Origin of the sequence: Pseudarthrobacter humi, from assembly GCF_024294965.1 — a bacterium.
In the GTDB taxonomy this organism is placed as follows: Bacteria; Actinomycetota; Actinomycetes; order Actinomycetales; family Micrococcaceae; genus Arthrobacter; species Arthrobacter humi.
Genome location: NZ_JANCLV010000006.1, coordinates 227,325 through 268,666, shown reverse-complemented (window position 1 = coordinate 268,666; position 41,342 = coordinate 227,325). Strand labels below are relative to the sequence as shown.

Below are 41,342 nucleotides of genomic sequence, written 5' to 3'. Positions count from 1 at the left end.
TGCTCGAGCAAAAGCCCCGCACCGACTTCCCGTGTGCCGGCGGCACGGCGCCGCCATACCGCGGACAATACCCGGCACTCGACGACCCACTGACACTCGACATCGACGAAAGCACAAACGGCAAAGAACAACCGGTGGTCTATGAGTGGGGTTTGCCCTCAAGCGATATCAGCGTCACTGGAAACGATGGACCCGCCTACGGCAGTCTGAGAAGAGGATGCCAGGAGGGGCAGGACTTTGTCTTCTCGGAGGCCCGTTTCGGCTTTCGAAGCCCCCGGAATGTAGTCCTCTTTGCTGCCGGTATAAGAATTTGTTTCGGTGACATTGCCGGCGGGCAGCAATACTTCGAGCACGCACGGGATGCCTACGGCCTTGACGGACTTGCCCCCGAAGGCGTCGCTGAATGCGACCTGTACAAATCCGTGAGGAGCGTGCTCGAGCAAAAGCCCCGCACCGACTTCCCGTGTGCCGGCGGCACGGCGCCGCCATACCGCGGACAATACCCGGCACTCGACGACCCACTGACACTCGACATCGACGAAAGCACAAACGGCACTGGCCCAGCGCCGGGCGGTGAAACGACGCCTCTGAGCCTTCCTGTGCCTTCGGGCAGTCCTGTTGCCGTGGCTGCTTCCCCCTCGACGCCCTGATCATGAGCAGGCCGTCCAGGCAACGCCGTCCCTCAACTTATCAACAGAGTGGCGCAACCAGTCTCCACTTGCCCGCCCGCACGAACTCGTCGGATTCCCCGCCGGGAGGGGAGAAAACAGCTCGTGAGGAGCGCGGTGATATTCTACGCCGCATAGCGGCCGGGCTCGGCAACGTCGGCGTACTGAGCGCGCTGTTGGTGTATTTCGGTTGGGTCCGCAGTGAAGTGCAAGCCAAGAGTCTGGGGATCGATGAGAGCATACTCGGCATGACAACTGTGGAGTACATGCTCCGCAGCGTTCGGCCGGTTTTGATATTGCTCATCGTAGTTGCCCTCGCAGGGATATTGTGGGCGATGGCCGACCACTGGCTTGAGATGCGAGTGATAAGCAAAGGACCGCACGATTCCGTATTCAATTGGACTGCCCGACTCCTGCCGGCAACCATTGTGCTGTTTCCGTTGGGCATCTGGTCGATAAGGTCGATTTGGCCAGCTTTCGCCTTCGTCTCGTTTCCTCTAGCTTTGGCGGTAGGCCTGCTCCTTCTCCTGTACTCATTTCATCTCAGGAGCGCCCTGCCGGGACATGTTCCAATGTCCGAATCACGTACTCACCTATTGCGCCTATGCGCGGGAACACTCGTATGCGTCGCCCTGTTTTCGACTGCTGCTAATTATGCAACCGTAGAAGGAACTGAATTGGCACGGACTTTTGAGAGCCAATTACCCACACTCCCGAGGGTAGTGGTTTATAGCACTCGTTCCTTGAATATCGTGGCGCCCGGAGTCGAATCACGACAACTCACGGAGACATCCGACTTTGGATTTGAATACAGCGGGCTTCGTTTACTGGAACGGACCGGTGGCCGATACTTCCTCGTGTCGGATAAATGGACCCCTAAGTACGGAGTTGTTGTCGTCCTGAAGGACGATGAACAGGGAGTTCGTTTCGATTTCATTCGAGATGTCCGATAGCCAACGTTCCCGCGACGAAGTACTCGTAAACTGAGTGCATTCAACGTCTGGAATAAGCAATCGTCAAAGAGGGCATCTCTGTGTTCACGCCGACATCCGCGCCGTGTGCAGGGGCAACCCTGCCGGTCGTTTGCCCGGAGCTTGTGATCGGTGTCGGTCCGCTTCGCGGCAGCAGCACGCGATACACGGGGCGGTTTTTTGTGCATCAGGCCGAAAATGAAGTCAAGACCCTTGATGTGGTCGGATCGGGCGCTGTCTCGGAAGGAGCCAGCCCAGCTCTCCACCGAAGTGGCAACCTCTGTACCAAGCCCTAGCCTCTGTGGCGCTGTCACGGCAACCCGAAGCCCGACGGCGGAACCCGGTAGCTGAGAAACCTCAAATTAGGTTTAGGTCACCAGGTCGACAGGGAAAAGTAGCTATGCGCCGCGATATGGCCCGGGCGTCGCCGGGTCAGGGGCAATTGCATCGACGCCGTCGGCTGAGACGAGTAGATCGTCCGATGTTGCCAGATCTGTGGGATGAGGGTCCACACCAGAGGGGGATGGCGGCCGCAGGATGTCTTCACACATAATGTCCACACGCTGCCAAAATCTCGAATCCATCCAGTAGCCGGTGTGGCTGAGGATGCTCGGTGTCCTTTGGCCGAAGACATACTTGTCTGTCGGTGGATCGACGAGGTCCACCTCGATGTCCTTTGGTAGGTTGGGTGCCCAGCCCCTGGCCCGTATCGGCCCGCCGATATAGTCTGTCGAGTAGTGCACGTTGCGCCACATTATGTCACCCATCCCGACGCCACCCCGGGCAAGGCTTTGCATGAGTCCATCGCTGAACAGCGCCGGAAACGCCCACCGGTACAGTTTCCCGAGCGGGCAGCCGAAAGTGACGAGCCCGATGCTCTTATCCCTTTCCTCCCGCCGGGCCGCCTGCCGGACCAGCACCGCTGCGGCCACCACGCTCCCCTGAGAGTGCGCTGTCAGTACCACCCTGCCATCGTTGTCATGCAACCACCAGATCCGCCGCGTCAGTTCCGGCACGGCCCGCTCAGCATACGAGGGTGGAGCGAACGGGTGGAAGGAGCGCGGAAAGAAGGTGCCGACGTCGAAAGGAGACATCAGGATCTTTCTCGCCCTCTCATCGCGGAACGCCACCCTGGCCGCCAAAACATAGATGGCCGGCAGCCACGCCCCTATGGTTGCCCCGGATTCGACCCAGGACATCTGCATTTCCTGCAGCATCCAACCTTGTGTGAGAACGAAAGCCACTACTGCGGCCACTCCTCCAGCGGCAATCACGATAGCGAACCAGGCAACGACCTGATGGGCGTGCTGGCCGATCTGGCGCATCAGAGCAACTCTGCGTACCCACCGGCTCGGCCGGACCGCGCGGGAGGCAAACGCCAACGGCCCGCGCCCCGGGCTGGCGGGTGAATCTTCAAACGCTGAATAAATCCAGGCATCGCGCTTGTCAGACCCGGGCGCGGCCAGGGACGACACCCTCCCCAAATCCCGGCTCACTGCGTATGCAGCTGCCAGATCCTGCCTGACCAGCAGGGCGTTCTTCTTCGAGGAAACGCGTAACCAGACACTGAGGGCAACAGCGAACGCAAAAAGCAACGCGATGAATGACCACGCCAGAGTCCCGGCGACCAGCATCACCACCTTGGGCACCCAGAGTACGGAAACTTCCCCGAAACCCTCCGGCGCCACGGCACGCTGGCCGGGCGTTCCGATACTGAGGGTCTCATACTCGACGCGTCCTAGTGCCTTTGCTGCCAGCACCATCACAGACAGAAGCACAGCATTACCAAGGATCAGGGCAACGATGTGCAACACCACCGGCGCCGCCCAAGGAAACACGGGAATGCTCCCCCTTACGCTGTGCCGCAGGCGCCTGATCCGGCCCGGGCCAGGTGGTTCCTGTTGCATGGCGCGTTTCCACCTGGACCCCCATGCCCAAACCTGTTGGCAAATCAAAGGCAACAAAAGGAGGAGCGTGAGGACCCAGCCGAGTTCTGCCGCCAGCACAACGCCGGGCAGCGTGCCGAGCGGTTGGGACACGCCCCGAACGCCGGGAGGTCCCTGGCCGAGGGAGCCCGGCCACATGACTGCCGCTAAGCAGGCAACAACCAATACGCCCACGGAAGTCATGAATATCCCGCGAACCAGGCGCTCTTGCGCCTCATCCCAGGCAAGAAGGAATATCACCAGGATAATGAGGAGCAAGGCGGCGGCGCTTGCCCCCCGGGCCCCCATCACAAAACCATCAACTGGGTATCCGATGGCGCCCGCCAGCGACGACATGCACCAGCCCAGAATCCCTGCCGCCACTGAAACGCCGATAGTGACATGAAGCAGCGAGAGATGTTCATGCCACCTCTTACCGGACCAGAAGTCAGCGTTACGCAGCCCACCCTTCTGGGCGGCAGCACATAGTCGGGACGGGACAGGAATACTGTCAGTTCCAGGCTCGGCCTGGATCGGGGGCTCAATTCCTTCATAGCTCGCCCGCGAACGGGACGCCAGGAAGTAAAAGCCAGCTGCAACAGCCAGTGGTGGGATGACACCCACGGCAAGCCGGAGCCCAGGCCGATCGTAAGGAGCGACGAAGTCCAACCAGGACGTTCCCCATAGCCGCTCGCGGCAAGCGTGCTGGCCAAAACACTGGTAGACCAATGTGTCCAGGCTCAGCATCGTGACCATGAGTGCCGTGCTAAGCGTCAGCGCGAGCGCCGCGACCCTGGCAAACCACCGGAAGGTACTTGTCGTCGGGGCCTCGTCCTCCTCGAGCTTTCCGTTCATGATTCGGCGCCGGGCCGTCCAGCCAGCCATATTGGCCAGCATTGACGGCGTTAGTAATAGCCAAAATACTCGGAGCGGTGAGTGCGAAGTCAGGCCGCCCCAGGAATACGCCTCCCGATGCCGCCCTGCGGCGTCAGCCGTTCGGTAAAAACCGGCGATCCGGTCTCCGGATACCCTCACAGGACGTGGGTCGCCGAGCATATCCTCTGGTCCCGTGCCACCAACACCGTGAACCCGAATCTCGGTGAGGCCGTCGACGTCGACAGGATCGGGAACCAGACCGCCTGACCTTCGTTGCCTGATCACTATGCCTCCTAAGTGCCCCAAGGTTGCCCTCAAAGCCGTTACTGCAGCGTTACGGGACAAGCGCAGACCCCGTAACGCAGCAATAACGTGCCAATCATGCTCTCGTAACACGGGGATAACGCGGCCCGGACTACCGTGGCCGCACTCAACACCCACGCCGGCCGCCCTGCTCGGGGCGCGGCGTCACTGATAAGGACAACGGAAGGCCAGGACAATGGCGGTGCAAGCAATGGGGCCCAGCTACGCTGGTGGAACCCAACCTGTAGTCAAGGGCGGGTATGCGGTGCTGTACCTCCCCGACGTCAATAACCGGGAACTTATCGCCCAAGGCGAAGCTCCCGTCTTTTACTACATCCCCAATATTGTCCGGATGGCCCGAAAGAATGGACCCGATTCAGGGGACTATCTGTTTAATCTGATCCGGTTTGCCGGCACAGGTGGTGAAGGAGTAATTGGAGGCGGCGGCGACGTTGCTGGCGGTGTTGTCACTTTTTCCGTCACGGGCGCGATTCCGGAAGCGGTCAGGGCGCAGTCCGAAAGTGAAATCACGGGCCGGTTCAAGGACAGCGACGACGTATTCTGGGGTATCAAGAACAGCCGCAAGCCGCCAATGTTCCGCCCCGCCATCATCACATCGAGCACGACGTCCGTATCGAACGTGGCGCCCACGACCCGCGGGTTCCCGGTCCTGGCCAGTGCAACCCGTGGCGGCAAGACGATCAATGAATACCAGTACTTCGGCATGCCTGGGAGCCGCAGCGGGGCCCGTCCCATGCCGGGCGAAGCCCGCGACGGCGAAACGCCTGCGCCCGGGCCGGTCACCCAGCCCGAGGGAGCCCCACCGGTTCTCACCAATGGTTCAGGCAACAACCTGGACCCGTTCTACTGGCAGATGTACGGCGAGGGCAACGGCTCCATCGATCCCACCGGCACCCACGCCTTTTCCGGGCTCGTCGGCAAGTACCCCGCTGCCATTTTGTGGGAGGCGTTCCACGGCACCGCCTCGCCCATGGTTGTGGTCCAGAACTACAAGCTCAAGGTGTGGTCCCCGGTCTGCACCCTCTCCATCAGGGGCAACTGGGACAAGGTCTTCAGCCATTTCTCCGCGGCCGCATCCGGCCGGTATCTCTGGGCCTCGGTGGACCTCAAAGCCGAGTTCAACAACATGCGGACCAACGGCACCATTGAAGTGGACCTCAAGGTGGACACCACCCTGCCCGGCGCCGAGGCCATCGCCAAGCGCCTGGATGAGAAAAGCAACCTGGTTTACGAGAAATTCATGGAGGCGGCCAAGAAAGTAATCTTTGACCCGCCGCAACCCCAGGTAGAGGCTGCCCAGGCCTCCTCCTCAGGCGGCAGCTTCTTTAGCCCTTGGGGGGCCGGCGTCGCGCTGAAATACCGCCGCGACACCACAAACCTCAATCTCAGCTACACCGAAACCCAACAGTTCGCCTATCTGCAGGACCACACAATTTCCAGCTCACTGGCTGGCATGTATGACGAAATGAAGGCCGATCCGGAGGCAGAGCGCAAATACTTCCTAACGGTGTACATGGATGACTGGCCCCGCAGGCTGGCACGGATCTGCCACCCGGTCGCTTCCTGGGGTGACGGCACTGTGGCCAGGCTCGGCATCCAGGTGGGGTACCCGAACACGAAGGGCGAGATCAACTGGGAGGGGACGGCTTTCAGCGGCTCCGGCGGTGCCGACAGCAGCTGGAAGTTCCAGACGGCGCAGAAGATTGCTTCAGATGTCCAAAATGCCCCGGAGGGCTGGAAACCGGACCTTACTTTCGTCAAGCGCCAGGTCTTCCTGAATGAGCCCGACAGCGAAATCGCGAACCAGTACAAACGCGTGCAAATCGAAAAAAACATCATTGCCATCGATCCGGAACCCAACGGCACTCTTATCAACGACACCACACTGGAGGTCAGGGCTGACAGCGCCGGCCGGCTCGCCGTCGGCCCCGTCGAACTGGGCGTGGTCCTCACCGACGACACCCAGATCGTGGAAGCGGAATTTGAGCCAGTGGACCCCGACAGCGGAGAGCCGGTGGGATTTGACCCGGTCCGCTTCCGCTGGAACCGGGCCGACTACAATCAGGACCGAACCTGGACAATCTACACCGGCGACCCGGGGTTCCGGCCCTTCTACCGGTACCGCGTCTCAGTCACGGTCAAAGGCACCTTGTTCGAACCCGGCCGGGCCTGGACAGGACCGTGGACACGTTCCAGTGGCAACGGCCCGCTGCTGATCGACGTCCCCCGCCCCGATTCTCCCGGTGTAGTAACCCGCTCTGTCCCGGACGAAAGGGTCCGGTTGCTGCGCGAGCTTAATACCCGGGAACTCGAGCATAAGGAAGGCAGCGGAGACGGAGCGAAGTCGGGCAACGGGCTAGGCTCCGGCGACGGCGCCAAGTCTGGCCCGCCAGCTGACGGCACTACACCGGCGGAGTCCCCCACTTACCTCGAATACAAGCTCTGAGGAAGCCTAGGGACTCCAGGGGCAGACGATGGACATCCAACTCCGGCTGCGGAGAGACCCGGCCGGCGAACCTTTGGTTTCGGCAACATTCGTGCTGACCCATGCGCCTGCGCCGGATGAAAGGCTGGGACCGCTCGTCGACCGAGCCACGCTTGCCGTGGATCTGGAGATCACAACGGACGACGGCGGCCTCCCCGGCTCACTGGCGTCCGTCACCTTCAGTTTGCTGGACCAAGGAGATGCAACCGGGCAAAGTGCGCCGCTGGAAGTGGCCCGCCAGCGTGTTACTGGACCGTTTGGGCATGGTGCCCTGGAGGCGGCTTTGGAGGGACCGCCGTCGGCAGCGTTGCTTGAAGCGTTGGTTACCGGAAAGTCCCGCTTTCTGGTGAAAGCGGTGGCCGACACAGAAGCCAGCGGTTCGGAAGTCTTCACTATTACTGCCCAGCTTGGCGGTTTGTGGACCTATCTCGCAAACGTCGCCGATGAATCGCGACTCTTCACACGCGTTGACCTGCTGAACTACCTGGCACCGATGATGACCGAACGGATCGTGGCTGTAGGTGGCTCCCCCGGCCGAGGTTCCACCAAGGATCCGTCCGTGCTGGACGCCGTGCTGAAGGCCGCCCGGTACGTCCTGGAGCCGGTTGCATCACCTCCGAGTCAACCGGCGGACGGCGAGTCCTCCTACCGCCTGGCCGGCCAGTACCCGGGCGAGCAGAACGTCCAGATAAGGATGCAGCGCCCGTCCGCGCCGGGCGAGCCGCTGGAGATCTCCGCCAGTTTGGCCTCGCTCATTAACCCTGTCATTGCTCACGACCGCAGCAAATTCATCCACCTCGTCAGCGGCGGAGGCGGTCGTCTCGACGGCGTATTGCCCGCACGTGCCACCCGTGGGACCCGCGGGCCAGGTGGCATACTAATGCCGTTCATCGCGGGGGGCGGCCGCGTCGTTTCCGTCGCCTCGGCTCTCGGGTCGGCACGCCCGGGCGCGGCAACGGCCCTCATGCTCCAACATTCGGCTGTGACGGCACATCCCATCACTCATCACCTTGCCGACTTGGAACTCATGGCTCCCGCACCCGTCCAGCGCCCCGGGCCCGTGGCCAACAACGGTGCCGCGGGGATCTGGAAAGACCGATGGGACGCGAGCTACTGGTACGCGCCCGAGTACGCCCTGGAACTTCCGCCACCATCAGATTCGCCCGGCCAGAGCCCCTTCACCTTCGATGTGGAGCCGGCCGGGGGGCACACAGCAGACGGCTCCCCCGGCATTACAGCGACAGTTTCCGTAACACTGCATGCCCGGAAATCAGCCCCCACTCTGGCCGAATGGGAGACAGTCGGAAAGCCCATGCTCAAACCGGTTCCAAGCACCGGTCACACGGTGCAACTCGGAATTCCTTTCCGTGACGAGCGCGGGACCACCCAGACCGAGCAGATCACCGCCGACTCATTGTCTGTCCAGCCCGGCGAAGAAGGCACCCTCACAGCCACTTTCCGGCTCATGGACAACTGGGCCCGGCTGGCATATGGGGCACTCTCTGTACCTGATTTCCAGGCTCAGCCTGCCACCATCACGGTTTCGGCCAGTTTTGAAGGCTGGCGCCGGTCCAACGGACCGGCGCCGGTTATCGCTGGGCTCAATAAGATTCTGTCGCTGCAAACAATTGGTGCGGCTACCCGTGGTGCGCCGCTCCAGCTTCACGGCACTGTGCTGGCCCATGCAACCGTACTTCCGCAATGGCAACTCAACGCGGGTATCCTCGCTGAATGGCGTCGCGGCACCTACTCATGGAGCGAATTCGCCGCGGTCCGGACCCTCACAGTCTCCGTTCCATGCTCCACGTACGGGACGCTTTACAGGGAGGCGACGGACGCCGGAAAAACTGCCATTGGTTGCCGGCCTGCTCTTCAGCTCGGTCAGACGGAATACAAGACCTACCAGGAAATCACTATCACCGCGGCAGCCGGCAAGGCCAGAATCTATCGGTCGCTACGCAGCCCGGGAAGGTTTCTGGTCGTGCCGGCACGCTATTGTGTTGGCCGCTACGGACCCGATCAGGATGACCGTGCCTACCGGCCGCGGCTGCTGTTGCACAGCACCATCGACGTGGAGAATCCCACGAATATACGATGCGTACTGGCAGCATCGCTCGAACCGGACCTTCCACCTTTCGTTCGGGCCGCAATCACCGCCGAATTGAAGAACGCCGCCGCGGATCCAGTCTTGGAGTACCTCCCGGACACTGGTGTCGATCCGGACCTACGGTGGGCCGTACCGTCGGACGCGAGCGTCAGTGCGGTCCCCACGGGCGACGGATTCGACGTCGTGATTTCCACAGATATCGCCGGTTTCCTGGTCCTGAAGTCGCTGCTGGAACGTGACGGGCTGAGGGGATCCGTGGGCGCCGTACTGCCCGGAAACGTGCGGCTCAGCAGTTCCCTGGAGATTGGGCTGGCTACCGTGACCGGGCCGTTCGACGCTGGCCCAATAGAAGTTGGCCCCCTGCGCGACGGAAGGTTCGATCTGACCAACAGGACAGGCCAGCGCCTGTCCGTAAAAGGTTTGGCGTCGGGCGGGGTGCAGATCTCAACGCTGGCAAGCGTGCTCGCGCCCCAACAGTCGCTAACCGTGGATGGGCCGCAAACCGGGGACTTCGACGTTATTTTCGATCCCGACCAAACCGCCGAGAAACTGGATGAGATCCGGGCCTACATTGAGGATCTGGACCTTGGCATCACGTTTGTGGCAGTGGATGATCCAGGGGATGCCGGGCTGACCGGCTGGGAAATAGAGACCTCCCTGCTGGGGAGGGCTGATGCCGCCCCTCTGGTCCTAAGTTCGAGCGCCCGGGAAGCCGAGCGCCGTTACGTCCTGCCACTCACAGCCTTCGCCGGTGATCCACAGCTTCAGTACACGGTTACGTCCGTGGGAGTGGACGGCACACGCACCGCCGCCCCTCCAACCAACTGGCCGGTGCGTACACAGGGCGTTCTAATTCCCATTCAGCAGCCCCAATGAGCTGCCGGACGACCGCAGCGACCGCTGCATACAAGGAACCGCCGCACAGCAAGGAAGGACAAAGACAATGACAGGATACTCGCTGCACATCGGGCTGAACGGAGTAGATCCAAATGCCTACAATGGCTGGAACGGCGCCCTCAGCGGCTGTGTCAATGATGCCAATTCCATGATGCAACTCGCTTCCGCACAGGGCTTTACCCCCACACAGCTGCTCAACTCCCAGGCCACTTCGCAGGCTATCATCGGTGAAATCAGCCTGTTGGCACAGCAGGCTGTTGCCGGAGACATCTGTCTGATCACGTACTCCGGCCACGGTGGCCAAGTGGACGACAACAACGGTGACGAGATGGACACCCAGGACGAAACATGGGTAGCCTACGACCGGCAGATTGTGGACGATGAGCTTTACCAGATGTGGTCGCAATTCGCCGCAGGAGTACGCATTCTGGTCTGCGCAGACAGCTGCCACAGCGGCACGTCCGTGCGACAGATCGTTAACCAGGGCTGCCGCAAAGGATTGCTCGAACAGGCGAGGTCACTGCCCAAGGATGCAGGGCAGCAGATCAAAGTCACCGAAGGCGCACCCAAGGCCATGCCGCTGACCGTGCAAGGCCACGACAACGACAACCGCCGCGGGACCTACCAGTTTGTTCAAGCCCTCAGCGGAGCCAAGTCGGACGCCACCATACCGGCCAGCGTCATACTGATTGCCGGCTGCCAAGACTCACAGCTCTCCTACGACGGCGCAGTTAATGGCCAGTTCACCGGGGCCCTGCTTCAGGCATGGGGCAACGGCTCCTTCCAAGGCGACTACACCACATTTCACAAGGCGATCCTCAACGGCATGCCGCCGGACCAAGTCCCGAACCTGTACACCACGGGCAGTTCCAACCCGGCCTTTATGGCCCAACGCCCGTTCACTCTCCCAGCCCCCACCGGCGGCTCGGCCAACGGCAGCACGCCCACAAGCCCGTCAGGCGGAAGCTCCGGCGGTCCGGCAGCGCCAATGACGCGACCCCAGATCCGGCGCGGTTCAACAGGCGAGCACGTGACGTACCTCCAGCAGCAGCTGGCCGCCCTCGGCTACCGCCTTAGTATCGATGGCATTTTTGGCCCCGGAACGGAATCGGCTGTCCGCTCCTTCCAGCGCACCAATGGACTGACCGCAGACGGGATCGTCGGTCCCCAAACGTGGGCCGCAGTTGGCTAGCGCGATTTAGGGCACACCGTGCCAGTCAATGGGGCGGGGGCCCTAATTCGAATCACTTCGGCGATCTCGAGGGCTCGCGACACCTACGTCGGAATGGCACCAACGTTCCTCGACTGAGAACGTTGATTCTGCGCGACACACCGTCTATTTAGTGAAAATTCGGAGCCAGACCGGCTTCGCGCCTAACCCCGCCCGAAAACAGCATCTCAGCAAAGCATGGGCAATCTTGACCAATCCTTTCCTAAAAGCAATGCGACTCCTGATTCTTCTGCGCCAAGATCAACCAACCGTCACTTTTGGGTCGCACTGATTCGCGAAACCAAGGATGCACTCTTGTCGGCTGGCCGCCTCGGCTGACTCGCCATCAATGCAGCCCAGTGGGTGGCTTTGAAGGCTGAACGAGGAAGGGCGTGGACGTATTGATAAGTGACCCCTATTTGGCAGGTGCTTCGGATGAGGCTGGCGGTGGGGCGGAGATGGAGTTTTTGGGAACCCTCGTTATCCGCACTTGGGCCGAGCAGGAAACGCAGCGCGGCTTTCGTGCACGTATATCAATTAGCCAGGATCCCCGCGACGAGCCCAACATTATTGCAACTGCAGATCCGGACGAGGTGCTGGACATTGTCCGCCGCTGGCTTTCTGCCCAAACCCGGCGGGACTAGGAACGGAAGACATCGGTAACAAAAGCACGGCCTGTCTTAGTGGTCGACAAGCAATAGCAGAAGCTTGACGTTAAGTCTACGGTGGCAAATTTTATTTGCCATAAGCAACTGATAATTCTCCATAAGGGTTAGGGAGAAATTAGGGGGATCAGCTCATTGACAATGCCCAACAACATGAGGATCCTCATGTCTACACGTTCCAATAATCGCACCGAGCTGAGATCAGGTTTCGATGGGCAACGACGCCAGCGGACGAATGAAGTTGGACCTGCTCAGGTCCTGGCAAATACGTGGAGACCGTGGACCTGTGCATGTCGCAGCACGTCAACAACGCCTGATTGCCGCTTTGGCTCTGCGCGGACCTCGGCTCCGCAGTTACCTCGTTGGGATGTTGTGGCCGGAATATCCCGACGCGCGGGCGCTGGAAAGCCTGCGGGTCACTGTACACATGGTGTCCCGGCAGCTCCCGGGCCTTCTCGTCAACGACGGTCCAATGCTCTCCCTCAGCGACGACGTGGACGTTGATCTGTACCGGGTCAGGGCTGAGCTTCGAGAACTGGCTGCCGGGGCGCGACACAACGTCAGCGCACCACTGCTCAACTTACGCGACGCCGAATTGCTGCCTGGCTGGTACGAGGACTGGGTGATATTTGAACAAAACCGGCTGCTGCAGGATCGGCTGCGGGCGTTCACTGTCCTTGCGGAAACGTCCCTCGCCTGCGGCGACTACTCGACTGCGGCTGAAGCGGCGGAGGCTGCTGTAGAAATTGAGCCGCTTTACGAGAGCGCCGTGAGGCTTCTCATTCGGGCCGACCTCAATCTGGGCAACCTCGCCGCCGCCCTTCGCACTTTTGAGAGATATCAAGCAAAGCTTCAGCACGACCTAGGTTTACGCCCGTCTGAGCACATCCAGAAGCTCATAGCCAACGCTCGCGTGCATCAAATATCGGTGACACTGGAACATCTCCTTCCCGCCCCCTGACGGCGAGTCCAATTCATCCTTCGGTTACGGCGTGGGCCACTATTCAGGGCCTGGCCGTGGGGCGGCAGCATGGGTCGCACGTGACGAAAATCACTTCGTCTACGGTCACCTACCGGACACTTCAGCCGAAGGCGGCGGTGTCCAGCCTGTCCCGATGCTCACCGCCAACACCCGGTCCCGCACTGGAGTTTCAGCGGATGCACATGTGCTCTTACGACTGACCGCCGAACACCCTCCCGGTGCCGGGCATTTGTGGTCGTGGAATGGGACGTTGACGGCGACGGGCGCCTATGATGCCACCGGAACCACGGAGCACCAACCGTTCACTCAAAGCACGACCATTGACAGCAAAACCAAGAAAGTCCTCCCATACTGTGGCTGACCGCGCGGATATGCCGCCTCCGCCACTGTGCAGCGGCAGCCTAACCCCTGCCGACCCGCCGATCCGGGCCTCAATTAGACGTCATGATCCGCAACAGTCACCACGGAGTAACCTACTAAGTCGGGGGCGTCGCCGAAATCATTTTCGACCGACGACCAGCAGTTGTCCGCACAATTTCTCAATCGGCATCAACGGACCTCGTTTTCACTTCTGGCAAACGATCGGGGTTTGGTACCTGCAGGCTATGAAACACATCCCTAAGGCGCGACGACCTCAGTTTCCGTTGGAGGTCTGAGCGTGCAGCCTCGATGAAAACGTCGTTCGCCATTCTTGCGCTCCGACGCGCAATTGCTAAGTCATCAACTCGGTCAACCAAAGTCGGCCCTACGTCCGTTTCATAGCTTTTTCGGGCAAGATTCAAATAATCCAAGGTGCTTCTGCGTAATTGATCTGCGGATGAAGCCACCTGCCGTGTTGCCAGCAGCTCAATTTCATAGTTGGCTGTAGAAAGCTGTGTGCGATCCGCGTCCAGTTCATCAATATCGCGATTCCGGCCTTGCCGAGACAAATATCGGAGTTTACGCGCGGAAGTTAGTAAAGCGAGATAAGCCAGCTTCTTTTCGTTTCGCGCAGCTTCAGCGGCCTCTCGGTCGCTCAGTAAAAGGTTTCCTCCTATGGTGAGGGCACCGCCTAGAAGCACTCCCAACAATCCCCAAAGAGCATCCATAGCCCGCGACCTCCCGAATTGGCAAATACTTGCGAGAAATAAATGTCATAGTCGCAGCGGGGCGTTACGCCTGCGTTACCGAGCTGGGGCCAATGATCAGGAAATTCCACGCATCGGCCAATTTGAATCCCACCGCTGGATACGACTACTTCGTCGTGACGCGCATGCTGAGCTGTAACGGGCCAGCCACCAACGAAGGTCCGCCTCTGGGTGACAGATGTTTAGGAGCAGCCTGGTCGTGGGTTCCGCCGCTCAAGGCCCCACATTCGTCCGGAAACGACTGCTTTCAAGAACAGGCGGTCGTTGCCGTGACCAGGCCTGATCCGGCCATGGCCGGTTTGCTCAGAGTCGTTCGACCGCGGGCAACGAAAGTGATGGGTGGCCAGCACCTCCTTCATTGCCTCGACGAAATGCCCTTCCATAATGCAGTAGCAATGCTTGCCAACCGGGCGTGTTTCCACGCGGGCTCTCAGGTCCGCTTCGTGGCAAGTCAGGCACGCAAATGTGAGCATGCTGGCCGACATTTCACCACTTTCATCCGGAGGCCCCGGTGCAAGGCCCTTTCAAGCCGGCAGTCTTGTTTCCCCAGACATCACTTCAGGTCCGGCTGATTGATGGGCCGATCCATTGAGCTGTCCGGGCGGTGAAGCAAAGGCGAATGTCTAGACCCCGCCGGGCCGTTGCCATATCGTTGGGGAACCGATCACAATCGACCGGCGGAGCTCCGCATCGGAGGTGCATGATGGGCATCATCTCATCTGGTTTTCATGGAAAACGGCAGATCGGCAATCAGCCGCTACGCCCGGGTCAATACGAGACAGCAAGCTTTCCTTTGCTGACGACAGGACCTGCACCCCATGTCGCCACGGCGGACTGGGAATTCTTCATTACAACCGAGGCGGGGCCGCCTTCCTGCGAGTGTTCCTAAACTGATAGTTCTAGTCTCCGAGCTGAGTGCTTTTCCGTCGAGCTGCTGCCCCGAATCAATATCCTTCATGGGCGGTGTTTCTCGTTCTCGAGTTCAGGGAAATGTGCAGCAGACGACCATGCATCTTCGGGACACCCACCTGCCCGAAAAGTAGTATCCGACGGCTCCGAAAGTCAGGTCTTCGCCCGAATGCCGTACGGCACTACTTCCGCAACTGGTTGTGGTACAACTGTCGCCTGCCAGGACGGCTGTCGATAGCCATAGATTGTGTCACGGGCTGCCAGCAGAATTGCCCCTTGGTGGCGGCGAACTCACCGCCGCGCAGATCCGGGCCCTTCTCCACGAACTCGGCAGGCGGCTGCAGGCCGCCGGCGCCTACGGCGTCGTCAAGCTCGTCGGCGGGGCTAATCCTGCAAGGCATCGGTAACCGTCCTGCCGCAGACATCGACGCCAGCTACGTCGACCCGACCACTATCCACACCGTTGTCGCCGATATGGACAAAGCCCAACGGCAGAACGTCGAGGCCGACAATGCCCAGCCGGAACAGCTGACGGACGAAGCCACTTCAACTTACGACTCATCCGAACGCCGGGAAGCCCTCGCAAAGAGCCTCGACCACATCGTTCTCGTAGCTGGCAATTGCCGGGCCAAAAGTGGCCACAATCTTAGTGCGTCTCATATCTACCTTGTCGGTCACTTGCATGGGTGTTGTTGTCAGGGCTGTGTCCGCAGCGGGCGATGCTAAAGCCTGAATGAAATGGTCCGGGTGCCGGTGGCGTCCGTTTCCACTGTGGCGTGGACGGCGCTGTAGTCATTGATGTGCAGCACGCCGTCGGGAAGCGGGCCGGTGTTCGGGCCTATTGCCACCGTGCGGATGCCGGCAGCCAGGGCTGCTTCGATCCCGGCAGGAGCGTCCTCGAAGACCAAGGCCTCCGCAGGCTGGACACCCAGCAGTTCCGCTGCGTGCAGGTACCCTTCGGGATGCGGCTTGCCGCGGGTGATCCGGTCGGCGGTGACGGCGGTGGCGGGCATGGCCAGCCCGGCCGCATTCATCCGGATCTCTGCCAGGACCCGGTCGGCAGAGGTCACCAATGCAACGGCGTCGCCGGGAAGACTGGTCAGGAGCTCCGCGGCCCCGGGCAAGGGTACGATCCCCTCGGTCCGGACACGTTCCATGGCACCGAGCTCGGCGGTAAGCGCAGTAACGTCGGCTCCGGCCGGTGCGAATCGACGCACAGTGTCAATGGCCTGCACGCCATGGGAGGTGCGCAGGATCTCTGCGTAGTCCAGGTTGTAGCGGAGCGCGAATTCGCTCCAGACCTGTTCCACGATGGGTGTGGAGTCCACTAGCGTGCCGTCCATGTCGAAGAGGACAGCACGGCAGGTGAGGGTTCGGGGATCAGCGGTTGCGGGGATGCTCATGCTAGTTCAGGCCTTCGCTCAGTTCGCTGGAAGAGGGCGGGTTGGCCCCGGGTCGGTGGACGGTGATGGCTGCGGCCATGGAGGCCATCTGGCCGATTTGCTCGAGAACGGGGGGCGCCCAGCCGTCGGTGCCTCTGGTGAGGAGGCCGAGGATGAATGCGGCCATGTATGAGTCTCCGGCGCCGATGGTGTCCGCGACAACGGACTTTACGGCCGGGATGCTGATTTCTGTGTCGGCGGTCAGCAGCAGGGAACCTTCCCCGCCGCGGGTGACGGCGACCAGGCCGGCGCCCAGGTGGAGTATGCGGCGGCCGGTTTCTTCCGGTGTTTTGTGCGGATAGAGCCAGGCGGCGTCTTCGTCGCTGAGTTTGACGACGTTGGTCAGCGGCACGAGGTCTTCGAAGATGGTGAGGGCTTCGTGGTGGCTGCCGAGCAGGTCGGGCCGGATGTTCGGGTCGTAGGTGACGGTGCTGATACCTGCGCCGTGCTGCAGGATGGATTTGACCTGGGCCGCTCCGGGAGCGAGGAAGCTGGCGATGGATCCGGTGTGAAGGACCTTCGGTAGGTAGGTGGGCGTGACGGAGGCCAGTTGCCACGTGAGGTCGAACGAGTAGCTGGCGGACCCGTCGTTGGCCAGTGTTGCCGTGGCGGTGGAGGTGGCGGTCATGGACTGGGAGCCGGGCAGAAGCTCCACGCCTGCCCCGGTGAGGTGGGCGCGGATGGCGTTGCCGCGGTCATCCTGACCGATTGCGGTGAGAAATCCGGTCGACACATCCAGCCGGGCGAGTCCGTAGGCGACGTTGGCGGGCGAACCGCCCGGATGCTCGACCTCGCCGTTGCCGGAGAGGACGACATCGATGAGGGCTTCGCCGACAACAATCACATCGGGGGTGCCGGGGGCTGCAGCGGAGGGTTTCATGGGCTACTTTCGGGCTGTACGTCCGCCAGCATCGGGTCTGTGCGGGGTTCGTTCGGAGGAAAAGCGTTTGCTGACCAGTCCCCGGTGGCCACTCGGGTGTGGGCCGCCGGGTGAGTCGGCTTGCGGTGGCCGCCCTTCGCGGGGAGGGGCGGCCACCGCAAGGCTGCGGGGCTCAGTGGAGGACGCCGAATTTCTTGCGTGTCAGGTTGTTCAGGAGCGAGGCGCCGATGAGCAGCACGCCAAGAGCCAGCAGCTGGAACTGGGTGCCTTCGTTGCCGGCGAATGCCAGGAGGATGCCGGCGTTAAGCCAGACCACCAGGAGTGTGGCCAGCAGGATGCCCGAGACCCTGCCGATTCCTCCGGTGATGGCGACGCCGCCGAGTACGGCGATGGTGATTGCCGGCAGGGCCATGCCGTTGCCGGAAACACCGGCATCGGGGCGGGCGGAGGCGAACTGGGCGACAGCGACGATGGCGACCAGGCCGGAAATCAGCCCTGAGATGACGTAGGCGCTCATTCGGTTGGCGCGGGTGTCCACGCCGGCCCAGGCTGCGGCCACGTCGTTTGTGCCCAGGGCGAAGAGCCTGCGGCCGAAGGTGGTCCGGTTCAGGAGTACCCAGACCAGCGCCGCGGTGGGGATCAGGAAGGTGAAGATGCCCAGCGGGATGTTTGGCAGGTTTTGGCCGATGAGCGGGATCTCCACGGCTTGGGCCGCCGAGAAGAACTCCTGGATCTGGACGGTGCTGATGGGCTTTTGTCCGCTGATGATCAAAGCCAGGGACTTGAAGGCGTAGAACGTGGCGAGGGTGGCGATCAGCGGCGGGAACCCGATGTAGGCGACGAGGAATCCGTTGACCGCTCCGCAGAGGGCCCCGGCCGCGGCGGTGAGGAGGATGGAGACGAAGAGTCCCAGGTCCCAGACGCCGTAGGAGTAGCCGAAGACGATACCGCAGAGGGACACGATGGCCCCTACCGAGAGGTCGATGCCGCCGCGGCCGGAGAGGATGACCATGAGCTGGGCCAGGCCGAGCATGGCCAGCGGCACGGCGCTGATCAGTGCGGCAGCAAGGTAGTCCGCGTCGTAGGAACCGCTCAGTGCCCCGGCGCTGTTGAGCGAGACCATGACGGCCAGCACGATCACGGTCAGCAGGCCGAGCAGGGCGATGCGCTGTGTGAGCAGCATTTTCGCTGCCCTGTAACCGAAACCCCGTTTGCGCTGTGATGCGGCGTCGGGCTGTTTGAGTGCTGTGATGGTCATGGCTTCCTCCGGGAGCGTTCGCGGATGATGTCCGTTCCGACTGCTGCGATGATGGCCGCTCCGACGAAAAGGTCCGAGAGCTGGGACGGCCAGCCCAGCTGGGTGACACCCGAACTGACGGTCTGGACCAGGATGGCCCCGAGCAGGGTGCCCAGGACGGAGCCGCGGCCGCCGAGGATGGATGTTCCGCCGATGACGACGGCGGCGATGACTGCCAGTTCGCGGCCGACGCCGACGGACTGGTCAAGAGTGGATGTTCCCTGGGCGATGACGAAGCAAGCGGCCAGGCCGACGAGGGCTCCGGTGATCACGTAGGTCATGAGCACCAGGGGTTTGACGTTGATGCCGGCCAGTCGGGCGGCGTTCGCGTTACCGCCGATGGCAAAGAGGTGACGGCCGCTGGCTGCGTGCCGCAGGTACCACCAGGCGATGGCGACCACGATGAGGGTGATGGCGAAGCTGTGCGGGATGCCCAGGGTCCGGCCGGCTTCGCCGCGTCCGAAGACATCGAAGGTGCCGGGCACCCCGTTGACGGTGGAGGAGCCGAAGAGGCGCAGCCCGATGAACTGGAAGAGGTTCGCAGTGCCGAAGGTGATGATGATGGCGTGGATCTTGCCGTACGCGACGAGCAGGCCGTTGGCCAGGCCCAAGAGCGCCCCGACGCCGATGGAGAGCAGGAGTGCCGGGATCAGGGGGATGCCTGTTGCCACCATGGTCTGGGCCGTGATGACGGCCGAGACCATGATCGCCGCGCCGACGGAGACGTCGATACCTGCGGTGATGATGACGAAGGTCATTCCGACCCCGACGAGCGCGATCGGTGCCACGGCCACGAGCAGCGGAAGGATGGATCCGGGGGTCAGGAAGGCCGGCGTCAGGAAGCCCAGCAGGATCCACAGGACGGTGATGATGCCGATCAGGACGATTTCCTGTCCGGTAACCCGGCGGGGCAGCATTTTCCGCGGCGACGGGGTCCCGGCAGCGGCCGGGGTGCGTGATTGCAGATGGGTGCTCATGATGCTTTCCTTGTGGTGACGGCGCCGGAGGCTGCGGCGAGGATGTCGACCTGTGTCGCGTCCGGGCCGAATTCGGCGGCGATGCTGCCTTCCCTGACCACCAGGACGCGGTCGGAAATGCGCAGCACCTCGGCAAGGTCGGTGGTGACGACGAGAACGGCCGTGCCGGACGCGGCGAGCTGACCGATCAGACGGTGGATTTCTTCCTTGGCCCCGACGTCCACGCCTTGGGTGGGTTCTGCCAGGACCAGTAGCTTCGGTGTGGAGAGCAGCTGGCGGGCGATGACGACTTTTTGGGCGTTCCCGCCGGACATGGCGCTGATGGGCTGGTTTTCGTTGGGGGTTTTCACCCCCAGGCGCTTGATCAGGTCCAGGACGATGTCGCGTTCGCGGCGCTTGTTGACCCAGCCCTTGAGCGGGGAGAGTTTGGCCAGGTCGCCGATGGAGATGTTGAAGCCGATGCTTTGGAACGAAAATACGCCCTGGGCCGAGCGGTTGGCCGGCACCAGGGTGATGCCCCGCCGCCGGGCCGCTGCCGGGCCCTTGTTGACCATGGGTTTTCCCTGGTAGAGCATCCGCCCGCCGGTGGGCTGCTTCATGCCGTACACGGTTTCGGCGATTTCGGCCACGCCGGAGCCCAGCAGGCCGTAGAGTCCCAGGATCTCGCCGGGGCGGACCTGAAGGTTGATGCCGTTCAGGAGCTGTCCGAGGTCGATGTTGTGCAGTTCCAGCGTCGGGGCGACGTTGTGGAAGGACCGCGGCTCACGCTGTTCGGTGAGGATCCCGCCGACCATGAGCTCGGCGATCTTGGTGACGGTGAGGTCCTGGATGTCGTAGGTGTCCAGGGTTTGTCCGTCGCGCATGACCGTGACCGTGTCCGCGATCTCGAAGAGTTCATCGAGCCGGTGGGAGATGTAGATGACGGCGACTCCGCGCGCTGTCAGCCGGCGCACGATGGAGAACAGGACGCTGATTTCGGCGTCGGTGAGGATCGCGGAGGGTTCATCCAGGATCAGGATGCTGGCATCGCCCGCGACCGCCTTGGCGATGGAGACCTGTTGCTGCTGTGCGATGGACAGGTCCCCGACCGGGGCGGTTGCCAGTTTGTGGGGCAGGCCGATCATGTCCAGCAGCTCCTGGATCTGGGCGGCCTGGGCGGCCCAGTCGACCCGTACGCCGCGTTTGATTTCGCGGCCGACGAAGATGTTTTCGGTGATGCTCAGGTCGGGGAAGAGCTGCGGTTCCTGGTACACGGTCTGGACGCCGAGGCGGATGGCGTCGGTGGTTGAGGTGATGGTGACGGGCTTGCCGTCGAATTCGATGGTGCCGGTGTCGGGCTGTTCGGCGCCGGCAAGGATCTTGATCAGGGTGGATTTGCCGGCACCGTTTTCGCCGACCAGGGCATGCACGGTGCCCGGCTGGACCGTCAGGTCCGCCTGGCGGATGGCTCGCACGCCTCCGTAATTCTTGGAGATGCCGCGCATGGCGATGCGGGGCGTTGTTGGGTGTTCACTCACTTGGCGCCGTCCTGGGTCGGGATGTAGTCGGTGGCGGTGGGCCGGGCGGTGCCGTGGGGCACCGCCCGGACCGGGTCAGTACTTGTACTGGTCCACATTGTCTTTGGTGAAGACCAGCGGCGGGCCGAGCAGCTCCACCTTGGTCGCGGGGTCGTACTTGACGCCCTTGATGGTGGCGTTGACGTCGAAGGATGACTGCAGCTGCTTGCCGTCTGCCAGTTCCTTGCCGGTCCAAGCAGTCAGGTAGCCCAGGTTCTGCACGTCCCACAGCACTGCCGCGCTGGAGGAGCCGTCCTTGAGGTACGGTGCCATGGACATCGGGGTGCCGCCGCCGACGGTGAATACCTTGCCGATCTTGCCAGCGTCTTTCACGGCCTGGGCCACGCCCGGGGCCGCCGCGGAGCACAGTCCGACGATTCCCTTCAGGTTCGGGTGGGCGTTCATCAGGTCGGTCGCCATGGCAGCTGCCTTGGCCTGGTCCTCGCCGGCGTACACCAGGTCAACCAGTTCGGCCTGCGCGTGATTGGCCGCAACGTCCTTCTTGATCACGTCAATGTAGGCGTTCAGGTTCGCCGCCGTCTCGGAACAGGACACGATGGCGAATTCGCCACTGCCGCCCATGGCCTTCATGAGGCTCTCGCTCAGGGCCTTGCCGTGGTTCTGTTCGGTGGTCTGGTTCACGAACACTTCGCGCACCGAGTTGGGGGCGTCCGTGTCGGCCGTGGCGACCTTGATGCCGGCGTCCTGTGCCTGCTTCAGCAGCGGGGCCATCGAGTCCGGATCGTTCGGGGCCACGATGAGCGTGTCCACCTTCTGCTGAATGAAGGACCGGACGATGTCCGCCTGCGCGGCAGCGTCCGCGGTCGTCGGGCCCTGGTAGAGCCACTTGATACCGAGTTCCTCGGCAGCCTTCTTGCCTCCGGCGTTCATCGCCTCGAAGTAGGGAATGCCCTGGAGCTTGGGAACAAATGCGACCGTCGTCGTGCCGGTGTTGGCGCCCCCGGAGGCGCTGCCGGTCGCGTTCTTGTTGGTGCAGCCGGTCAGGGCAAGCGCTCCGACCGCGAGCACCGCAGCCGTCTGAAGCAGTCTTGTCTTCAACATGGTTATCTCCTTTGATAGGTACAGATGTTTGGGGGCGGCTGTGCCGCCGGCCCGGGGTGTTTTAGTGCAGTTCGATGGTCTTGATCGCGGTGAGCTTGTCACGGATGAAGGCATTCGCGTGCGCGCCCAGTTCCTCATTGTCGGCCCACAGGTTGCGCCAGATGCCGAGCATCCGGCTCAGATCCGGTGCCACGACGGCGGAGGAGAACGATTCGAAGACAACAGGTCCGTCATAGCCGATGCGGCCGAGGGCCTTGAAGAAAGTGTCGAAGTCGACGCTTCCCGTGCCGAGGTAACCGCGGTGACTTTCACCGATATGGACGTACCGCAGGGCCTCTGCGGTGTCCAGGATCGGGGAGAACATGTCCGATTCCTCAATGTTCATGTGGTAGGTGTCCAGGTGGATGCCCAGGTTCGGCCGGTTGAGCTCCTCCAGGTAGGCAAGGGCCTGACGTCCGGTGTTCAGTACGTTGGTTTCGTACCTGTTGACGACCTCCAGCGAGACATTGATCCCCAGATCCGCTGCCCGGTCGGCCACCCGCCCGACGGCTGCCTTGCTGTTGGCCAGCCCGGCAGCAGTTGCCGGCTCCAAGTACTTCTTCATGGCGCTGTAGATCACGCCGCAGAAATCCGTCGCTCCCAGTTCGGCCAGGACATCCACGGCGCGGTTGAGCAGCTCCTCCCCTGCCTTCACGACGGCGGGATCCTCGCTGCTGACGTCGGTGGCGTCCGAGAGTCCCAGCGATGCCGAGGCCGCCAGCCCATGTTCGGCCAGTGCGGACTTGGCCGTCTGCACATCGAAGGAGAACGGGTCCATGAGCGGGAACTCAACGAGGTCGAAACCGGCTTCCCTGGTTTTCTGGACGGAGTAGCGGATGCCTTCAGCGTCGAAGCGACCGGTCCAAACCAGGCCATGGCAACCAATTTTCATGGAAATTCCTAACTGACTGACGTAGTTGCAACGTTACATAAAGAGTACCTGTAACGTTGCAAGTTGTGATGGGAACAACGTTAGGGGGTTACTTGCAACGTGTCAAGTACTTTTTGGCACGTTGCAAGTGAGGCGTCTGTACTCCGCGGGAAACGCGGTGGTTTTGCTACTTGCAACGTGCCAAACGTTGCGACTAGCCTAGATGGAAACCAGTTCCGCCATTGAGGAGAGTTTGATGGGCACGAGCGTGAAAGATGTTGCCGCGTTGGCGGGTGTTTCCGCGTCCACGGTCTCTAATTACTTCAACCGTCCAGAACTGGTGGGCAGCGCAAACCGCAAACGCGTAGCTGACGCCATCGCCGAGCTGGGGTACGTACCCAATGAGTCGGCACGCCAGTTGCGAGCGGGCTCCAGCAAGACACTGGCCCTAATTCTCCTGGACGCCTGGCTGCCGTTTTTCAGCGACCTCTCCCGAGGTGTTGAGGATGCCGTCCGCGACCACGGTTGGTCCCTGTTTTTCAGTAACAGCAACCGGGATCCCGCGCGCGAACTGTCCAACCTGGACATGTTCGAAGCCCACCGGGTACAAGGTCTCGTGATCGTCCCCCAAGGCCTGATCAAGGAACGTTTGGAAAAGCTCCAGAACCGCGGGATTGAATGCGTGGTGGTTGGGCCGACCCAGGACTCGAACCAGATCTCTGCCGTCACCTTCGACGATGTCGGTGGTGGCAGGCTCGCGGGCGAACACTTACTGGAAATAGGCCGTCGACGTCTTGCCTTCCTGGGAAATCCTCACAACGTTGTGCAGTCGGCGGACCGCCTGGCAGGCATGACGCAGGCCGTGGAGGCATCCGGCACCGACACAACAGTCATGACAATCACAGTTAAGAACCTCACCGTCGAAGACGGGATCGAGGCGGCTGAACAGATTCTGTCCATGCCCGAAGCCGAACGACCGGATGCAATTTTCGCAGCAAACGACATGGTGGCAGTCGGCGCATTGAACGTTTTCCTGCGGGCCGGGATCAGCATTCCCGAGGACATTGCGGTCGTTGGCTATGACGACGTTCAGTACGCACGCCAAGCTGCAGTGCCACTAACGACGGTGCGCCAACCCGCCTACGAGATGGGACGAGCCGCCGGCCAGCAGCTCTTGGAGCAAATCGAGCGGCCCGGCAACCGGGAAGTTCAGAACAGACTCTTCGGAGCTCACCTCGTCGTGCGCGATTCCACAATAGGCCATGTACCAGCTCGTACAGAGTCGGACCAGACCTCCCACGCTGCATCCAGAACATTCGAGGAGAACCCGGCGCTGCCTGCCTGAGGAGACACTTTCATCTCCCGCGCCCTTGCACGACGCTGGCCTTCAGACTCCCGTCAGCTGAACTACACCCCAATCTGACGTCAGGGCCGTTAGCCGAAGGCCGTCAGAGCTGAGTCCAAATTCTTCTTTCTGACGCTTATGGGCCGTCGAAGGGCAGACTCAGAGAGGCATGTACAGAGGCCGCGCGGCCGAGTTTTGACATGTATGACGGATCAACCAAACCAGGACAGCCCGGAAGAAAGTCCGGATCCCACAGACCTGGACTCTGTCGACGGATCGGACGCCACTGCCGCAGATACCCCCCGGAGACGTTCCGCTGACAGAAACGTCCAACGACACCGGACGGTCTGGGCCGAAAAATCATGTCGCCTGAAACAGAGAACCTCATGAAGTGCTGACGCAGAACCATGAGGAAGCGACCAAAATGCAGGCTCAAAACGCCCGTGCACAAGAGTGTGCACAATGTGCACACCCCCTTTGGCCGGACAAAAACGCGATGAGCGGACTCTGCTGGCTGGCAGAAAGCCGCTATCCAAGGATGATCCTCGAAGAAAATTCGGCTTGGTCATGTCGTCACCACAACTCTTGGTCATGAATGAGTGACGGCCAACAACTGGCCACCGGAAACAGCATGAAAGGACGACGCATCACCCTGGATTCCAGCAGGCGGAGGGCCCACAGGCCAGGACTCTGACCCCGCCACCCACACAACCGAACAGGCGACCGCGGCGCCAGGTGCAAATCGCGGACAGTGTCAGAGGGACCCGCGGAGGGTCAATGTCCACACATTAAAAGCAAAAACCCCTCTGACGAGGGGTAATGCGTGCCCAAGGTGGGACTCGAACCGGACTCCAGCCCCCGCATACACTGGGAACTCCCGGAAACATCGCCAATCCAAGCCATTCCGGTACCGGTATGGCCGGGTCCGAAGGCAAATGTGTGCACAATGTGCACACCTCCATTTTGCCCACTTCTCTGCCTCATGCAGTCGACCAGCCCGTTGATTCAGAACTGCTCCCGCGCGTTCTCTCATCTCGCCCTCCCCCGGGCCGCTGGTTCGCTAGGACAACGACACCGCCGAATGGCAACTCCACTACTCGGACCGCCTTTGTCTCGCCAGTCTGCCTTGCAATCCGCAGGACGCGAGACAGCTCATGCACTGACTACGCGCGGCACAGACCGAGCTACGCGAAGGGCATTCGCATTGTGGCAACCGCGCAGGTCCCCTTTCCAGCAGGATTAATCATATGGATGAGATCTCCTTGGCTGCTTTTGCAGAACGCCTTCTGGTCCGCCAAGCTGGTTTTGGGAAGGATCTCAATCGAGCCTGCGCCCTCACCCGTGTCCGATACGCGGATGGTCAGCTGGTGCGTGGTTCGCTTCGCGTCGCTAAAGGCGGCTTCAACAATGACAGTCAAGCCAGGGTCGTTTGCAGAACGCAGCGCGTTATCGACAAGGTCGTCTATCAGCTTTGCCACGTGTTCCACGTACGCGGCTGCGACTGTTTCCTGCAATTGGGGTCCCAAGAACGACACGTTTCCTTGCCAGCTCTGCCATCTGCCGGTGCCATGGCAGCGGTCAAAGATCTCTTTGACGGTCAGCGCTTTCATCCGCTCCGTTGGATAGGCCAGGCGGTGCACCATCGGGAACAGTTCCTCAAGTACCTTCCGGGTTTCGGGGTGAGTGGCCACGGCTATCCGGGTTCGGATGTCTTTCTTGATGTCATGGACGCGGGCGATGGCCATGTTGTGCCGGTACTCGCCGTAGCTTCTGGCGAGATCAAGATAGGCGAACACACCGCAACTGAGAACGACGTGGTAGACCCAAGTGGTCAAATAGGGTGTGAGCATGAATGCCGCCAACAGCCAATCGAACCCCAGCGGAGCATAACCAACAGGCTGGAAGCTCAAGCTCAGCAAGAGCAAAACAGAAAAACCGGCGGGCGCGATCCACCGGACAGGGGTCCACAGAGGACCTGCGCGCCGATCAGGGTGCAGGTTGTAATAGCCGGTATCAATGGTGGGTTGAATGGCGACGGTCCAGATCCAGGCCGTGAGCGCCAAAACCACGGGATACGGCGCACCATCGGCGTAACTCTTACCCAGCCACGCCACGAGCACGAGGCCTGTCAGAGGAGCGACACCGATTTCGAGGATGCCGGAGATGTTGAGCGACGGTCTATCTTCCTGACGGTCGTAATGCCGCCCGATCCAACCAAGCAGTCCACTCTTGTGCGTCAGTGACTTTCTGGTCGAACTTGACCACGCAAGGAGGCTCAATAGAAGGCCGGCATAGAACGGCGCTAGCAGTAGCACGGCTATTGGCCAGAAGATGATCTGAAGGAGGCTCAGGGTCAAGGCCGCCAGAGCGATGACCCTCACGGCGGCACCGGCACCCTGGAGAACCCGAACGGCCGAACTCGCTGTCACGAGAAGGTAGTTGTATGCGGAGTCGACCAGCTGTGTTTCAGGATCGGGGGTGGCAGGCATGCGTGACTGGCGCGAGACTGCAGAAACGTCCTCAAGAAAACCCTTGAGCACTTTCCAGCCCGATCCCTCATTCCTCATGCCAAATCCGTTCCTTCTTCTTCTTTTTGAACTCTGTGATGACGAAGGGGTCATTCAGGAATACGTGCTGCATAGCCATAAACCGGTGCATTGCTACGTGAACCGCTTTTGATTCCGGATCGAATTCAAGGCCTCCGTTTCCGATGATCCCAGCTTTCCTGACCTCCGCGATAAAGGTGGCAAACGGTTCTTTGTGCTCAGAGATGAATTTCCCAACAGTTCTGGCGCTCAGGCTGCATAGTGTGGCGGCAGCAACCCTGGAATCGGTCACTGCCAGCGCCCGCAGAATGGGGAAGGAGGACTCTTGTTTGAACATGGCTCGAAACGCGTTCCTTGCCTCCGGCTTCCGGAAAGCATCCGCCACGGGAAAGCTCCGTTTGCCTTCAAGTATCTGCTCGATGGTGGGGCTAAGATCCGAGATTCGGGGTATGAGTGTGATCACGTCCTCGAACCAAGAGAACGCGGCGAAGGCGATTAGCGCACGCTTGGCATCTTCACTGACATCACTGTGGAGAACGATCCTCGTGCTTACCCCCTGCTTCCTGGCCGCCTTGGAGAGCAAATCGATCGCTCCCAGTGATCCGTAGGGAGTTGATGTATCGACGTCGTATAGTCCTAGGTCGAGAATAGCCAGATCGAAGATACGGCCACCTTCGAGAAGTTCTTCGACCATGTCCACCGACTGGCATTGAGTGGTCTCTACGATGTATCCCTGTTCTTCCAGGATTTGTCGTGTCCGTAGGGCAACACCCAGGGCAGTGTTGACTTGATCATCGACGATAAGAACGTCGACGTTTTTCATGGCCTGATTCATTTCTGGTTTCCCCTTCGAGTGAAAGCGTGAATCGCCCTGAGGCTAAGACGGCCGCCATCACGGCGGACCCGTTCATCTTCCTCGCGCAGTAGGGCGTGAGCCCGCAACGTCAACGACGTGTCTGCCCATGGCTCCGGCTCCGTCCTCAGCCGACGCCAGTTGAACGGGTTGTGGCTAAGTCTGAGATGGCTGCCGTCAACCTTCAGCCACCATAGCCACCACGCTGCAGAAAAAGCCCAGAGGACTGCTGGGCCCGCCGAGACCGGCCATGCCCTTGCACATAGTGCAGCGGATGAGCCCATCATCGTCCCTAGTACTGGAAAGACCGCGAACTGATGGAAGAGCTTACTCGGTGAGAAGAATTGGGAGCGGCTGTAGTACTCCTGTCTGCTCTCCCCCACCATTTGCCTGGCTCCTGCGGCTACTCCCAGGGCGAGTGAGGCGGAGGTCCATCCCGGCGGCACCGCGGCCCGCCCCCCGGACAGACGCATGGCCCACCAGCCTGCCAGGGCGGCCATCGCTAAGCCGGGATCGCCAAGCGTGACGGCGTAGTTGTAGTCGCGAAAGCGCATCCGCCGTCCTTCGACGAACCAGGCGACTGACATTAAACCCACGGGAGTCGCCAATAGTGTGATGGCAGGTGCGACGAACGGGCCGCATCGGTAGGCTCGCCCAACCGTCTCGTCGATACCGTCCCGCAGTTCCCTCATGCTGAGTTTCATTGTTATGGCCCTTCGCCTAGTGCATCGGCACCAGTCTTTCGAACCTCGTCTGCTGTCAGCTAGAGACAAGTAGCCACAAAACCATGAGTGGCGCCTGCGGGCCAGAGCTTCAGGGTCCCGGCCACAGTGGCCACTTGTCTCTAGTTTCGGGATCTCAGACAAACAAGCATGGACATCGGGACGCCACAGCGGCGTACAAGTCCGGGCCCTCTAGAAGGAGACACCATGAAATTGAGAGTATTTAGGACTTTCAGGAACTGCCTCTTGACGGTAATGCTGGCCGTATCCTTGCTCGCAACGGGGTGTTCAGTGCAGGCGGCAGGAGAGGTCGGCCAGTTGCAGCAGCTGGCTAAGAGCTGCCCCGAGGGTTCGACACGGGCTTCTTACGCAAGCCTCGATGTCAGTGGCAGCACACCGCAGGACGATATTAAGAAGGACCGTGAACAGGCTCTCCGGGATATCGTCACGCGGACGGCTGTGTGCGAAGGACACCTGCGTGTGGACGCCTTTACCGGCAGCTCGGCCGCCGGCGGCGTCCTCTACGACAGTGCTTTCGAACTCGCGGGAGCGACTGAAATCGCCAAGATGCGCACCGTTTCCAAGGTCGTCGACGAGGCTATGGCGACCATCGACGAGAGTCTCGCCGCGGCGGCGACGCAGCTCGCGGCCACCACGGGAAGCGACATAACTTCCCAGTTCCGCCGCGCCGCCGAATACGGGACCCAGATGGCTGAACACGAGCCCATTCTGCTCACTGTTGACCTGATGAGCGACGGGGCTCAAAACGTCGGCGTCGTGCTCGAAAGTTCGCTCACGACCGACGAGGCCCTGGAACTGGCAAAGAAGCCCTCTGTGGTTGAGCTCCCGAAGGACACGGTCGTCAAGGTGTCGGGGCTGGGCAAGACCACGAACCCCAAGCCGAGCAGCAGTTACGTCGAAGCACTCAAGGTCTTCTACGAGGCGTACTGCACCCGCACCGGCGCCGCTCGATGCTCCGCCGTCACCGAATACACCGCAGGGAGCTGACCGACATGACAATCTTCACGAAATCCAGGAAACCGAAGAATTCGAGATCCCGTCCGAAGGCCATGAAACCGGGCTCGTCTGTTTCCTACGACGATGCGACGGAGGAGATCGTCGGCCACGCCCAAAGCATCAACCTGCTACCGGTTGATGCAGCCACGGCTGCCGCCCGCCCGGACACGATCAGCGACGGTTACCACGAACGCGAGTTTGACGCCCTCGGCAAGGAACAAAATCCCCTGTGGGCTGCCGCCGGCGAGGAACTGGGCCGAGGCTTCAGATCCGAGATGGCAGGACTCAAAGACCGCTACGACGTCATCGTGCACCTGATCACAGTACAAAAGGAGATCGTTGCCGCTGCCGTTAAGAACGTTGCCAATCACAACGAGGTCCTTCAAGGCCGTACGCGCCGGGAAAATAAGGCCAAGTTCTTCTACATTCTGCTCTGGGTAGTCTTTCTCGGCGGCGACATCGCGGGGATCGGCGGTGCTTCCATCCTTCGCGGAGAGATCCCCGAACTGGCGCTGCTCCAGGCCGCCTCAGCGGGAGCGGCAACCGTCACCGCAGGGCTCGTGGGCCGCGACATCCGGGACGCACGGCTGGCACGCCGACGTGCTCTCGACCCGGCGCAGCTGACACCCGAGCAGCAGAAATTTGCCTGGATCTTCAGCGGCCCTGACGAAGGCGAGAAGCTGACCAAGATTATGTGCTGGGTCGGTGCGACCGTGGCTGTTCTCATAGCCGGTGGGATCGGGGCTCTCAGGGCAGACGGCGACAGCCCTCTGGCCGCAATCGTTTATGGCAGCTTTGCCGGGGGAATCGCCCTCGCCAGCGCCATCAACTCCTACTTCTACGCGGATGAGGTAGCCGATCTGCTGGAACGAGCAGACGGCAACCTCGAGAAGGCCGTAAAGAGGCTCCAAGAGCTTGCGGGCAATCCCGTCCTGCGCGAATATGCCGAAGCAAAATCTGCTGCGGAATCAATTGAGAAGGAGTGCAAGCACCGCGGCATTGCCGGAGGGCTTCGGCTCGAAGCACTCAAGCATGGAGTCTCCCGGAACAACCCCGCCGTTTTTGGCCATGGGCCCGCACTTACTCCACAGCCAGCGCCAACGACGCCCGGTCCTTTCCAAGAACCGGATTTTGCGATCTTCGAGGCAGAACTTGACGACAAAGGAACTGAGAGCGGGTCCGAATCGTGACCGGCGGCATCCTCGGCGGCCGGCTCTCCCCGTCACGGGTTCTGGGCTACGGATGGGTAAGCGGTCAGGCCCCGTCGCCTGCACTCAACATCATGCTCGGGCACCCAGGAACATGCCCTGAGGAGCCGACTCTGCACATCTGCCTCTTCGATGACTCGGGTTCAATGCTAGGCGGCGCTGACTCAAGCGGACTGCGCTACGCCGAGGCCGCACTCGTATTCGAAAGAATCATGAGGCGTTGCCGCTGCGACCGGGAGCTGGTGGCGATTCTGCACATGAACCAGCCAACTTCAGCGGACCGGCCCGCACTTTCCTTGAATCGAAAGTCGGGGGCCGACATCGCCGGGGGGCTTGCTGTCCCGCCTGACGGCGATGGTGCCAGCACGATGGGCGCAACATTGGAACGAGCCAGGCAGATCGCCGAAGCGCACCCGCGCTACGCTGCATCTCTGGTTGCCTTCTCCGACTACGAACTAACCGACAACATTCACGATCTCGTTCTCGGCATGAAAGCCTTTCCAGGGGCGGTGCACGCCGTGGTCCTCCGGTCCCAGCCACCGGAGGAGCTCCTTGCCGCACAGGGCCTCAGCGTCACCCACATCGCCAGCGGCGAGGCGCCCGGAGCCGTCGCCCGCGCGTTGTTCTCCTCCGTTACCAAGGACCGCCCCGGGGCCCGTCCGGTCCCGCAGAAATCAGCAGCCAGACCTAACGCCGCTTTTAAGACATCCCGAACGAAGACAGCCATGACGTAGGAGGCATCATGTCACTGAAGAAGAACCTCGCAATCACGCTCGGTACCGTCGGGGTAATCACCGGAACCCTGTGGATGGCCGAACCCCACCTGACCCAAAATAAGAACACGCTCGACCAAGTTCAACAGGACACCTCGGAACGCAAGGAGGGCGACCTTTCGGACGCGAATGACATGTCCAAGGATCGGTACCGCGATGAAGCCAACGATCTGGTCGACGCCGAGAACGATCGCAAGAACACCCCCGGTGAGATCCGCCCCAAGATCAGACTGCGCCTTCCGTGAGCTGGTTCAGCACTTCGCCCGAGCCCGGCGACCTCGTTGCCGCCGCCCGAGACCTTCCGCTGTCCCTGACCGAACACCTGACAGGGGCGGTCGGCGTTGCCCGCGGGACGCGCGGCCTAGTCCGTACGGCCACCCCGGGACGCCTCGGGATCGCCTTCGACACCGGCTACGGAACCACTCTTGTACATGTTCGGACTACGGATGTGAGCCTGGTCCGCCGCGGAATAGACGAATCGCGCTTCCACTCCCGGGCGGCTCTGAAAGCGTCAATCCGTGTCGGAGCGCTCATCGCTATCACCGCCCCACTCCTGTGGTTCACGATCGTGTACTGGATGCAATCGGGCAGTCTCGAAGGACTCCCTCAAGCAATAGCGATTTCGGCACTTGAAAGCGCGCTTGAATTGCCCGACCTGTTCCTAGCACATCCGATCCAAACCCTTTGCTGGCTCGCACTCAGCGCGCTGATAGGTCGAATTGCCTTTGGTCCAAACAAAGCGAGAAAGCGATAAGAGACTGTCCTCCAAGGCCTGGCTGGTTCCTAACCTCGATCTTTCATGAGGCGGGGTTTCTGATGGATCAGGGCTGACCGTCTGCCTGACGGTTCTGATTGTGGCATTTGGGTGTCACATTTCGACTTCTCTGGAAGAAGCCAGCAGGACAGCTCGTTCCACCACCTGGAGTCGGCGACCCAACTCGGCGTATGCCTTGCCGGCACGTGTGGCAGCGAGGAGCCAGAATATTTGAGCTCATCGTAATGCAAGCGGGAAGTAGCTTCTGTTGGCTGATCAGCACAGATGGAGTAGTAGTCGTCGAGATCCCACGGCTCCATTGGATCTACCGCAGCAATCACACCCTGGTTCTCTTCCCAAGCTAGCGCAGCCGCAGGTGACGTTGTCTGTAGGTCTCGTAGGTAACTCGGGGCATTTCATGACGGCTCTACTTTCTGACGAAAGAACGCCATGAATTAGAGAAATATACGAGTGTGAGCAGAATCGGGCGTACCTACGCGTGCTCTTTTGCGGCCATAACAGGGCAAAATGAAACGTCCGATCGGCTGTCGCGTCACCCGTCGGGTCGTTATTTCTGGGCAATCTTTCCTGAGCGTATTTTTTGCACCGGAACATTAATGCGTCATGCCGCCCCACTCCCCACCTCCATGAACCACCAGAGGCAAATCCGCTATTTGTCATTCTGATCCCCATCATCCCTGGGCGGGTCCTCCACGCAACCAGGGCGCTCCGCGCCGCTCACGATCCAAAGTTTGGTTCGGCGCTCCTCCGTCGCTTATTTCCTCACGAAACTTTGAACCGTTCCCGGTTCCCCAAGTTGCACTCCGGACCCTGAAACCCAGCGGTGACTCCGCTATCAGAACGACGCCGAACTCTGACAGGCACACTCGGTGCCCGCAGCAACCCGCTACTTCGTCTGCTGCGACGCCAGTGCCACCAGCGTGCTCGTAGCCGTGTTGAGCGGAATGACCGTAGGTGACGGGCTGCGACGGAGGCCAAGATTCGCGCGCTCGTCGAGAAAGCGGTTGCCTAACACGGACCTGTGCAACAAAGTGCGTGCCGGCCATGTTCGGGACGAACAGGCACCGGCGTTGGCCGTGGAGAGCTTTGGCGGCTTCCGCGCAGCAGTGTCCTCCGCCTTTGGCGATCCGCCACAGATCACCCTAAAAGGCTCCCGCCGAAGGTGCCGCCTACTAGCAAGGCTGCGGTTCGGCCAGCACACAAGTCGGCAATCGCTCACCACTTCCTCCTAGGCGCCCGAGTGACCCCAAGAATTCGGTAGGACACTGACGCCTTCACCTGGGTGTCTATTCGATTTCCCCTATGCTAGGCGGGTGATCTTAGACTTCTGGAACTCCATGCCAAGCGAGCTCAGGACTGCTAGCCTAGTGGTCACTGGAACCCTGACCGCGGCAACTATCGCCGGAATTGTGGCGCTCGTCGTTGAAAGTAAGCGTCGTGCATGGGAACGGGCCGCCTCAGTGAGGATGGCAGCACAAGAATTGGCGCTTGCCATGCAAAACCTTTACGTTTCCGCCTATTCTCTAGCGATGGACAGTGTGTTTGGTGAAGAGGAGGAAGCAACGAAAACCTTCCTCCCTCCTGGAGTATCCCCCCGCAGATACTTCTGGCAGTGCCAGGCAGAAGCAACTAAGGCAGTTGTAGCAATGATGTCATCGGGAGAACGAAAGATGGCTGATGCTGGCAGCCGAGCACAAATGGCCCTTCGAGATTTCAATAGCATCTATGCGGTAAAACTTCTAAACGGGTTAGAAGTCGATGTGAACGAGCTTGAAGAACACGAAGACATCATGATGCATCCAGCAAATGTCATTCTCAACATGGTAGAACCAAGACGATTTCACCGATCTTTCATTTTTCGGCGATGGAACCGCGCAGAAAGGCGCCACCAAGTTTATAGGAATTCGAAAGTTTTTCAATCGTAACCTTATTCCAATGCATTTCTAATTTGAAGAACCTTGGTAATCAGAAGGCACGAGGAGCACGGACTCACTAGTTGCCGAGCGCGCAGGACGCAACTGAAGCCAACCTGGGCTCTTCAAGATTGGGACTGCCCCTGGTTTTGTGACCCTTCGTATTTAGTGGCTTAGCGCCGCAGTCGCGCCGTGGTTTGAGAAAGTACCCCGTTCCCTCGCTCCCGGCTCTGGGCAGTCCATGGCTGGGGGCGCCTTATGAAGGTGTCTGCCGCGGTGGATGCCGGTCCGTCTGTGGTGCTGTGGTTGAGCCTGTCGGCTGGCGTGGCGCGGAGGGCTTCCACGGGAACCGATTCCTCTACGTCTGTCAAGCGTTGCTCATCGCTGCAGCTGCGGCATGGAGCACCCGGAAAACGGGCCCCTCTGATGAGGGGTACGACCCGATCCGAAGCCCAGGGTGTGCACATTGTGCACACCCTCTTCCTTGCGCACTTCGGCGACGATTTCGCTCCAACATGGAGGGCAGGCCTCAGGAACCGGACGGCCCCGGATAGGCACCGCACTACGGGGCGGTCCTTCTGCTGGAAATCGACGAACATCATGGTGGCGGTCCCTCCTCTCCTAACGTCTCATGGAGAACCGAACAGCGACCTACACGGCCACTCTAGGAAGTGAGCACGGACCAACCACGGCCGCAGCGGAGGCGACCGCAACGTCCGACCTTTTCCCCAGCCAAGACGTGCTCGACTCGTTGGAGGCAGGGAACTGATGCATCGCCTGTGTTCTCCACGAGTGGGATGATTCAGAGCCCACAATCGGCAACGACTTTCGCCCCAGCTATGCGGCCACCCTCCGCGTCCGGGCTGGCGCCCGCGACGACGTCATCGAAGACATCCTCCTACGTCCGACCACGCCTAAGCCACAACCGCCATCCTCGGATATATGCGTCAACAGCCCATCTGGAGTTTACGAATAGGCCGTTTGTTTCTACGGATTTCCGGCGTTTCCTTGACATACGTTGCCGGCGTCACGGTCAAGCTTCGGCCATGACCGGGACAAGCAGCGACCAACCGCGCCGGAGCGCTACATAGAAGCCGGAACCCGGATAGCCGTGATATGACACTCTGAGCTCCGAAGTAGCCGGTTGGGGGTTTCGCATGCGGCCGAGAGCTGGGCGTTTACGAGACGCGAGTCTTATAGAGGACCCTGTAGGCGCTACAGGGTCCTTACGGCGCAAGGACGAACATCGGCTCTCTGGCAAGCCATCCGGGCCTCGCGAAGGCAATTACGTTGAAGCCCTGGCGGTTGACGAGATCAGCGAGCTCGTCAACCCGCCAAGCCTCCATCAGCACTATCGCTCCGGATGTGTCTGCCGCCACGAAGTCCTTAAGTGAGCGCTCGGTCACTGCGTCGAATAGGAAATCTCTTTTCAATGGCAACGTGCAATTCAAGTGGTTTCTTACCCCTACCAAGTCGGCTTCCACCAGGGAGGTGTACTGAGCCCCCATTTTGTTGAGCACGAGATCATGGACACGGTGACTGTCGATGCTTATCAGTGATTCGTGGGCATCGAACGCCCTGTCCCTGGCGTCGAGGCAGAGGTACCGGAAAAGCGTCTCGCCAATGCCGTTTGATTCGTAGTCTGCCCGAACCATAAGCCGCATCCCGTACGCGATCCTTTCGCCTTCCTCTCGGAGGTAGGAGACCACATACTGACAAGCTATGACATTCCCGTCATCATCTACGAGCAATCCGATCTTGCCGTAGTCCAAGACTCGGGCGCTCTCATAAGGGCTTACTTCCCCGGCGATTTCTGGTGGGTATCTCGACGCTACCAGGGCATCGATAGCTGTCACATCTTCGATATTCGCCCAACGAAACTGAACGCCGGCTTCACGAAATCTTTGCAGGCAGAGTTCTCGGTGAGTCGAGAATTCCTGGGCGTTTGCTGTGATTAGAGTTCTGGGCTTCGGCCTTATCTTCCCCATGTCGGTAGCCATCACATGTGGTGTCCGGGCTGAATCCAGTGGCTTACGAGAACAGACCGCTTCCCGCTCATCAACTGGTTGGCAACATGCAATGTCTGGCTATCAAAGACGATGACAGTGCCTGCCTTTCCGGTACAAGTCTTGGGGACAAACTCATACTTCGCCTGCAGTCGCGCCACTTCATGGGGCCAGAAGCAACCGATATATGCTACGTCTGGACCTGCGGCGTAGCCTCGATCGTCTTTGCGATAGTTTGCAAACATCTCCAACTCCCGGCGGTACCGCCACGGTCCTTTGTGTGACCCAAGCAATATTCCCAGAGGAGCGTTTTCCTCTTCGACGTCGGAAAGATAAAGAAATACTTTGACTCGCTTCTTATAAGCGTCAAAATGGTAGAAGTTCTCGAAACTTGCCACGGGGCCTGTGTTCTCTTTTGTACGTGCAAAGGCTCGGTGCATGACAGCATTTGGCGAGATGTAGGCCTGAATGAGACTGCGTAAGGCTGCATCGTCAAAGAATTCCCGGAATTCCTCGCGTTCGTGTGCGTCCCCCAAGAAGCGGTCCGTCAACGGATCGTTCGGATTGTTGTGTTGCATCTCGGGGGTAGGTTCATAATCCAGACCATGGGTGGCGGCCAACATTTTAGCCGTCACATCCCCGGGAATGTAGCTTGGCAATACCGCAACTCCGGTCCGTATCAGATCGTCGTATGCATCCCCGAGAGTTGTCCTGGAACGGTTCGGATTCGTGGCCAATGCATGACTGATTTTCGTCCTCAGGAACTGAGCAGCCTTCATCTGGAATCTCCTGCGTAATAAAGTGAGTAGGGGTGAGGCCTACAGACGTTCAACGTATATGCCCCCACAATATCTGTGGACAAGCCGCTGTAAGCACATGACTCGAGTTATGACGTTAGATTTACGTCAAGAACGTCACGGCCAGTTGCCGCTCGGATTTGCCTTGACAATTCCGTGGTGTTGTGGCGCGATCACCTCTGTCCTTTGAACTTCATCGGAATCTCTTAGGTGCCTATGTCCTGTCATTAGGTCGCGGGGCTGTACCGGGCCCCGTAAGTAGGGTACTTCCAGATTAGTGAGCCTGCTCGTTTGATTATCTGGTCATCGATTTGTCAACCAATCGGCTCCACATTTTCGGTTAGATGGGCTGCGCTTGTAGTGCCGGGGATGGTCAGGATGTTTCAGCGTTGACGAACGACCCAAGCAATTGCAGAGCCAGCTCTTCGAAAGCCGCCAGAAAGAACAGATTTTTTGGGGAGGTTCGCGGATGAAAAACGACGCATGGCGGCGCATGTCAAGGTCGTCAAGAGTTGATCTCTGGCGCACTTGACCGGCGAGGAATCCGCGGCCAGGGGGCTGAATGCGACGAATGTCGCGCCGAGTTCGACGCACGCGTCCAGAACCCCGGTCTCGGGGTTGCGGTCCAAATAGAGAACTCGGACTGAACGCCGCTATCGGGTGAACGGTGTGGGCTCTCCGAAGCGTGGTCGCGGAGACTTCGGTTAGGCCTATTGCCCGGATTTTCCCATCATGTAGAGGGTCTGCCAAGGTCCAGGCGCTCTCTTCGATGGGGACAGTCCTGTCCAATACTATGGAGATAGTAGAGGTCTATGTAGTCTGTTTTCAGTCTCCTGAGTGCTTCATTGCACGCAGATTTAAGGGCGTCGGGCCTTCTATTGGTTTCTCGGCGCCCACGTACGGTTCTGAGACCGCATTTGCTGGCCAGGAAGAAATCGCTGCGTCGGGGGCCGAGGCTCTCGCCCAGGAGTGCTCTTGGCGCGAGACAGGAGCGCCTTATCCACTCCGCAGCAGAACTGTTCCGAATGCTCAAAGCCCATGGCCCCGGGCTCATCAGCAACGAGGAACTCTTGGACTGGGTCTACAACCTTCTCCACCCCTATCCGGAGCTGTTCAACCAAAACCCCCACGCCCTGCACCTGTACGCGATGGCTTGCGAGGAATTCGGCTGGGCTGATAAGGCCATCGCGGCCTATGCCGAATCCGCTGCGCACGTCTCCCTCATCGAGGATCCCGCCCGTGAAGCCGCGGCCTACACCGCACTGGCCCGCCAGTACTACGACTGCGGCGACATCGACAGCGCCTCGCGTGCCGCCTCGCAAGCCATGTTCCTCAACCTGCACGTCGGGGACACCCCAAACTGGCCGTCCACCGGCTCTATGACTTCTGCCTTCGTACGGCCAAAACCCAATCGGGCAGCCTCACCACGCCGCGTATGGACAGGATCACCACCGCCATCAGCCACTACGCCCGGACAGCCAGGACCCTTTACACCTCTCCTCCGGTCCGGACACGACGACATCGCGCAGGCCGATCCCGATGCCGTCGCCGGTCGCCTTGACCGCCGCCTCTTTTCGCACCCAGTAGCGGAGCACGTCGACGGGGGTCGCGGCGCGCTCCCCATCACCCAGTAGCTGGCCGGCGAGGTCACGTAGGTCGTCCCCTGCATCGGGTTCTACGTCGAGCCCTATGGGGCCAGAGCGGGTGATCGCGACGCCGACCACATCACTAGCGTGGGCAATCGACAGATGCAGGCCGCTGCCGGGCACGCGCGGCCTCCCGTGGTCGGCGCTGCAGTGTTCGCAGCGGCGGTCGAGCTCGACACACCGCGGATTAATTCCGAGCTCGGCGGCGATGGCACGCTTGGCCAGCACCGTCGAAGTGGTGAACCGGCCCCGGTCACCCGTCTTACGCAACCGCGACAGGCGCCGTAGTTCCGCGTCCGTCAACAGGGCGAGCTCCGACTCATCGGGGGGGCAAGGTGAGCGCCCAGTGCACGATGGTCTTGGTGAACCACCCTTCCCAACCTCTCCGCGCATCATCTAAGCTTTCCACGGGTCCAGCCCGAGGACCAGCTAGGGGGTGCGCGGTCGTGATCCCGGTGCGCAGCGCAATAAGGCCCATGGACGACGAACTGGCCCGCCCGCCGCGCGACGTCGGCTCGGCGGATCTGCAGCCTATCCGTCTCCGGGAGCTCGCCGACCGCGACCCCGCCGCCTTCCGCAGGCTCTGTTTCCGGCTGTCGCGATGGCCTATCGTCACTGCCGAGGACGAGCTCGCCCTTTCCGAGTACATCCGGTCGGGCCCGATGTCGGTCATCGACCCCGGCCAAGGGGTTAGCGGCGAGCTGCTCGACGAGTTCCAGCGGCGGCTCGGGCTGCAACGCTCCCACGGTCTTACGGTGAACAGCGCGACCAACGGGCTGCACGCCGCCTACCGCGCGGTAGGCGTGGGCCCGGGCGTGCGAGTTGCCGCCATCGGCTACACTTTCCACGCCACCGTAACGCCTGCGCTCGACCTCGGCGCGCATCCGATCCTAATGGACGTCGATCCGGTTACGGGGAACCTTCGCTACGAGGAGGTTCTGCGCACGCTCGACGCCCATTCCGATGTGCAGGCGATTGCGCTCAACCACAACTGGGGTGTGCCCTGCGCCGACATCGGACGCATCGCCGAGCTCTCGCGGTCGCGCGGGATCCCACTCATCGAGGACTGCTCGCACGCGCACGGAGCGTCCGTCGACGGGACTCCCGTTGGCGGATTCGGCACCGTCTCAGTGTTCAGCATGCAGGGCAAGAAACTCGTGCCAGGGGGGGAAGGCGGGCTCTGCTTCACCGACGACGCGGCGCTGCACGCTGCCATGCTACTGGTCGGCCATTACGGATTCGGGCGTGCCGGCACGCCCGAAGACGAGTCGCTGCAGCAAACCGGGCTCGGGGGCCTGCAGAACCGGATGCACCCCCTAGCCGCCGTGCTGGCGCGCAGCCAGCTGTGCCGCCTCGATCGCGTGCTGCGCAACCGCGCAGAGAACGCGGCGCGGCTGCGCGAGGCGCTGCGCGAGGTGCCGTATCTCTCCTTCTCGGAACCCCCGGCCGCCCACCGCTCGAGCCACTACGCGTTCCGCGCCCGATTCGAGCCGGAGGGCGCCGACGGCGCGGCCCTCGTCGACGTCATAGCGACCCTGCGTCGCGCTGGGGCGCCGGTCGAGCTCGATCGCGGCGGACCGCTCAGCCGCAAGACGATCTACCGGGAGCAGATCGATAGCCCGGTCTCGCGGCTCGACCCTGCGCGGCCACTCTACACCGATCACGATCTGCCGAACGCCACCGAGTTCTGCCGCCGGTCAATTATCCTCCCGGTGTTCTCGCGCGACCCCGCCGTGGTCGGAGACACGATCGACGTGATCGCGGAACGCATCCATGTCAGTCGAAAGACTATGCCATGACCAGAGACCGGACGGCCGCGCCTGCGCTCACCGATGCCGAGGTCGCCGAGTTCAAGCAGCAGGGCATCCTGGTGCTGCGTGGCGTGCTCGACGAGGACGAGGTCGCGCGCCTCGTCGGAGAGTGCGACCGTCTGATCGCCGACCCGGCAACGCCGAGCCGTCAGCAGCAGGCGGACGGCACTTGGGACAGCATCCGCAACACGATCGCCGGATCCCACGAGGCTCGACGGCTCATCGCGCACCCCAACGTGCTGCCGGCAATCGTGCGCCTGATGGGCACCAATCTGCGCATCATCACGTCGCACCTGATCTACCGGAACGCCGACGAGGCCCCCGCCCCCGGCCAGGAGCGCATCCCGTCGTGGCACCGCGACATCGCGCACGTCAGCACGGATCTCGGTTTCGCTCACACCCCGATGCTGCAGATCAAGGCCGCGTTCTGCCTCGCCGATTTGGCCGGTAAGGATTCCGGAGGCACCGTGTTCCTGCCCGGCAGTAATCTTTTCACGATGCGCCCCTCGATCGCGCCGGGTGAGGACCCACAAGGCGCTGTTGAGCCGGAGCTTCGGGCGGGCGACTGCCTGCTGTTCGAGAACCGCACCATGCACGCCGGCGGCTGGAACCTATCGGGACGGGTGCGCAAATCGCTGATGATCGCCTACGGATACCGCT

The 41,342-nt window shown here is 61.1% G+C and carries 30 protein-coding genes (1 of these 30 only partly in view); 14 read left to right on the top strand and 16 right to left on the bottom strand.

Going from position 1 to position 41,342, the window contains the following annotated elements; all coding sequences use genetic code 11:
- Nucleotides 1-650, top strand: a 650-nt coding sequence (locus NFC73_RS11465; protein WP_254750267.1) for a hypothetical protein, incomplete at its 5' end; no start/stop codon positions are given.
- A 1,387-nt stretch (nt 651-2,037) separates the two neighbouring features.
- Here NFC73_RS11465 and NFC73_RS11460 read toward each other — a convergent pair.
- Nucleotides 2,038-4,419, bottom strand: coding sequence for a hypothetical protein (locus NFC73_RS11460; RefSeq protein WP_254750265.1), 2,382 nt, complete (start codon nt 4,417-4,419; stop codon nt 2,038-2,040).
- 520 nt (nt 4,420-4,939) lie between these two features.
- On the opposite strand from NFC73_RS11460, the gene NFC73_RS11455 reads away from it, so the two are divergent.
- The 5 genes from NFC73_RS11455 to NFC73_RS11435 all read left to right on the top strand — a co-directional run bounded on the left by NFC73_RS11455 (nt 4,940) and on the right by NFC73_RS11435 (nt 13,089).
- Nucleotides 4,940-7,210: a hypothetical protein gene (locus NFC73_RS11455; protein ID WP_254750263.1), complete on the top strand. Its 2,271-nt coding sequence runs from the start codon at nt 4,940-4,942 to the stop codon at nt 7,208-7,210.
- Between the two features lie 28 nt (nt 7,211-7,238).
- Complete coding sequence (locus NFC73_RS11450) at nt 7,239-10,232, top strand: hypothetical protein (protein ID WP_254750261.1); 2,994 nt, start codon at nt 7,239-7,241, stop codon at nt 10,230-10,232.
- Between the two features lie 67 nt (nt 10,233-10,299).
- Nucleotides 10,300-11,445, top strand: coding sequence for a caspase family protein (locus NFC73_RS11445; protein WP_254750259.1), 1,146 nt, complete (start codon nt 10,300-10,302; stop codon nt 11,443-11,445).
- 410 nt (nt 11,446-11,855) lie between these two features.
- The gene (locus NFC73_RS11440) at nt 11,856-12,107 is read left to right on the top strand and encodes a hypothetical protein (protein WP_254750257.1); all 252 of its coding nucleotides are present in this window, start codon (nt 11,856-11,858) and stop codon (nt 12,105-12,107) included.
- A gap of 307 nt (nt 12,108-12,414) precedes the next feature.
- Nucleotides 12,415-13,089 (top strand): AfsR/SARP family transcriptional regulator, encoded by a 675-nt coding sequence (locus tag NFC73_RS11435; protein ID WP_254750255.1) that lies wholly within the window; start codon nt 12,415-12,417, stop codon nt 13,087-13,089.
- Nucleotides 13,090-13,649: 560 nt separating this feature from the next.
- Here the strand turns inward: NFC73_RS11435 and NFC73_RS11430 are convergent.
- From NFC73_RS11430 to NFC73_RS11390, 9 genes are all read right to left on the bottom strand, one after another.
- Nucleotides 13,650-14,198, bottom strand: coding sequence for an integrase (locus NFC73_RS11430; protein ID WP_254750253.1), 549 nt, complete (start codon nt 14,196-14,198; stop codon nt 13,650-13,652).
- 1,130 nt (nt 14,199-15,328) lie between these two features.
- Nucleotides 15,329-15,547, bottom strand: a complete 219-nt coding sequence (locus NFC73_RS11425) for a hypothetical protein (protein WP_254750251.1) — start codon at nt 15,545-15,547, stop codon at nt 15,329-15,331.
- Between the two features lie 321 nt (nt 15,548-15,868).
- Nucleotides 15,869-16,549, bottom strand: coding sequence for an HAD-IA family hydrolase (locus NFC73_RS11420; RefSeq protein ID WP_254750249.1), 681 nt, complete (start codon nt 16,547-16,549; stop codon nt 15,869-15,871).
- Between the two features lies 1 nt (nt 16,550).
- Nucleotides 16,551-17,468, bottom strand: a complete 918-nt coding sequence (locus tag NFC73_RS11415; protein ID WP_254750247.1) for a carbohydrate kinase family protein — start codon at nt 17,466-17,468, stop codon at nt 16,551-16,553.
- 172 nt (nt 17,469-17,640) lie between these two features.
- Nucleotides 17,641-18,726, bottom strand: a complete 1,086-nt coding sequence (locus tag NFC73_RS11410) for an ABC transporter permease (protein WP_254750245.1) — start codon at nt 18,724-18,726, stop codon at nt 17,641-17,643.
- Nucleotides 18,723-19,742, bottom strand: a complete 1,020-nt coding sequence (locus tag NFC73_RS11405) for an ABC transporter permease (protein ID WP_254750243.1) — start codon at nt 19,740-19,742, stop codon at nt 18,723-18,725. Before NFC73_RS11405 ends, NFC73_RS11410 begins: the two co-directional genes overlap by 4 nt.
- Complete coding sequence (locus tag NFC73_RS11400) at nt 19,739-21,259, bottom strand: sugar ABC transporter ATP-binding protein (RefSeq protein WP_254750241.1); 1,521 nt, start codon at nt 21,257-21,259, stop codon at nt 19,739-19,741. The genes NFC73_RS11405 and NFC73_RS11400 overlap by 4 nt, the downstream gene beginning before the upstream one ends.
- Nucleotides 21,260-21,334: 75 nt before the next feature.
- A complete protein-coding gene (locus NFC73_RS11395; protein ID WP_254750239.1) occupies nt 21,335-22,360 on the bottom strand; it encodes an autoinducer 2 ABC transporter substrate-binding protein in 1,026 nt (341 codons plus the stop codon).
- Between the two features lie 61 nt (nt 22,361-22,421).
- On the bottom strand, nt 22,422-23,291 hold the full coding sequence (locus tag NFC73_RS11390) for a sugar phosphate isomerase/epimerase family protein (protein WP_254750237.1): 870 nt from the start codon (nt 23,289-23,291) through the stop codon (nt 22,422-22,424).
- A 202-nt stretch (nt 23,292-23,493) separates the two neighbouring features.
- Between NFC73_RS11390 and NFC73_RS11385 the strand changes: the two genes are divergently transcribed.
- Complete coding sequence (locus NFC73_RS11385; RefSeq protein WP_254750235.1) at nt 23,494-24,615, top strand: LacI family DNA-binding transcriptional regulator; 1,122 nt, start codon at nt 23,494-23,496, stop codon at nt 24,613-24,615.
- A 1,184-nt stretch (nt 24,616-25,799) separates the two neighbouring features.
- On the opposite strand, the gene NFC73_RS11380 is transcribed toward NFC73_RS11385, so the two are convergent.
- Together NFC73_RS11380 and NFC73_RS11375 are read right to left on the bottom strand one after the other, a co-directional pair.
- The gene (locus NFC73_RS11380; protein ID WP_254750233.1) at nt 25,800-27,182 is read right to left on the bottom strand and encodes an ATP-binding protein; all 1,383 of its coding nucleotides are present in this window, start codon (nt 27,180-27,182) and stop codon (nt 25,800-25,802) included.
- Nucleotides 27,172-27,984 (bottom strand): DNA-binding transcriptional response regulator, encoded by an 813-nt coding sequence (locus NFC73_RS11375; RefSeq protein ID WP_254750231.1) that lies wholly within the window; start codon nt 27,982-27,984, stop codon nt 27,172-27,174. Before NFC73_RS11375 ends, NFC73_RS11380 begins: the two co-directional genes overlap by 11 nt.
- Before the next feature lie 959 nt (nt 27,985-28,943).
- Between NFC73_RS11375 and NFC73_RS11370 the strand changes: the two genes are divergently transcribed.
- The 5 genes from NFC73_RS11370 (at nt 28,944) to NFC73_RS11350 (ending at nt 34,434) form a co-directional block, all read left to right on the top strand.
- Nucleotides 28,944-29,744 (top strand): hypothetical protein, encoded by an 801-nt coding sequence (locus tag NFC73_RS11370; protein WP_254750229.1) that lies wholly within the window; start codon nt 28,944-28,946, stop codon nt 29,742-29,744.
- Nucleotides 29,745-29,749: 5 nt separating this feature from the next.
- Nucleotides 29,750-30,943, top strand: a complete 1,194-nt coding sequence (locus NFC73_RS11365; protein ID WP_254750227.1) for a hypothetical protein — start codon at nt 29,750-29,752, stop codon at nt 30,941-30,943.
- A gap of 275 nt (nt 30,944-31,218) precedes the next feature.
- Nucleotides 31,219-31,695 (top strand): hypothetical protein, encoded by a 477-nt coding sequence (locus NFC73_RS11360; protein ID WP_254750225.1) that lies wholly within the window; start codon nt 31,219-31,221, stop codon nt 31,693-31,695.
- Nucleotides 31,696-31,703: 8 nt separating this feature from the next.
- Nucleotides 31,704-31,979: a hypothetical protein gene (locus NFC73_RS11355; protein ID WP_254750223.1), complete on the top strand. Its 276-nt coding sequence runs from the start codon at nt 31,704-31,706 to the stop codon at nt 31,977-31,979.
- Between the two features lie 1,897 nt (nt 31,980-33,876).
- Nucleotides 33,877-34,434 carry a hypothetical protein gene (locus tag NFC73_RS11350; RefSeq protein ID WP_254750221.1) on the top strand — a complete coding sequence of 186 codons (558 nt, stop codon included), beginning with the start codon at nt 33,877-33,879 and terminating at the stop codon, nt 34,432-34,434.
- A 1,214-nt stretch (nt 34,435-35,648) separates the two neighbouring features.
- Here NFC73_RS11350 and NFC73_RS11345 read toward each other — a convergent pair.
- The 4 genes from NFC73_RS11345 to NFC73_RS21040 all read right to left on the bottom strand — a co-directional run bounded on the left by NFC73_RS11345 (nt 35,649) and on the right by NFC73_RS21040 (nt 39,264).
- Nucleotides 35,649-36,422: a GNAT family N-acetyltransferase gene (locus NFC73_RS11345; protein ID WP_254750219.1), complete on the bottom strand. Its 774-nt coding sequence runs from the start codon at nt 36,420-36,422 to the stop codon at nt 35,649-35,651.
- Nucleotides 36,422-37,207 (bottom strand): phytanoyl-CoA dioxygenase family protein, encoded by a 786-nt coding sequence (locus tag NFC73_RS11340; RefSeq protein WP_254750217.1) that lies wholly within the window; start codon nt 37,205-37,207, stop codon nt 36,422-36,424. Before NFC73_RS11340 ends, NFC73_RS11345 begins: the two co-directional genes overlap by 1 nt.
- Nucleotides 37,208-37,955: 748 nt before the next feature.
- The gene (locus NFC73_RS21045; RefSeq protein ID WP_372494642.1) at nt 37,956-38,279 is read right to left on the bottom strand and encodes an aldo/keto reductase; all 324 of its coding nucleotides are present in this window, start codon (nt 38,277-38,279) and stop codon (nt 37,956-37,958) included.
- A gap of 403 nt (nt 38,280-38,682) precedes the next feature.
- On the bottom strand, nt 38,683-39,264 hold the full coding sequence (locus NFC73_RS21040) for a 4'-phosphopantetheinyl transferase family protein (protein ID WP_372494641.1): 582 nt from the start codon (nt 39,262-39,264) through the stop codon (nt 38,683-38,685).
- Nucleotides 39,265-39,347: 83 nt separating this feature from the next.
- Between NFC73_RS21040 and NFC73_RS11330 the strand changes: the two genes are divergently transcribed.
- Both NFC73_RS11330 and NFC73_RS11325 read left to right on the top strand, forming a co-directional pair.
- Nucleotides 39,348-40,670, top strand: coding sequence for a DegT/DnrJ/EryC1/StrS family aminotransferase (locus tag NFC73_RS11330; RefSeq protein ID WP_254750213.1), 1,323 nt, complete (start codon nt 39,348-39,350; stop codon nt 40,668-40,670).
- A protein-coding gene (locus NFC73_RS11325; protein WP_254750211.1) for a phytanoyl-CoA dioxygenase family protein crosses the window boundary here: on the top strand, nt 40,667-41,342 show its 5' portion. Its footprint extends 152 nt past the window's final position; the window shows 676 of its 828 coding nt (coding positions 1-676); it begins with the start codon at nt 40,667-40,669; its stop codon lies off the right edge, out of view. The genes NFC73_RS11330 and NFC73_RS11325 overlap by 4 nt, the downstream gene beginning before the upstream one ends.

Excerpts from the sequence above, each read along its gene's own strand:
- NFC73_RS11365 (WP_254750227.1), top strand. The coding sequence starts at position 29,750 with ATGACAATCTTCACGAAATCCAGGAAACCGAAGAATTCGAGATCCCGT.
- NFC73_RS11410 (WP_254750245.1), bottom strand. The coding sequence starts at position 18,726 with ATGACCATCACAGCACTCAAACAGCCCGACGCCGCATCACAGCGCAAA.
- NFC73_RS11385 (WP_254750235.1), top strand. The coding sequence starts at position 23,494 with ATGGAAACCAGTTCCGCCATTGAGGAGAGTTTGATGGGCACGAGCGTG.
- NFC73_RS11375 (WP_254750231.1), bottom strand. The coding sequence starts at position 27,984 with ATGAAAAACGTCGACGTTCTTATCGTCGATGATCAAGTCAACACTGCC.
- NFC73_RS11430 (WP_254750253.1), bottom strand. The coding sequence starts at position 14,198 with ATGGATGCTCTTTGGGGATTGTTGGGAGTGCTTCTAGGCGGTGCCCTC.
- NFC73_RS11425 (WP_254750251.1), bottom strand. The coding sequence starts at position 15,547 with ATGCCTTGCAGGATTAGCCCCGCCGACGAGCTTGACGACGCCGTAGGC.
- NFC73_RS11395 (WP_254750239.1), bottom strand. The coding sequence starts at position 22,360 with ATGTTGAAGACAAGACTGCTTCAGACGGCTGCGGTGCTCGCGGTCGGA.
- NFC73_RS11390 (WP_254750237.1), bottom strand. The coding sequence starts at position 23,291 with ATGAAAATTGGTTGCCATGGCCTGGTTTGGACCGGTCGCTTCGACGCT.
- NFC73_RS11460 (WP_254750265.1), bottom strand. The coding sequence starts at position 4,419 with ATGAACGGAAAGCTCGAGGAGGACGAGGCCCCGACGACAAGTACCTTC.
- NFC73_RS21045 (WP_372494642.1), bottom strand. The coding sequence starts at position 38,279 with ATGAGCCCGGGGCCATGGGCTTTGAGCATTCGGAACAGTTCTGCTGCG.
- NFC73_RS11360 (WP_254750225.1), top strand. The coding sequence starts at position 31,219 with ATGAACCAGCCAACTTCAGCGGACCGGCCCGCACTTTCCTTGAATCGA.
- NFC73_RS11445 (WP_254750259.1), top strand. The coding sequence starts at position 10,300 with ATGACAGGATACTCGCTGCACATCGGGCTGAACGGAGTAGATCCAAAT.
- NFC73_RS11330 (WP_254750213.1), top strand. The coding sequence starts at position 39,348 with ATGGACGACGAACTGGCCCGCCCGCCGCGCGACGTCGGCTCGGCGGAT.
- NFC73_RS11345 (WP_254750219.1), bottom strand. The coding sequence starts at position 36,422 with ATGGCTACCGACATGGGGAAGATAAGGCCGAAGCCCAGAACTCTAATC.
- NFC73_RS21040 (WP_372494641.1), bottom strand. The coding sequence starts at position 39,264 with ATGCGCGGAGAGGTTGGGAAGGGTGGTTCACCAAGACCATCGTGCACT.
- NFC73_RS11405 (WP_254750243.1), bottom strand. The coding sequence starts at position 19,742 with ATGAGCACCCATCTGCAATCACGCACCCCGGCCGCTGCCGGGACCCCG.
- NFC73_RS11380 (WP_254750233.1), bottom strand. The coding sequence starts at position 27,182 with ATGAGGAATGAGGGATCGGGCTGGAAAGTGCTCAAGGGTTTTCTTGAG.
- NFC73_RS11420 (WP_254750249.1), bottom strand. The coding sequence starts at position 16,549 with ATGAGCATCCCCGCAACCGCTGATCCCCGAACCCTCACCTGCCGTGCT.
- NFC73_RS11370 (WP_254750229.1), top strand. The coding sequence starts at position 28,944 with ATGAAATTGAGAGTATTTAGGACTTTCAGGAACTGCCTCTTGACGGTA.
- NFC73_RS11415 (WP_254750247.1), bottom strand. The coding sequence starts at position 17,468 with ATGAAACCCTCCGCTGCAGCCCCCGGCACCCCCGATGTGATTGTTGTC.
- NFC73_RS11340 (WP_254750217.1), bottom strand. The coding sequence starts at position 37,207 with ATGAAGGCTGCTCAGTTCCTGAGGACGAAAATCAGTCATGCATTGGCC.
- NFC73_RS11355 (WP_254750223.1), top strand. The coding sequence starts at position 31,704 with ATGTCACTGAAGAAGAACCTCGCAATCACGCTCGGTACCGTCGGGGTA.
- NFC73_RS11450 (WP_254750261.1), top strand. The coding sequence starts at position 7,239 with ATGGACATCCAACTCCGGCTGCGGAGAGACCCGGCCGGCGAACCTTTG.
- NFC73_RS11455 (WP_254750263.1), top strand. The coding sequence starts at position 4,940 with ATGGCGGTGCAAGCAATGGGGCCCAGCTACGCTGGTGGAACCCAACCT.